The sequence below is a fragment of the Lactobacillus sp. ESL0700 genome, from assembly GCF_029392095.1.
In the GTDB taxonomy this organism is placed as follows: domain Bacteria; phylum Bacillota; class Bacilli; order Lactobacillales; family Lactobacillaceae; genus Lactobacillus.
Genome location: NZ_CP113930.1, coordinates 690861 through 748531 on the forward strand (window position 1 = coordinate 690861; position 57671 = coordinate 748531).

The 57671-nt window shown below is 39.6% G+C and carries 37 protein-coding genes (2 of these 37 cut by a window edge); 32 read left to right on the forward strand and 5 right to left on the reverse strand.

The genetic code is table 11. The features are described from left to right. From OZX63_RS03580 to OZX63_RS03590, 3 genes are all read right to left on the reverse strand, one after another. A protein-coding gene (locus tag OZX63_RS03580) for a hypothetical protein (protein WP_277163679.1) crosses the window boundary here: on the reverse strand, positions 1-191 show its 5' portion. 25 nt of this gene lie to the left of the window's left edge; the window shows 191 of its 216 coding nt (coding positions 1-191); the start codon lies at positions 189-191; its stop codon lies beyond the left edge, outside the window. 282 nt (positions 192-473) lie between these two features. Beyond that, the gene (locus OZX63_RS03585; protein WP_277144672.1) at positions 474-995 is read right to left on the reverse strand and encodes a hypothetical protein; all 522 of its coding nucleotides are present in this window, start codon (positions 993-995) and stop codon (positions 474-476) included. Between the two features lie 11 nt (positions 996-1006). Continuing rightward, on the reverse strand, positions 1007-1882 hold the full coding sequence (locus tag OZX63_RS03590) for a Cof-type HAD-IIB family hydrolase (protein ID WP_277144673.1): 876 nt from the start codon (positions 1880-1882) through the stop codon (positions 1007-1009). Positions 1883-2074: 192 nt separating this feature from the next. Here OZX63_RS03590 and OZX63_RS03595 point away from each other — a divergent pair, with 192 nt between their 5' ends. The 10 genes from OZX63_RS03595 to OZX63_RS03640 all read left to right on the forward strand — a co-directional run bounded on the left by OZX63_RS03595 (position 2075) and on the right by OZX63_RS03640 (position 10027). Next, positions 2075-2770, forward strand: coding sequence for a uracil-DNA glycosylase (locus OZX63_RS03595; RefSeq protein WP_277144675.1), 696 nt, complete (start codon positions 2075-2077; stop codon positions 2768-2770). 9 nt (positions 2771-2779) lie between these two features. Next, the gene (gene pta, locus OZX63_RS03600; protein ID WP_277144677.1) at positions 2780-3781 is read left to right on the forward strand and encodes a phosphate acetyltransferase; all 1002 of its coding nucleotides are present in this window, start codon (positions 2780-2782) and stop codon (positions 3779-3781) included. Then, complete coding sequence (gene tsaE, locus OZX63_RS03605) at positions 3778-4254, forward strand: tRNA (adenosine(37)-N6)-threonylcarbamoyltransferase complex ATPase subunit type 1 TsaE (RefSeq protein ID WP_277145096.1); 477 nt, start codon at positions 3778-3780, stop codon at positions 4252-4254. Before pta ends, tsaE begins: the two co-directional genes overlap by 4 nt. A 194-nt stretch (positions 4255-4448) precedes the next feature. Then, positions 4449-5177, forward strand: coding sequence for a hypothetical protein (locus OZX63_RS03610; protein WP_277144679.1), 729 nt, complete (start codon positions 4449-4451; stop codon positions 5175-5177). A gap of 15 nt (positions 5178-5192) precedes the next feature. Next, positions 5193-5981, forward strand: coding sequence for a hypothetical protein (locus tag OZX63_RS03615; RefSeq protein WP_277144681.1), 789 nt, complete (start codon positions 5193-5195; stop codon positions 5979-5981). Between the two features lie 180 nt (positions 5982-6161). Then, positions 6162-6887: a hypothetical protein gene (locus tag OZX63_RS03620; protein WP_277144683.1), complete on the forward strand. Its 726-nt coding sequence runs from the start codon at positions 6162-6164 to the stop codon at positions 6885-6887. A gap of 14 nt (positions 6888-6901) precedes the next feature. Continuing rightward, positions 6902-7684, forward strand: a complete 783-nt coding sequence (locus tag OZX63_RS03625) for a hypothetical protein (protein ID WP_277144685.1) — start codon at positions 6902-6904, stop codon at positions 7682-7684. A 30-nt stretch (positions 7685-7714) separates the two neighbouring features. Further along, positions 7715-8497, forward strand: coding sequence for a hypothetical protein (locus tag OZX63_RS03630; RefSeq protein WP_277144687.1), 783 nt, complete (start codon positions 7715-7717; stop codon positions 8495-8497). Between the two features lie 10 nt (positions 8498-8507). Beyond that, complete coding sequence (locus OZX63_RS03635) at positions 8508-9230, forward strand: hypothetical protein (protein WP_277144689.1); 723 nt, start codon at positions 8508-8510, stop codon at positions 9228-9230. 11 nt (positions 9231-9241) lie between these two features. Continuing rightward, positions 9242-10027, forward strand: coding sequence for a hypothetical protein (locus OZX63_RS03640; RefSeq protein WP_277144691.1), 786 nt, complete (start codon positions 9242-9244; stop codon positions 10025-10027). A 51-nt stretch (positions 10028-10078) separates the two neighbouring features. Here OZX63_RS03640 and OZX63_RS03645 read toward each other — a convergent pair whose 3' ends face one another. After that, entirely contained in the window at positions 10079-10612 is a 534-nt protein-coding gene (locus tag OZX63_RS03645; protein ID WP_277144693.1) for a 3'-5' exonuclease, read from the reverse strand. 98 nt (positions 10613-10710) lie between these two features. Here OZX63_RS03645 and murB point away from each other — a divergent pair, with 98 nt between their 5' ends. The 4 genes from murB to glmM are packed head-to-tail and all read left to right on the forward strand — an operon-like array spanning position 10711 to position 14816. Further along, on the forward strand, positions 10711-11610 hold the full coding sequence (gene murB, locus OZX63_RS03650) for a UDP-N-acetylmuramate dehydrogenase (protein ID WP_277144695.1): 900 nt from the start codon (positions 10711-10713) through the stop codon (positions 11608-11610). 26 nt (positions 11611-11636) lie between these two features. Then, positions 11637-12482 (forward strand): diadenylate cyclase CdaA, encoded by an 846-nt coding sequence (gene cdaA / locus OZX63_RS03655; protein WP_277144696.1) that lies wholly within the window; start codon positions 11637-11639, stop codon positions 12480-12482. Next, positions 12479-13438 carry a CdaR family protein gene (locus OZX63_RS03660; RefSeq protein WP_277144698.1) on the forward strand — a complete coding sequence of 320 codons (960 nt, stop codon included), beginning with the start codon at positions 12479-12481 and terminating at the stop codon, positions 13436-13438. Before cdaA ends, OZX63_RS03660 begins: the two co-directional genes overlap by 4 nt. Before the next feature lie 25 nt (positions 13439-13463). Next, positions 13464-14816 carry a phosphoglucosamine mutase gene (gene glmM / locus OZX63_RS03665; protein ID WP_277144700.1) on the forward strand — a complete coding sequence of 451 codons (1353 nt, stop codon included), beginning with the start codon at positions 13464-13466 and terminating at the stop codon, positions 14814-14816. A 167-nt stretch (positions 14817-14983) separates the two neighbouring features. Here the strand turns inward: glmM and OZX63_RS03670 are convergent, their stop codons facing one another. After that, complete coding sequence (locus tag OZX63_RS03670; RefSeq protein WP_277144702.1) at positions 14984-16360, reverse strand: amidohydrolase family protein; 1377 nt, start codon at positions 16358-16360, stop codon at positions 14984-14986. Positions 16361-16680: 320 nt separating this feature from the next. Between OZX63_RS03670 and glmS the strand changes: the two genes are divergently transcribed. The 18 genes from glmS to OZX63_RS03760 all read left to right on the forward strand — a co-directional run. Further along, entirely contained in the window at positions 16681-18492 is a 1812-nt protein-coding gene (gene glmS, locus OZX63_RS03675) for a glutamine--fructose-6-phosphate transaminase (isomerizing) (RefSeq protein ID WP_277144704.1), read from the forward strand. Between the two features lie 73 nt (positions 18493-18565). Beyond that, a complete protein-coding gene (locus OZX63_RS03680) occupies positions 18566-19381 on the forward strand; it encodes a Cof-type HAD-IIB family hydrolase (protein ID WP_277144706.1) in 816 nt (271 codons plus the stop codon). A gap of 20 nt (positions 19382-19401) precedes the next feature. Then, positions 19402-19839 (forward strand): CopY/TcrY family copper transport repressor, encoded by a 438-nt coding sequence (locus OZX63_RS03685; protein WP_277144708.1) that lies wholly within the window; start codon positions 19402-19404, stop codon positions 19837-19839. 17 nt (positions 19840-19856) lie between these two features. Continuing rightward, positions 19857-20567, forward strand: coding sequence for a hypothetical protein (locus OZX63_RS03690; protein WP_277144709.1), 711 nt, complete (start codon positions 19857-19859; stop codon positions 20565-20567). 452 nt (positions 20568-21019) lie between these two features. Beyond that, positions 21020-21727 carry a hypothetical protein gene (locus OZX63_RS03695; protein WP_277144710.1) on the forward strand — a complete coding sequence of 236 codons (708 nt, stop codon included), beginning with the start codon at positions 21020-21022 and terminating at the stop codon, positions 21725-21727. 10 nt (positions 21728-21737) lie between these two features. Then, complete coding sequence (locus tag OZX63_RS03700) at positions 21738-22508, forward strand: hypothetical protein (protein WP_277144712.1); 771 nt, start codon at positions 21738-21740, stop codon at positions 22506-22508. Continuing rightward, complete coding sequence (locus OZX63_RS03705) at positions 22505-23287, forward strand: accessory Sec system protein Asp3 (RefSeq protein ID WP_277144714.1); 783 nt, start codon at positions 22505-22507, stop codon at positions 23285-23287. The genes OZX63_RS03700 and OZX63_RS03705 overlap by 4 nt, the downstream gene beginning before the upstream one ends. An 11-nt stretch (positions 23288-23298) precedes the next feature. Then, positions 23299-24753, forward strand: coding sequence for a glycosyltransferase (locus OZX63_RS03710; RefSeq protein WP_277144715.1), 1455 nt, complete (start codon positions 23299-23301; stop codon positions 24751-24753). Beyond that, the gene (locus OZX63_RS03715; RefSeq protein WP_277144716.1) at positions 24734-25585 is read left to right on the forward strand and encodes a hypothetical protein; all 852 of its coding nucleotides are present in this window, start codon (positions 24734-24736) and stop codon (positions 25583-25585) included. The genes OZX63_RS03710 and OZX63_RS03715 overlap by 20 nt, the downstream gene beginning before the upstream one ends. 20 nt (positions 25586-25605) lie before the next feature. Beyond that, positions 25606-25773 carry a hypothetical protein gene (locus OZX63_RS03720; RefSeq protein ID WP_277144717.1) on the forward strand — a complete coding sequence of 56 codons (168 nt, stop codon included), beginning with the start codon at positions 25606-25608 and terminating at the stop codon, positions 25771-25773. A gap of 2 nt (positions 25774-25775) precedes the next feature. Next, on the forward strand, positions 25776-28136 hold the full coding sequence (gene secA, locus OZX63_RS03725) for a preprotein translocase subunit SecA (protein WP_277144719.1): 2361 nt from the start codon (positions 25776-25778) through the stop codon (positions 28134-28136). A 23-nt stretch (positions 28137-28159) separates the two neighbouring features. Continuing rightward, the gene (locus OZX63_RS03730) at positions 28160-29371 is read left to right on the forward strand and encodes a hypothetical protein (RefSeq protein WP_277144721.1); all 1212 of its coding nucleotides are present in this window, start codon (positions 28160-28162) and stop codon (positions 29369-29371) included. Between the two features lie 15 nt (positions 29372-29386). Continuing rightward, entirely contained in the window at positions 29387-30895 is a 1509-nt protein-coding gene (gene asp1, locus OZX63_RS03735) for an accessory Sec system glycosyltransferase Asp1 (protein WP_277144723.1), read from the forward strand. After that, positions 30892-32442 (forward strand): accessory Sec system protein Asp2, encoded by a 1551-nt coding sequence (asp2, locus tag OZX63_RS03740; protein ID WP_277144725.1) that lies wholly within the window; start codon positions 30892-30894, stop codon positions 32440-32442. The genes asp1 and asp2 overlap by 4 nt, the downstream gene beginning before the upstream one ends. A gap of 314 nt (positions 32443-32756) precedes the next feature. Continuing rightward, complete coding sequence (locus OZX63_RS03745) at positions 32757-36320, forward strand: pectate lyase-like adhesive domain-containing protein (RefSeq protein WP_277144727.1); 3564 nt, start codon at positions 32757-32759, stop codon at positions 36318-36320. A 316-nt stretch (positions 36321-36636) separates the two neighbouring features. Further along, positions 36637-40203, forward strand: a complete 3567-nt coding sequence (locus OZX63_RS03750) for a YSIRK-type signal peptide-containing protein (protein WP_277144729.1) — start codon at positions 36637-36639, stop codon at positions 40201-40203. 751 nt (positions 40204-40954) lie between these two features. Then, a complete protein-coding gene (locus OZX63_RS03755) occupies positions 40955-51220 on the forward strand; it encodes an SLAP domain-containing protein (RefSeq protein ID WP_277144730.1) in 10266 nt (3421 codons plus the stop codon). 490 nt (positions 51221-51710) lie between these two features. Beyond that, on the forward strand, positions 51711-57671 hold the 5' portion of the coding sequence (locus OZX63_RS03760; protein ID WP_277144732.1) for an SLAP domain-containing protein. It continues 870 nt past the right edge of the window; the window shows 5961 of its 6831 coding nt (coding positions 1-5961); the start codon lies at positions 51711-51713; its stop codon lies off the right edge, out of view.

Here is a 57671-nt window from a genome sequence, read left to right on the forward strand (position 1 = left end):
CTGATACTGTCTAAAAGTTCGCGAGCTTCTCTTAAATCTCGTTCATCTGGATCTTCATTACTTGATCTTCTTTTTATCCAAGTAACTAATGCACACACTACTAAAATAATGCCAAGAATTACAGCAAAAATCCCCATAATTCTTAGATAACCAATTACAAAGCTCGCCAATAAAATAAAAATCATTACCATACAAATAAAAAAATACATTTTACCTACACTTCATACCTAGCTTAGCGTTATGAATAAGCACGCAAAGCCACGTTGCTTACCATCTTTTCATTTAAAAACTGATAGAGTTTTGTTATACTTAGGACAAAAGACGGGCTTAACTCGTCTCTTGTCGGTTATTTAAGTGTTCAATGAATAAATAACTGAATCAAGTTAACAAGATTAGAGACCAAGCTTACAATTACGCCTAACCTTTAAAGTTAAACTAATTGTGAGCCTTTTTCTTTTTCTTGCACTACTTTTCTAATTCAAATTAACGTTAACCTTGCGCCCGATTGGTGGGAAGGTCGGTAATTTTAACGGGGTTGTGTGCCACTGCGTAAAAAGTGTGGCGCTTAACAAAATAAAGGGGACATCTTCTGGGCGCGCAATGTCACAGGTTAAGATCACGCCAGTTTTACCAACTTTTGTCTTAACTGTAGCCACCTTTTTAATCCCAAATGAAAACTTGTAACTGCCTTTTTTAATGCTGCCAGTGACAATATAATTGAGCCGCGTCAGGTAAAATAAGTTGGTTACACGGCTGTTGAGGCGCTTAACTTTGACTAGAGAATGGTTCACCACGTCAATGGTAAAAGAGGAGATCAGGCCGTTGCCGTCAGCATAAAGGCGGCCAATTTCTTCGTGATTGCGCGTTTTTAAGTACAGGGTATGGTTGGGATTATCCAAGTTACCTTGAATAATGTACTGAATTTGCCCGTTTTCGTCAGCGACAGGAATTTGCCCGTATTCATATTCTTGACTTAACTCTAGTAAGTAGCGCATGCGTAATACCTCTATTTCTTAGCGTTATCCTTGATAAACTTTCTTAAGATATAGCCGACACCATCTTCATTATTGGTTTTAGTTTCAATCTGGGCAGCCTCTTTAATTTCTGGAACGGCATTGCCCATAGCCACGCCGACTCCAGCATCGCGAATCATACTGATATCATTTAAATTATCGCCGATTGCGGCAACTTCGTCACGTTTAATGCCCTTTTTCTTGGCATAATCGAGCAGGGCAGCTCCTTTTTGAGCATGGATGTCGTTGATTTCGATATTAGTTGCGGCACTGGAAGTGACTGCAAGGTCGCCAAGCTGTCCAATCTCTTCTTTGACTTTGTTTAATGTGGCGTATCCCCGACTGTCAAAAGCAATTATTTTCATAATTTCAATATTTGGGTCGGTAAAAAGCTGATCAAAACTATCAACTAAAGTCATACTTAACATGGCATTACTACCGCCAGAAATAGCCACAGCTTCTTTAAAAGATACTCCGGGGTTAAGTGTAATTAGCGAGCTAGCCAAGTTGAAGACACGCTTGCTAATGTCTTCGGAATAAATGTGATCAGCAGTTACAATTTCAAAATAAATATCATATTTACGTAAAATTTGGGCCACAGCAATCGCTTTTTGCTTTTGTAAGACGTGCTTGACTTGCAAAGTATCATGTTCATCATAAACCAAGGCACCATTAATGTTGATAAAGCCAGTTTGCAGGCCATAATCACGAATAACTGCCCGGGATTGCTTGGGCGCGCGACCAGTTGCAACTAAGAACTCGATGCCACTGTCTTGGGCAGCACGAATGGCAGCAGCGTTTCCCTCAGAAATGGCTACTTGGCTGTTAAATAAGGTGCCATCAAGGTCGCAGGCTACTAATTTAATCAAGGTAAATTCAATCCTCCTTTAATCTGTTTGATTGATTACTTTTTAAATTAATATTAACATACCCGAAAAATATTAACCTTACTTTTTTGAGTAGAAGATGATTAAGATTATTGCTAATTTAGCGAATTTTATTGCCATCATCGCGCGGTTTCATGATACTATTGAAGTTAATGGAAGCGAGGGTTTATGAGAATGAAAAAGTTTATTGGTAATGACTGGGATGAAATTTTAGCACCGGTATTTGCTAGTGATGAATATCATCAGTTGCACGAATTTTTGAAGCAGGAATACGCGACTAAGCAAATTTTTCCAGATATGTATCATATTTTCACAGCTTTTAAGCTAACCTCATATCAGCAGACGAAGGTCGTCATTCTAGGGCAAGACCCGTATCATAACCCCGGTCAAGCAACGGGAATGAGCTTTGCCGTGATGCCGGGGGTTAATTTACCACCGTCATTGCAAAATATTTATCGCGAATTATACGATGATGTGGGCTGTCAACCAGTCAATCATGGCTATTTGAAGAAGTGGGCTGACCAAGGTGTATTGTTACTAAATGCTGTCTTAACAGTTCCTTATGGTCATGCGAACGGTCATCAGGGTAAAGGCTGGGAGCAAGTGACTGATGCCGCAATTAAGGCCCTAAGTGATCGCGGAAAAGTTGTTTTTATTTTGTGGGGAAGATTTGCCCAAAATAAAATCCCACTAATTGACCAAGACAAGAATTTTGTGATTAAATCAGCTCATCCAAGTCCATTTTCGGCTGATCGTGGATTTTTTGGTTCACGACCGTTTTCACGGTGTAATGCCGCTTTGAAAGAGTTTGGCGAGACGCCGATAGATTGGCAATTACCGCAAACAGTTGGGCAAGCAGATTTAGCGTAGGTGAGATTAATGAGTGTTTTTGAAATATTAAAAGATAAAGTCCAGGCTAGTTACAAGAATTATCGGATTGTTTTTCCAGAAGGAACCGATAAACGGGTGATTGCAGCTGCTAGCCGGCTAGCACAAGAAAAGATAATTGAGCCGATTTTGTTGGGTAATCCGCAAAAGATTATGGCAATAGCCCAGGCTGCTGACAGTGATTTGCATGGAGTAACCGTTATTGATAACGCAACTTACACGCATTCAGATGAGATGGCTGCGGCATTTATCGCTGCTCGCGGTAGTCGCGGCAAGGATTTGACGCCGCAAGAAGTTGCCACTCAGCTGCAAGATCCTAATTATTTTGGCACAATGCTTGTAAAAATGGGCCAGGCTGACGGCATGGTGTCGGGTGCCGCACATTCAACGGCCGATACTGTGCGGCCAGCATTGCAGTTAATTCATGCGGCCGAGGGGATGCATCGTGTTTCTGGGAGCTTCATCATGGAACGCGGCAAGGAAAAATATGTTTTTGCCGATTCGGCAATTAATATTGATCCCGATAGCAGCACTTTGGTAGAGATTGCTTACCAATCTGTGCAAACAGCGCGGCTAATTGATATTGATCCCAAGGTGGCATTTTTGAGTTTTTCGACTAAAGGATCTGCCAAAGGAGAAATGGTTGCTAAGATGCAGGAAGCTACGGCTCTGTTCCACCAGCAACATCCAGAGATTGCTGCCGATGGCGAATTGCAGTTTGATGCGGCCTATGTTCCAGAAGTTGCGGCAACGAAGGCGCCGAACTCACCACTTAAGGGTCAGGCTAACATTTTTATTTTTCCAGAATTGCAGTCGGGTAATTTAGCTTATAAAATTACGCAGCGACTTGGCAACTTCACGGCAATTGGGCCAATTCTGCAAGGATTAGCCGCACCGGTCAATGACTTATCGCGCGGTGCTAACAGTCAGGACATTTATCATATGGCGATTTTGACAGCTGCACAGGCACTTTTGGGGGATGAGCAAAAATAATGAAATTGGAAGTTAGTTCTGCTGCTGAAATGCAGCAAATTGGGGCAGCCATTGCACAAACAGCGCGGCCACACGACTTATTACTGCTAAATGGTGACTTGGGCGCTGGTAAAACAACGTTAACACAAGGCATCGGTCGGGCATTGGGCGTTAAGCGTCCTGTGAAGAGTCCAACGTTTACCATTGTGCGCGAATATCGTGAGGCTAAATTACCGTTATTTCATATGGATTTTTACCGTTTAGAAAATGACGACCTGTCCTCAATTGATTTAAACAGTTATTTAGCAGAGCCGGGACTAGTTGTGATTGAGTGGCCGCAGATAATTAAAGCGGATTTGCCTAGTGAATATTTGCAATTAGTAATTAGCCGCGTTGATGATAGCTGGAACTCAACTAAACGAATAATTGAATTTAAGCCGCAAGGAGAACGCAATCAAACTTGGGTTAATGAAGTATTAGCTAAAATTAAATAATAGATAAAAAAGCAGAACTATTTAATTATGGTTCTGCTTTTATATTGCTTTAATATATATTTATAATTTTTTGTTATTTTCATATTGAAAATAAGTCTTGCAATGACTTATAATATATAAAACTATATTTTTATAAGAAATGTATATATAACGAACATAGATACTGTATTAAGTCGTTATCTTTAGAAAGGCTAATGATGGGAAAAAATGTTGTAATAGCGCAGTTTTTAACCAATATGTATGATCCGCTTGAAAATCAAACACTGACAACAATTGATATTGTCAAAGAGACACATAAGTTATATCAATCTGTAGCAAGATATGGTATTGAGCTTCACACCTTAGTTAACTTTGATAACCAAGCTGACCCGCCAGAGTTACAAAAAGTCATTAAGATTGAACCGTTTACACATTATCCAAGTGATAAATTCTATTTTTTACGTTGGGAATTAACTCTTGAATACTTATTAAATCACCCCGAAATTGAGAATGCTGCGTTGGTTGATGCCGGCGATGTGGAAATGATGAATTATCCGTTTGACGACATTGAAGAAAACAAAATATATGTTGGCGATGAGGAACAGAATTTAACCGCTCAAATCGTTGTTGATGATGATAAGCCTGAGTATTTAGATGACTTTATTAAACAAGCTCGCTATTTACAATTACTAAATACAGGGGTTGTGGTTGGCAGTCGCAAAATTCTGCTTGAGTTTTTATCAGTTATGGTGCGACTGTTTACTGAAGACGCAAATAATGAAAAATTTTATCCTGAAGTTGCTCATTTGGGAGATTTTGAGATGGCACTGGTAAATTATGTTCTTTATACCAAGTTCCCCAAGAGATTATGTCATGGCCGCAAGGTGACAACATATTTTGTTTATTATGAGCGGAATAGTTCAGCGTGGTTTAAACACAAGTAGAAGTCGATTAATATTATGAATAAAGAAGAATTTTTTAAATTATATGGTAATAAAATTTTTGCCTTCCAGGTAAAAATGGGCATTTGGAAGCCCGTAGCTATGGCAGGAGAAGATAATAACCCACAGCTAGTAATTATTTTTAAAGATGACAATAGCTTGGCTTTTCCAGGCAGCATTAGCTTTTATCCAGATGAGCGGAATTGGCAGTTCGATGAAGAACTTCAGCAAATCGTTTTTATGGATGAAAGTAACACTAATGAGGTGTCTAGATATGCCTTGCCAACTGAAGAAAATCGCCATTATTTTATTCTTACCAAAGTAGGCAATGAAAATAATCGTTATTTGTGTTATAAGGACATTGATTTTACAAGAAGTGTCCAAGTCGATAATCTGCTGCCAAGTCGAAGAGTGATTTTTATGCCAGAATCTGCAGATGTAGCAGTAAGGTCTCAGATGAAAGACTATGCTAGAGAATATTGCTGCCAGGTTAAGTGGCTAAAAAGCGACCTAGAAAATTCATGGTCATTTTTAGACAAAGCATGGCATAAAATTATTGATACACCAAGTTTAGAGCAGGTTTGCGTAATTATTGCTGGTTTACCGAGCTTAGACAAGCAGGTTTGGTATGACAAATTAGCGATGTATCTGGATGAAAATGACATCAATTTTATTTCTGGAAGTAGAACAGAAGTCATCATTGTTTTGAGTCAATTATTAATTATTCATGACCACCAATTGCTTGCAGAGGATAAGATTCAATCGCCATTTGAATTAGGTAAGTTCGGCTTTAGCTATTCTATTTAAATAGGCAAATGTAGTTACGTGCAGGAAAGCCCTATCATTAAGCAAGAAAGTTTTGTTGTATTTTTCAAAAAAACATTAATATATATTGATGTTTTTTTATTTTTTGTATTGCAAGCCTTTATTTTTATGCTTTATAATATATGAAGTTATACTTTTTTAATAAGAATAGGACATATCATAATGGGAAAAAATGTTGTTATTGCACAGTTCTTTACTAATATGTATGATCGGCAAAGAGGCCAAACCATTGAAAACATTGATATTGTGAAAGAAACGCATGATTTATATGAATCAGTAGCTAAGTTTGGTGTGGAATTACACACACTAATTAACTTTAAAAATGAGACAACACCGCCGCCATTAGAAAAGCTGATTCAAATTAAGACACTTGAAGATTATCCATGCTATAAGATGTACTTCTTGCGCTGGGAAGTGACATTTGAATATCTGTTGCAACATCCTGAAATTGAAAAGGCCGCATTGGTTGACGCTGGGGACGTTGAGATGCTCAACTATCCGTTTGATCAAATTGAGGACGACATGTTGTATGTTGGTGATGAAGATAACGATCTTACTGGAACAATTATTACCAACGATGCCAAGCCGCTGTATTTGTCAAAGTTTATCGATAAAAACCGCCACTTGCAGCTGCTGAATACGGGAGTCATGGTTGGTACCCGAAAGACACTGCTCGAATTTTTGGCAATTATGGTAAAACTGATTGTTGAAGATTTCAAAAATGAAAAATTTCATCCAGAGTTGCCACATTTAGGCGATTATGAGATGGGAATTACGTGCTATATTCTCTATGAGTTTTTCCAAAATCGTACTTGTCATGGCCGCTTGGTTAATACGCGGTATAAGTATTATGAGCGAAATAGTTCAGCGTGGTTTAAGCATAAATAAGGTTGTGATTAAAAATGAACGAACAGGAATTTTTGCAACGCTTTGAACACAAAATTTTTAATTATCAAGTACGATTAAGTAACTGCAATTGGGTAATCGTTGGGATGTTACCAGGCGGCTATTTAGCAACCACTTTTGAGCGCGATCACACGTTGAAGTTCCCAGACTCAATTGGGTTTTTCCCTGATGAGCGTTACTGGGAATTTGACGAACAAAAGCAAATGATCATTTTGAAAAATCAGGACAAGTCTAAGATTGTTGCCAAGTATTTGCTGCCAAAAAACAGCGATGGTTACAGCTTTATTTTAACGAATGCAGATGATGTTAATCAGCGCTACATCACTCATTTAAATTTTGATTTTAATGTTAAAGTTAGTCCATACAGCACTTTGGACAAGCAGCAAGTTATTTTCTTAAAAAATAACATTACAGATGACGCAACTAAAGCTAATTTAGAAATGTATGCAGTTAAAGAATGCTGTGATATTCGCTATCTTGATGTTTCAAACGACGAGTGGGACTTTATAGATGCGGCTTGGAATGCAATAACAGAAGGTAATGAGCTTAAGCAAGTCTGTGTTTTCTTTACCGGGATACCAGATATGACCAAACCGGTTTTAACTGACAAGTTAACTCTGCAATCTCAAGATGACAATACTAAATTTGTCTCGGGCACCAAGGGTGATGTTGATGTTGTCCTGTCACAACTGTTAATCATGCATTATCATGAGCAAATCATGGAAACTGATGAATTGCATTCGCCAGTTGAGTTGCTAGATCAGGTAATTACCAATTAAGGAATTTGCAACGGAGAAAAGATTGATTAAATGAATGAACAGGAATTTTTACAGCGCTTTGAACATAAAATATTCAATTACTCAGTAAGAATGCGTTACGGCAGTTGGATCATGGTCCAAATGGCTTCAGGCGGCTATTTGGCAATTATTTTTGCTCGCGATCATACATTGAAGTTCCCATCCAATATTGGCTTTTATCCTGACGAGCGGCGCTGGGAATTTGATGAACAAAATCAGATGATCCTTTTCAAAGATCTGAATAATACCAAGGTTGTATCCCGGTACTTGTTACCAAAGGAAAAAGATGATTACTGCTTCATTTTAAAAAATGCAGATGACCCTACTAAAATATATATCGCTCATTTAAATTATGATTTCAACGTTGAAGCCAGTCCAGTTAGTGTGCTAGATAAACAGCGGGTTATTTTCTTGAAAAATAATCACGAAGATAAACAGGCTTGGGCTAAGCTCGCACAGTATGAAATTGATGAATGTTGTAAGATTAAGCATCTTGACGCTGCAGATGATGAGTGGGACTATGTAAATGCAGCTTGGAAAGCGGCAGTTGAGGACACTGAAATAAAACAAGCTTGTGTCTTTTTCACAAGCGGACTCAGTACCAAGCAGCGAGTATTATCTGATAAGTTAATCATGCACAATCCAGATGAGGGTGCTAAATTTGTTTCAGGTACTCGAGGAGATGTCATTGTCGTATTGGCGCAGCTGTTAATCATGCACTATCATGAGCAAATCATGGAGGTTGGCCAGTTGCATTCGCCAGTTGAATTGCTAAATAAGGTAGCTCTTAATTAAGGAAAATGATATGGAAAATGTTGTCATTACGCAATTTTTTACTAACTTGTATAATGCTGAAACAAAGCAGGCAGTAAAAGATGTTAACATTATAAAAGAAACACAAGCATTACAAGAATCAGTGGCTAAATACGGGATCGAATTACATACGCTAATTAATTTCAAAAATTCATTTCCCGTACCAGAATTACAAAAAATTGTTGAGTTAGATTCCGTTACCAACAATGCGACAGATAACATCTATCTTTTGCGCTGGGTAGTAACTTTTGACTATCTGTTAAAGCATCCAGAAATTAAAAAAGCCGCAATTGTTGATGCTGGGGATGTCGAAATGATGAATTATCCTTTCGATGAAGTTGATGATCAGACATTATATATTGGTGACGAAAATAATGATCTGAGCGACGCAATCATTACCACTGATTCCCAGCCTGATTATTTAAGAAATTTCACGATTAGAAATCGAAATTTGGAACTGTTAAATCCTGGAGTTGTGATTGCCTCAAGAGACGTACTAATGGAATTTCTTGCGATTTTGGTAAAATTAATTGTTGAAGATACGCAAAATAAGAAATTTGCTCCTGATCAAGCGCATTTGGGTGAATATGATATGGCGTTGCTCAATTATGTTTGTTATCAGATGTTTCCTGAGCGATTATGTCATGGGCGCAAAGTATGTACAGTTTTTCAGCATTCGCAAACTTTCACTAATTCATGGTTTAAGCATAAGTAGGGGTCCATCAGATGAATGAAAAAGAATTTATTAATTTTACTAAAGATCGAATTTTTATCTTTCAATCTAGGGCAGCAGAAGTCTATTGGGTAAAGGTCTTCTTGAATGGCAGTGCACCTGAGAATTATTTGACGATTATCTTTAATTCTGATCATACTTTAAGCTTTCCTGCACGTTTGGGCTTTTATCCGGCTGAACGGGGGTGGCAATTTGATGAAGCTGAGCAGCAGATTGACCTTTTAGATGAGTCTGGAACGATCGTGGTGGATCGGTATGCTTTGCCGCAAAATCCTGATGACGACCACTTTATTTTAAACAATATCAATGATGACGCTAAACGTTATCTTAGTTTTAAAGAATTTGCGATAAATAAGGAGGTTCAACCTCGGGCAGTATTAGCTACTCAGCGACTTATCTTAATTAGCAGTGATTATCAAGCTGTTGAAAACCAGGTTGATCAGTGTGCAATTGCAAATTCGGGTAATACTAAATGGCTAAAAAGTTCTTTAAACTCGCCATGGGAATTAATCAACGAAGCTTGGGAGACAATTACCCAAGATACTGATCTTAAAGAGGTTTGTGTCTTTTTCGGCGGCACCCTAACCAAAGATGAGCATGTTTTTTCTGAAAAGTTAGTGCGCAAGCAAACTGAAGATGAGCTGTATATCTCTGGTAGTCGGGCCAACATTATTGTTACGCTATCACGGATGCTAATCTTGCATTATCAGGAGCGAATAATGGAAAACGGCCAGTTACATTCGCCAATTGAATTGCTAAGTCAGGTAATTACCAATTAAAAGTTTAATAATCAAAAAATAACCTTGGTAGCCAATGCTATCAAGGTTATTTTATATCTGATAAACCAAATTTTTAATCGCGTCATCGCCAAACTCTTTGTTTTGGGCAATTAAAATCCCAGCACATGCCTCGCTGTCGCTGAGGGCATTATGGTGGTGCCACAACTCGACATTTAAAGCTTTTGAGACCGTGTCTAGCTTGTGATCATGCAAGTCTGGCTCGAATAACTTACTGGTTTGCAAGGTATCGATCACAAAATAGTGCGGCTCCTGAATATCATAGCGAGCCAGGCTTTGGCGCATCACATTGGTATCAAAGCGCGCATTGTGAGCAGTAACTAACATTCCCGGTTGGAATAAGTCCTTAATCTGCGGCCATACTTCTGCCATTGTTGGTGCGTCTTGCACGTCAGCTGCTGTAATGTCATGTATCTGAATGTTGCGACCATCAAATGGCATCTGCGGATTAATCACGGTGTAGAAGCGGTCGACAATTTGATTGTCGCGAACCATTACCAGAGCTAGTGAACAGGCACTTTCTGGATGATGATTAGCGGTTTCGAAATCCATTGCAATAAAGTTCATTTTTTCTCCTTAAAAACTTAATTTTAGTATAACATAGGATGAAGCAAGCAGATTAATGCGGTAGAATATAACAAGACAGATTGAAGGGATGTTTGGCTTTGGAATTATTAGATTTAAAAAAGCACGGAATTGACATTAAAGAGCAAGTTCCACTCAGTAAATATACATTTACCAAGACGGGTGGTCCCGCGCAATACCTTGCTTTTCCCAAAAATGAAACAGAATTAACGCAGCTAGTATCGGCTGCACGGCAAGCTCAACTTCCCCTGACCGTGATTGGCAATGCATCAAACCTGATTATTCGTGATGGTGGCATTAGCGGATTAGTGCTTATTTTAACAGAAATGAACGAGATTAAGGTGGCAGCTGAGCAGGTGACGGCACAAGCCGGCGCTCGGATTGTTGATACCGCGTTTACTGCTGCTCATGCTGGCTTAAGCGGGTTAGAGTTTGCGGCTGGCATCCCCGGTAGTGTTGGTGGTGCTGTCTTCATGAATGCCGGTGCTTATGGTGGCGAAACTTGTGAAGCCGTGCAGTCAGTTCGGGTTTTAACGCAAACTGGTGAAGTAAAAACTTACACTAATGAAGAAATGGCCTTCTCTTACCGGAATTCACTGGTTCAGGAGACTGGCGACATTGTTATTGCGGCCACTTTTGCATTGACGAAAGCGCCAAAAGCGCCGATCTTAGCTAACATGCATTATCTAAATGCACTAAGACGCTATAAGCAACCGCTGGAATATCCCTCTTGTGGTAGTGTCTTTAAGCGGCCGACGGGCCATTATGTTGGGCCGATGATTATTCAGGCTGGCTTGCAGGGGCGGCAAATTGGCGGTGCGCAAGATTCGACCAAGCATGCTGGCTTTATCGTTAATAAAGGTGGTGCAACAGCAACGGATTATTTGGACTTGATCCATTTAATCCAGAAGGTTATTAAAGAAAAATTCGCCATTGATTTACAAACTGAGGTTAGAATTATTGGTCAGGCAACTGATTAAGAACATCCTATCAGAAAGGAGTATTTATGCATTTTAATCTGGCAAATATCTTTACGTGGAGTAACTTTTCGCTAGTGCTCGATGTTTTGATTATTTGGTTTTTGGTTTATCACCTGATTATTTTAATTAGAGGGACCAAGGCTGTGCAACTAGCCAAAGGAATTGTGCTGATTTTTATTGTGCGTATCATTGCCGGCATTTTGCAGCTGCACACGACAACGTGGCTAATTGATCAGATTGTGTCGTGGTCGGTGGTTGGGATCATCGTGATTTTCCAACCAGAAATCCGGCGTGGACTTGAGCACTTAGGGCGGCTGCCAATCTTTGGCGGTCGTGAAGAAAGTGCGCGCGATGAGTCAATTAAGTTCATCAAGGAACTGGACAAAGCGATTCAGTACATGTCCAAACGGCGGATTGGTGCCTTAATTACTATCCAACAAGAAACCGGACTTGAGGATTATATTGAAACTGGGATTAAACTGAACGCCGACGTTACCGGTGAATTATTAATTAACATTTTTATTCCTAACACGCCGCTGCATGATGGGGCGGTAATTATTAATCAGGACCACCAAATTGCCGTGGCCGCCGCATACTTGCCGCTGTCGGACAGCACGATGATTCCGAAGCGCCTGGGAACTAGGCACCGTGCGGCTGTTGGTATTTCTGAAGTGACGGATGCAATTACCATTGTAGTATCAGAAGAGACCGGCGGTGTCACGATCACGCGTAACGGGCGTTTCTTACTCGATATGAGTCGTGACGAATACTTGAAATATCTCAAGGCAGAGCTTGTTCCTAAAAAAGAAAAGAATACCAAGTGGTACCAAAAAATATTGGGTAAAATTTGGAAGTGGGGTGCTGACCGATGAAAGATTTTTGGCATAAGTCATGGGTTACCCGAGTAGTCTCACTGCTAATTGCAGTCTTGCTAGTCATTTATATTAACTACACCCAAGAGGGTTTCATGACTCAAGGACAATCAGATCGGACTAAGCAAACAGCCACTCAGACCCAAACAGTTAAGGTGCCTTTGCAGGTTTCAGTCGATACTGACAATTACTATGTTGTGGGTTATCCGGCTAAAGTTAGTGTTACTTTGGAAGGATCTAATGCCTTAGTTACCTCAACGATTAACACGCAAAACTTCCGGGCCTACATTGATTTAACGAATAAAAGTATTGGTGAGCATGATGTTCACGTTCACCTCAGCGGGCTAAGCAATCAGTTAGCATATACAATCAGTCCTAAAATTGTCCATGTGAATATTCAACGACGAAAATCAACGACAATGCCTGTTCAAATAGAGTATAATAAAGCTGCTGTGGCCCGTGGTTATAAGTTGGGTAAGGCAAGTGTTGACCCGCAACAGGTTGAAGTGACGGGTGCGCGCGGTGAGGTTGACCAGATTGACCAAATCGTTGCCAAAGCTGTTTTGCCTAATGACATTACCCATACGTTTGAGCGGCAAGTCAATTTGATTGCCGAAGACCGTAAGGGACGCCAGCTCAACGTGATTATTGAGCCAGCAACGGCCAAGGTGGTAGTACCGATTTCAATTGCTAAAAAAGAAGTCAAGTTGGAATTGATACCTAAGCATGAAAATACTAGCAAGGTTTACTCGCTAACAGCTAAAAATGATTACGTGACAATTTACGGTAGTCAATCAGCACTTGATAAGATTAAAACTTTAGCAGTTCCGGTTGACTTGAGCGAAGTTAATGCGTCGACTACCAAGATGGTACCGTTAAAGTTGCCACATGATGTGATTAAGGCAAGTATGCCGCAAGTAAGTGTGCAGATTAAAGTCGCAAATGTAAATAATTGAAGTTAGAAAAGAAAGGTTGTTTTTAATGTTAAAGTATTTTGGCACTGATGGTGTGCGCGGAATCGCAAATCAAGATTTATCTCCAGAATTAGCATTTAAGTTGGGTCGTGATGGCGGCTATGTTTTGACTAAAAATAAAACCAAAGAAGAACAAGCCAAGGTTCTAGTGTCACGCGATACGCGGATGTCAGGACAAATGCTTGAATATGCTTTGATTTCAGGTTTGTTATCAGTTGGAATTGAGGTCTTGGAAGTTGGCGTGATTACCACTCCAGGATTGTCCTACTTGGTACGCGCACAAGGTGCCGATGCCGGCGTGCAGATTTCCGCATCACACAACCCAGTTCAAGATAACGGCATCAAGTTCTTCGGTAGCGATGGCTTGAAGTTGTCTGACGAAATGGAAGGCGAAATTGAAAAATTAATCGATGCTAAGGAAGACACTTTGCCACGGCCATCAGCTGCAGGTTTAGGAACTGTTACTGACTTCCACGAAGGTAGCTCCAAGTACCTCCAATTTATCGAAAATACAATTCCTGAAGACCTTGATGGCATTAAGGTTGTGATTGACGGTGCTAACGGTGCTGCCAGCAGCCTAATTTCCCGGTTATTTGCTGATTGCGGCGTTGACTTCACCACGATTGCCACTCATCCAAACGGGATGAACATTAATGATCATGTTGGTGCTACTCATACTGAGAAGTTGCAAGAAGAAGTTGTTAAGCAGGGTGCCCAATTGGGCTTGGCCTTTGATGGTGATGCTGACCGCTGTATTGCTGTTGATGAAAACGGCAACGAGGTCGACGGCGACCACATTATGTACGTTTTGGGTACTTATATGGCTGAAGGTGGCCGCCTCAAGAACGACACAATCGTAACTACTGTGATGAGTAACCTTGGTTTCACTAAGGCACTTGAGAGAAAGGGCATTAAGAATGTCCGCACACAAGTTGGTGACCGGTATGTTTCTGAAGAAATGCGCGCTAACGGCTATAACCTCGGTGGTGAACAATCAGGTCACGTAATCATGAGTGACTATCACAACACTGGTGACGGGATGTTGACCGGTTTGCACTTGATGCTGGTGATGAAGAAGACGGGTAAGTCATTAACGGAACTTTTGGCTGACTTTAAGGAATACCCACAATGCCTCGTTAATGTTCCTGTTGCCGACAAGAAGAGCTGGCGTGAACACCAACCAATCCTTGATGTAATTAAGGAAGTTGAAGCTGATATGGGCGATGAAGGTCGCGTTCTTGTTCGCCCATCAGGCACACAATCATTGTTGCGGGTGATGGCTGAAGGCCCAACTCAAGAAGAAACCGACGCTTACGTTAAACGCATTACCGATGTTGTTGAACGAGAAATGGGCATCTAAAATATAGTACTAAATCAAAGTGCTTCGTAATTGTTAGACATTGAACTAGCGATTATGGAGCACTTTTTTTCATACCAAAATTTAACCTTGAAACAAATTAAAATCCACGATGCCAGTAAAATACCGTGATCGTGGATTAATAATAAGATAAATTTGCTTGAATTAACTTAGCTTTGGTCGCTAGTTGTCGTTTGCGGCCCCTTGGCGATAATTCCTTGAGTTAAAACCGCGTCAATTTCATGGGCCGAGGTTTGGTACATTAATTTTTCAAAAATAGTATCTGAACTCTCATCAAGAAAAGTAGGGTAAGCCGAATGAACAATTTGCAAGTCAGCCAGATAACCCGGCTTGATTTGTCCAGTTTTTAATTGCAAGCTCTGAGCACCACCAACAGTTGCCATGTAAAATGCGTTGCGAGCGGTCAGCGCTGGGGTTGCCGTTCCTCGCTGCTCGGGACTAAGCTGTCCATTCACACCATGATGTAACACCCTGCCAGCCATGACTGCCTGTTGGATATTTTGATAAATGCTCGGACTAAAGCCGCCGGAAATGTCAGTTCCCATGCCGATTTTATTACCTTGGGCCAATATCTTTTGTGCTGGTAAGATTGCGTTACCAAAATAATTGTTGGAGATCGGGCAGTGAGCAATAGCAACACCTCGTTTTTTAAATAGCGCTAAATCACTTTGAGTTAATAAAGTTCCGTGTGCCATGATTGACTTGTCAGTTAGTAAGCCAAAATGGTCTAAGACTTCGGCGTCCCTGTGGCCGTAGGTTGTCAAAGCATAGCCGTCTTCCCAATCGCTTTCACTGCAGTGCGATTGGACAGGTAAATGATAGTGCTGGACTAATTCGCCCAAACCTCGCAGTGTTTCAGGTGTGCAAGAAGGTAAAAATCGCGGTGTGATTACCGGCGTCATCTGAATGGATTGGTCTTGGTTGAGCTGCGTCAGTGCTTCGATAAATTGCTCAGTTGCACTGATGGCCGCTGCAGGTGACTCATCGCGATAATAAGTCGGCGTTTGTTCGGGATTGTCCATAATGACCTTCCCGATAAAGCCCCGCTGGTGAATTTGTTGACATTCGCGCGCTAAAGTTAGGTTACCAATGTTATCAACCGAGCCAAAATAAACTGCAGTGGTTGTACCATTGGCAATTAGGGTTGTAACCAAATTGCTGTAGACCTCTTGTGCAAACTGGGCATCTTTGAATTTGGCTTCAAGCGGGAAAGTATAGGTATCTAGCCACTCGCTTAGGGGCAGATCAAGAGCTGCACCAGCATTAGGCCACTGGGGTGCATGGATGTGCAGGTCAATAAAGCCCGGCAGAATATATTGGTTAGTATCCAGCCGCCACAAAATATGCCGCTTTTCAGCATCAATTAACGTACGATGGTATTCAGGGTCATTTTGCCAAATAATGGCCTCTAAATAACCTTGTTGATTTATACATAACAGACTATTGGCGTGATACTCCAGTTTATCTGGTGCAGTCGCGGAAAAATAATTACCATTAATCACTTTGGTAAAGTTCAATTTAATCACCTCGTTGAAATTTATCTTAACATTTTATCAATATATAGTAAACATAGTTCGTAATTTAATCAATAATAATTTTTAAAATAGTATTGGTTAACTAAATGAACTCTGGCAATTTCATAAGAAATGAATAGTCATCCTGATTTTAGAGAAAAATTTTTCCTTTGCTTCTTTTTTGCTACAGTAGTCTTTACTTGCCTTCGTCTATACCAATTATATAAATTAGCACTTGACCAATTTATATAAAAAGACTAATATTCCTTGCGTAACTTGAATTTAAAATTTAGTCCATCTTAAATAATTGAACTAGACCAAAGGAGAAAAATATGTGTGGAATTGTTGGAATTGTTGGTAAATCAGCTAGAGAAATTGTCCTTAGCGGCTTAACTAAGCTAGAGTACCGCGGCTATGATTCAGCTGGTATTTATCTTAACGACTTGCAGGGTAATGAATATCTGACAAAAACAGTTGGTCGGATTCAGAACTTGAAGGATCAAATGACGCCAGATGAGCATGGTCAAGTCGGCATTGGTCATACGCGGTGGGCAACGCATGGTAAACCCACGACGGCTAACGCTCACCCGCAATTTGACGAGACCAATCGTTTCTATCTTGTCCATAATGGTGTTATCGAAAACTATCAGGAACTTAAAGACCGCTACTTGCAAGGAGTGGAACTAAAGTCTGATACGGACACCGAGGTTGTAGTCCAATTAATTAGCAAACTTGCCCGCGAGCAGCAATTAGATGCCTTTACTGCTTTGAAGGAAGCACTCAAACTGATCAAGGGTTCTTACGCGATTTTACTCATTGACAACACCAATCCCAGTCATATTTATGTTGCTAAGAACAAGTCGCCACTGATGCTGGGACTGGGTGATGGCTTTAACGTGATTGCTTCGGATGCCCTGTCAGTGCTGGATCAGACCAAGACTTTTGTCGATCTGCATGACGGCGAGGTTGCCGATATTACCAAAGATGCATATAATCTGGAAACTATCGCTGGGGAAAAGGTAACGCGGACGCCGCACCACTTGAATATTGATCCTAATGCCGCATCTAAAGGCACCTACGAGTTCTATATGCTAAAGGAAATCTCCGAGCAGCCGAGTGTGTTGCGTCATTTAGTACAGTATTATCTTGATGAAAATGGCGAGCCTAAGGTTGATTCAAAAATTGTTGACGCTTTAGCTCAAGCCGACAAGTTTTATATTTTTGCGGCGGGGACAAGTTATCATGCCGGACTAGTTGGTAAGGCATTACTTGAAAAATATACGGGGATTCCAACCGAAGTTGGCTTTGCTTCTGAAGCCGGCTACCACTTCCCAATGATGCCTAAACTTCCCTTCCTTATTTTCTTATCGCAATCTGGCGAAACTGCTGACTCACGCGTAGTTCTGCAGGCGGCAATCAAGCGGCACTTACCAAGCTTGACGCTGACAAACGTTCCGGGCTCAACGTTAGCTCGGGAAGCCACGTATGCCATGTCGCTAGAGGCTGGTCCCGAAATTGCCGTTGCTTCCACCAAGGCTTACATCGCGCAAGTTGCCACTCAAGCAATTCTTGCGAAGGCAATCGGGGAAAAGCGCCAACTTTCTGCTGCTCGCAATTTGAACTTAACTCATGATTTGGGTCTTGCTGCCGAAGGCATTGAGCAAGTTTTAACCGACCAAAAGCATATCAAGCAGCTGACGGATAAGTACATCGTGCCATCACGCAACGCCTTTTACATTGGGCGCGGCATTGATTATCCGGTTGCTCTTGAGGCCGCTTTGAAATTGAAGGAAGTGTCTTACATTCAGACAGAAGGCTTCGCGGCTGCGGAACTAAAGCACGGGACGATTTCCTTAATTGAAAAAGGTACGCCAGTGATTGCCTTGATTAATGATCCGGTAACTGCCGACTTAATGCGCGGCAACATCCAAGAGGTAATTGCCAGAGGTGCCAGCGTGATTACGGTGGCCACCAAGGAATTGTCGAAGCCGGGCGATGACATTGTCTTACCTAAACTAAATTATTATTTATCGCCATTGATTACGGTGGTAGTTGCGCAACTGATTGCCTATTATGCCTCTAAGGATAAGGGGTTAGACGTTGATAAGCCTCGCAATCTTGCTAAGAGTGTTACAGTAGAATAATTGTCGAAAAGGTCGTAAGTAATTACGACTTTTTGTATAATAAAGGGGATGATTAAATTGTGGGAGGTAAATTATGGCGATTAAATTAGTGGCAGTTGACCTTGATGGCACACTGCTGACAACAGGCAAGCAGATTATGCCGGAAACGGAAAGAGTCCTCAAGCAGATAAGCAGCCAAGGAATCAAGGTAGTGCTGGCAACAGGACGACCGTTGTCCGGGGTAATGCCGTACAATCAGCAACTCGGCTTGTCTGGCAGCGACCAATATAATATTGTGTTTAATGGTGCAGTTATTCAAAACTTGGCGGGTAAAGTAATGATGGACATGAAGATGGACTATCGTGACTTTACTAATATGTTGCGGCTGCAGCGTTTGGCACATACCAACTTACACTTTGAAACTCCAGAATGTTTCTGGACTTGTGATCGCGACCTCGCACAACACTTAACAATGAACGTGTCGATCAATCTAACTACGCTTAAGGTCCGTAAGGCTGAAGAAATTCCGCAAGATTTCACCTTTAATAAGGTCGGTTTTAGTAAAACCGAAAGTGATGCGGAAGTTGACAAATTATGGAACAATATTCCCGACTGGGTCTTTGCCAAGTACGATGTTGTTCGCAGCTTTTCGAGCATGATTGAGCTTAATGTGGTCGGTGCTTCTAAGGGGAATGCGTTAATGGAACTAGCTGACCGACTTAAGATTGACCAGCAGCAAGTAATGGTCTTTGGCGATCAGGGTAACGACATCTCAATGTTTAGTAATCCTTATTTCCGCAAGGTAGCAATGGGGAATGCTACTGAGCAAATCAAGGATGCCGCCGATTACGTTACTGCTGATAACGACCATGACGGAATTGCTAAAGCACTTAAGAAACTCGTGCTGTAATAGAATAATGAGTTATCAAGATGACAGAACAAATTAAAGAACATAATATTTCTGAGGCTGAATGGGAAGTCATGCGCATCGTGTGGACGCTTGGGTCAAGCCATACCGGCGACGTAATTAAGCAGTTGCAAGCCAAAAAGGATTGGTCCGAGTCGACAATCAAGACATTGATGGGTCGCTTAGTAAAAAAAGGCTTGCTAAAGACCCGCAAGGATGGCCGCCGCTTTATGTACAGTGCGACGGTAACCGAAAACCAGATGATGGTGCAGGTAACAACCGAAATGATGAGTCACATGTGCGACATGCATAAGGGACAAATGTTAATCGAAATCTTGAAGGGGATGCCTCTGTCCAAGGGCGATATTGCCACGATTGAGCAGGAATTAACTGAAAAGGCAGCTACAGCACCAGACATGGTCGATTGCAATTGCTTAGCCGAAGGATCCCACGATTGTTAGAGAGTGAGAATGATTTAATGAAAAAAATTGCACGAATACTGCTGCGGGCCGTGTTCATAGTTGCTATTTGTCTTTGTGGCTATTGGACGCTCAAGAGTCCAGTTACAGTTAACGTAATCGATGTCCGCGAATTAGCTAAGACAGTTGTTGACAAGAATGCGTCAGCTTCAGGCAATGCCGCTCTCAAAGATGCGTTAAAATTAGCAGAAAGTGCCGGACTGGAAGACAAGGTCTTAGGACAATTACCTAAGCAGTATCATCATAATTTGTCATACGTCGGCTTGTATAATCTTAGTGTAACTTACGAGGCTAACGGTGAATTGACGGCAAAGAACTTGTCGCTGCCGCAAAAGAATAAGACCCAGCAGGCAGTTAATCGGATCATCTTGCACGATGTTAACCATGAACTAGCTGATAGGGACAAGCAGGTAGAGCAGATTATTAACATCTTTCATTACGTAATCTTGGTAATTATCCTGGGCTTTGTTCTAGCGGCATTGCTCGTCCTCTTTGGCAAGTACGCGGCCTCAATAGCGCTCTTATTAACAACACTTGGCTCGTTTGGCATTCTGCAATATTGCACGGGGCAACTGGTAATGAGTTTACGCAGCGCGCTATCTACCGGAATTAGTTTCACCACCTCAGCGATGCTCTGGGCAGCATTAATTTTAGGTGTGATTGCCGCAATTTTGTGGCCAATCTGTTTAAAATTAGCTAAAAAAAGGTAATATTCAATTAAAAAGCGATCCGATTATCTGCAGTGATAGTTGGGTCGCTTTTGTGAAATTAAGAATAATTTAGCTATTTTAATTACAATAAATATACTAATAATTACCGTAATTTTTCAAAGCTGGTGCACTAGTGCACATGATATACAAGCAAGTTATTTGACTAAGCAAGTTATAATTAACGGTCTGTAATTTTATATGCGAAAGGTGACATTGTATCGAGAACACTGGTGCTAAGGAAAAGTAAAATGCACAAGATATATCAAAAGCACAAAATGTGGCAATATTCGTTATTGCTGATATGTTTTAGTAACAAAATTTAATAAAAAATAAGTTAATTTAGTGATAAAATAAGGCTATAATCTTATATAAGCTGAATGACTTTGAAAGAGCATTCCAAGAATTATTTATGTGGGATGCTTTTTGTTTAAAAGTTGGAAGATGGAATATTTATGAAAAATGTAGTTATTGGTGAATACCTAAGAAATGACCCGACAAAAGAGGTGGATATTGCCAAAGTATCACAAAAGTTAACAACTTCTGTAGGTCGATATCAAATTGAAACTGATATTCTGGTTAACTTTAAGAATGAGCAAGAATTACCGCCATTAGTGAAAACAATCGAGTGCCAACCCTTTGCTCATTATCCTCACCAAGGTTTGAAATTTTATTTTGCGCGTTGGGAATTTGCCTACGAATATTTGCTCAGACACCCTGAAATTGACCAGGCTGCTCTAGTTGATGTGGGTGATGTTGAGATGATGAATTACCCTTTCAAAGATATAAAAGATAATGTATTATATATTGGTGACGAGTATAATGATTTAAACACATATATCATTGAGGATGATGGCAAACCAGATTATCTAACAGATTTTACTCGTAAAAATAAATATGTGCAGTTATTAAATGCAGGTATTCTTGTGGGAACAAGAGCAACACTACTTGAGTTCTTGAGCATTTTTATGAAACTGTATACTGATGACACCGCTCAGGAATATTTGGGGCAAGGTAGTACGCATTTTGGCATTTTTGAAATGGCGATTGTGAATTACATTGCTTACACATTCTTTGAAGGGCGCATTTGTCATGGGCGGAAGGTTGCATCGCGTTTTATGTACGCTGACCGCAATGTCGGGTCTTGGTTTAAGCACAAGTAGGGGGTGAAAAATGACTGAAGATGAAGTAATTGCACTTTGTGCAGGACATGATTTCGTGTATAAAACCGGTAAACCCGAAATAACTATTTATATGGGTCATAACAATGCAATTTTAATGATTACATTGAACGCCGATCATACTGTTGGCTTACCGACGCATGTCAATTTTGGTCCTGGTGAAAAGCATTGGCATTGGGATCAAGAAGCGCAATGTGTAATTTTTACGGATCAAGATGACAAATACATTGTGTCGAAATATACGGCACCAAAAGTTGAAGATGATGGCCGATACATCACGATGACTTGTTTAACTGAGGAAAATACGCGCTATATCGCTTATTTGACTCTCGATATGACATCGCAAGTAATCACCGATGAAACTTTAAGTCGTCAGTTTCTATTATTTGCTAGTCGAAGTTGTCCGCAAGATTTACAAGCACAAATTAATGATTGTGTCACTGCTAAGCAAGCAGAAGTTAAGTGGTTAGATGACCAAGATGCTTGGCAGATGGTTAATTCCACCTGGGAGGCAGTAGTCCGTGATAGCCGCTTGCGGTATGTTTGCTTATTGTTTGCGGGTAAATTATCCGTGAGTGATGATCTTTTTCCAAGTAAATTACAATTACCACAAGATGGCAGCGAGCAACAGTTTCTTGCAGGGCCGCGTAGGGATGTCTTGCAAGTCTTATCGCAGCTGCTAATTAGGCACAATGAACAAATAATGGCTGGGGTTGAGCAAGTTTCTCCAATTGTGATGATGAAGGAAGTTATTACCCAATGAGTGAGAAAAAACCGCTGACTGTATATTTCTTTTTTAGGCCACAGAACATGGCATATATGTATTTATATGGTGCAAAGATTCATTTTAATGATGAAGACCTTTTTTATCAAAATGCAATCATTTCGCCGGGTAAAGCCATTGTTACGTGGGAAGAAAGACGAGTGAAGACGGCTGATTTTGTTCCCGATATTACAATGCCTAAGTTAGTCGTCGACACTAAATTTCAGTATCAGATTAAGAGTGAAGAAGAACCCACTGATTCGATTGCTCTGGCTTTAACTACCTATAATAGTAATTTTGACCAGATGGATTATCGAATCTTTACAACCAAGAATGGTGAATTTAGCCTAGAACCTAAGGAAGAACACTTCCGCATAGATCTAGCTAGTTTGGGTAATCAAAAGCTGCATTTTCAGCATTTATTACTTGCTCAGATGCCAATTCTTGATGATTATACTTTTACAGTTAAAGATATTCATAATGTTAGAACAATTTTGGTGCATTATAACAATAGTGAAACTGCAACACCAAGATTGCACGTCCGTGTGCGGACGCATACTTCAACCGTGCAAACGATTAGTTTTACACCGGAGCAAGATCATTTGTTTATCTTTATTCCTGTACAGATTGATGGGCAGGGACAGTTCACAAAGGAGCAGACGGCAGCACTTGCAAAGTATGTGAATGAGATTAGTGCTGCAGGTTATGTTTTGCAAATTGAAAATAACCAATCAACGGCTTCATTAATTAAAGCAATACGACAAGATGTTAATAATTGATAGGAGATAATATGGATTTTTTTGTTAACCAAGCAATGGGAATGGGAAACTCAGGGATTGAACACTCTGAATTTTACCGTGCCAAACGATTTGAAGAAGCAGATATTCCTTACCGCTTTGTATTTTTAGCTGAAGTACCAGAATTGCATAAGGCAATGGAGAAGTGGCGTTTGAAGAATGGTAACGTCATTAACATGTGGGAATACTTTGTCCTAGGTGACGATTATTTGAAGAATGGTCTGACTGAGACTTTCCCTGCCAAAAAGGTGCGCATTTTGTCAGATGCTTCTAACACGATGCGCCTGAATGAGTACTACACTGATTCTGGATTGCATATTGTGCACCACTTCGTTAAAGAACAGAATAAGCAAAAGCCTGAAAGTAAAATCTTGATGGTGCGTGCTTACCAGACGCAAATTTTCAGTACCAAGACTGGTGAATTGAAGGCTTCTTACGAAACCATTAACAACGCTCATGAAGAAGGGCGGATGCAAAACATTCATCTCTACTTGGAACATGGTCAACACTTGTACTTTGCAAATGTTGTTCGCCTGTACCGCTTCTTCTTTGAACAATTAGATCGTTTCTTTGGTGGCAAGAGTAATTTCTATATTGACCGTGGTGATTGGGCTGATGAAGCACTGATGCATGAACCAATGCCAGATGCTAAGATTGTTTACCTAATCCACGCCGATCACTTGGCTGACCGGGTTGACCCAACTAAGCCATTCTGGAACAACTACTATGAATATCTGCTTGACCACATCAAGCACGTTGATCGGGTTGTTGTTTCAACTGAACAACAGCGCCAAGACTTGTTAATTGACTTCCCAGATGAAGCCGACAAGATCTGGGCAATACCTGTTGGTGGGATTAGTGACAAGCCGAAGAAGATTAAGGATCGTAAGCCGAACGGCTTAAAGCTGATTACGGCTTCACGTCTTGCAAAAGAAAAGCATGTTGATATTGCTGAAAAGGCCGTTATTGAATTACACAATGAAGGCAAGAATATCAGCTTTGATATTTATGGTGTTGGTGAAGAAAAGAAGCACCTTGAAGAAATTGTCAAGGAAAACCATGCCGAGAAATACGTTCATGTTCGTGGTTTGTCCCAACACTTGGAGTTGGTTTACCCAAGACATGATGCCTTTGTTTCAACTTCATTCTCTGAAGGTTTTGGTTTAACTTATATTGAAGCCTTGAATGCGGCTTTGCCAGTTATTACGTTTAATGCTCGTTTCGGTGCTACCCAATTAATTCACGATGGTGAAAACGGCTTTGTCGAAGACTTTAAACGTGATGATGAGAAGTATGACGTTGCTCAGATTAAGAAGGGCATTAACCGTTTGTTAGATGCCGATTACTTGAAGCTGCGGCGTAATACACAAGTTGGAATTGATGAATATCGTAATAGTGCAATCAGCAAAAAGTGGAGGAAGTTAGTCGATGGATTACGAACTAATTAATGAAGTTAACAGTTTAGGCGATAATGTTTTAAAAGAAATTAAAGCAAGACTAAAAAAGAGTAATGGTCAACTTCTGTGTCTAACTTCGATGCCAAACATGCGGAACTTTTTGCAGGCAAATGGAATTAACGGAACAACTTTGATTGACCACATTACTGGTCGGACATATGATCCTAAGAGTTACCGTTACTTTAATGAAATTAACGTTCCAAGCATGGATTATGTGCAAATGCAAAAAGACGGCAGTCTGTTTGTTGACGACCAAGGGATTTTCATTGCGCGGGAATATATGTTTCCAAATACACGGCGGGCAGCCCAAGATATTCGCTATTTAAATCCTGATGGCAGTTATGACTATATTGAAGAATATGCTTCTGATGGTAAGGTATATAGTCACCTTTACTATGCAAACGGCAAGCTTGAAGAAATCGAGTTTGTCAACATGCAAGGTCAACCAGTAATCCGTTACTTCTACTATGAAGGTAACCTGAACTTTATTACTGTTGAAGACCCAGAAAAGCATGAGGTAATTTCTCGTTACAATAACTTACTTGACTTTTATGTTGACCAGTTGAATAAGATGATGACCAAAAAAGATACGGTTAACATCAACTTCTTGGGTATTGAATTGACAGCTCTGCAAAACACTAAGTCACACAATCAATTCTATCTGTCAGAAGATCCAATCGATAATGACGGTGAAGTCCGGGGCAACTTGGCAAGCATCTTAAAGGATACAATTCCGTACATTAATACAGTCAAAATGAATAAGACTGCCTATAAGAAATTACGTCATGCAACTGTGCCATTGAAGAAAGCTGAAATCGTCTAATAGTTTTTTGAGGTGTGATAATGAAGAATTCACTGTCGAAAAAAATTGAAGAAGACTTTGCGTATGAAAAGAAGGTATTACCTTCAATGAAAGATCGGCGCAAAACGAAAGCAGAATGGGTGGTAGCTATTATGAATATTTTAGTTGGTGCTGGTATTTTAGCCGGCATGTTATTACCGCTCTTGTAATAATGATGCATATTAGAAATCATCGATACTGGCGGAAAACAAGCCAGATTATAAAACTAAAAGCTGAATATGAGCAATTAAGCGATGAAGCATTGCAGGCTAAGACCGTCGAATTTCGCAATCGAATTAAGGATGGTGCCTCACTTAACTCCTTGTTAGTTGAGGCCTATGCGGTAGTTTGTGAAGCTGATAAGCGTGTCTTAGGCATGTCACCTTATGAAGTGCAAATTTTCGGTGCTGTTGCTATGCAATATCACAACGTAATTGAGATGAAGACCGGTGAAGGTAAAACTTTAACTGCGACCATGCCAATGTATTTGCATGGCCTAAGTGGCAGTGGCAATTTCTTAATTACCGCTAATGCATACCTGGCTAAGCGTGATGCCCTTAATATGGGGCGTGTTTATAGCTGGCTGGGGTTAAATGTTGGCTATAACGAAGAAACTGACGCTACCGAAGAAGATGAGGGCGACGATGCAGTTAAACGTAAAAAAGCCGTTTATGCCAATGATATTGTTTATACAGATGGTGGTACATTCGGCTTCGACTACTTAACTAATAACTTGGTTAGTTCCGCTAATCAGCAATTTATGCCGCCGTTTCAGTTTGCCTTAATTGATGAAATTGATGCGGTTTTGCTTGATTTGGCAACAACACCATTAGTTATTTCCGGTCGTCCTAAGGGTAAGTCTAATTACCCTGTTTCGGCAGATAAATTTATCAAAATTTGTGAAAAAGGGATTGACTATGAGTTAAGCCCTGACCAGAAAAATGTTTGGTTTTTAGCACCGGGCATTAAGAAGGCCGAAGAATTCTTTAAAATAAAAAACATTTTATCAGAAGAATATTCAACACTATATTGTCACCTAATTTTTGCTTTGCAAGCGAACAAAATTCACGTTCGTAATCGTGACTATATTGTTGAAGATGACAAGGTAATCTTGCTTGATAAGAACAGTGGCCGGAAGATGGTCGGGATGCAGATGCAGTCCGGCGTTCAGCAAGCGATTGAAACTAAAGAAGGTTTAACCAACAGCCCGCAAGAGCAGGTTATTGCAACAATTACTTATCAGAACCTCTTCCGCTTATTCCCGCAGTTATCAGGAATGACTGGGACAGCCAAAGATGATAAGCAGGAACTGATGCAAGTTTACCGGTTAAATGTTATTGAGGTGCCAACCAACAAGCCAAGTATCAGAAAAGATGAGCCTGACAAGGTGTTCTATACTGCCAAGGCTAAATTGATGGCATCACTAGAACTAGTTAAGAAGAATTATGATTTAGGACGTCCAGTGTTGATTGAAACGGGGTCATTGACCTTGTCAAACTTGTATTCAGAAATGCTGCTGGAAGCCCATATTCCGCATAGTTTGCTGAATGCTTGGTCGGTCTCGCAGGAAGCAACAATGATTAAGATTGCTGGTCAGGCGGGCATGATTACCGTGTCAACTTCTCTTGCTGGCCGGGGGACAGATATTGTCCTTTCACCAGAAGCTAAGGAAGCTGGCGGACTGCTTGTTATCGGTACGGAAAAGATGCCGCTTAAGCGGATTGATGACCAGTTGCGTGGTCGTTCTGGTCGTCAAGGTCAGAAAGGTTCGACAATCTTTTACACTTCACTGCAAGACCAATTAGTTGGTCGCTATCCTTCTAAGAAAATCGCAAGAAAAATTGCCCGTCATGAAAATGATGATCAACAAGAAATTAAGCACAGTGGTCGCTATCGTCGCTACTTTAGACGTTTGCAAAAGAGCGTTAAGTATGAGGAACAGTCGTCACGGTTTATGATTCTGGAATATGGCGAGATTGCCCGGCTGCAGCGTGAAGCTGTCTATAAGGCTCGTGGCCAAATTATCAAGATGAATCAGGAACTGGACCAAGTTGTCATTCATAGTATGCAAAAGGCGATTACAGTCTTCCTTAATAATGAGGACTTGACTTTAGCTGAAATCAACGATTTTATCTGTGACAACATGACTTCTGAGTTTAAGAATGAAACTGAACTGGAGTCGGCTTCCCGTAATAAGCGTGAACGCTTCTTAAATCGGACAGCTTTACAGGCATTGCAGGCTAAGAAGCGTAAGCTGAATAATGAAGATGCTTGGCAATATTACTTGCAGCTCGCAATTGTTAAGGCAATTGATGATGCTTGGGTTGATGAAGTAGATAACCTTGAGGCTTTGCGTTCAGTAACGGCGCAGCGGACCACAGGGCAATCGAACCCACTATATGAGTATCAAAAAGAGGCCTTGGCTAGTTTCAACAGAATGCAGGATGACATTATGCGCAATATTATGCGGAATGTGCTTTGTTCAGAAGTTATCGGCAGTAATGTTAAAGGGATGCAGATTTATTTTGCTTAGAATGAAGAAAGGAACTGGCGACAGTGAATAAAAAAGATTTGCGCAAGCGAATGCTTTGGACGTTATTATTGGTGACAGTTTATATTTTGGGTCAGTTCATCATTATCCCGTTTGTTAAGCAAGGTGTTGCAGCTCGTTATTTAAAAGCCAATACATTAATTAGTATTTTAGGGATGTATACTGGGGCGCAAACTTCCCGGCCAGCCCTGTTAATGCTTGGTATTGGGCCATACATGACAACTAACATTATGGTTCAGGCTGTGAGTTCACTGGACTTGCAGAGTTTGCGCCAAGTGTCGCAGCATACCTGGGGCATCGTTACCAACTTGTTAAGTTTGGTTGTAGCGATTTTACAAGCCTTTTTATACGTAAGTAATTTCAAACAAGCGTTAATGCCGCTTTATATCGGCGATTATAATGTTAGTTATTACCTGGCAATTTTAATTTTGGTAACTGGTGGGATGATTTCCATTTATTTGGCAAATATTATCTCTGAGCGCGGGATTGGTAATTCAGCTATTCTGATGGTGCCGCAACTGGTCATGTCAATGCCTTCGCTATTGACACGTGGTTGGGGAACCAATCGCTTTAGCTTTTCCATCATTAATATTGTGATTGTGGTCGTAACAACGTTGGTTGTTGTTTTCTACGGGTTAGCCTTAATTCGTGCAGAAGAACGGATTCCTCTTCGCGAGCCAGAATTAATGAGTGACTTTGCTAAGTCATATTTCCCAATTCGGCTACTGACCGCTGGGGCAATGCCATTCATGTTCTCAACATCAATGTTTATGTTGTTACCAATGCTGGCTAAGAGCAGCCCGCTGGCAGTCAGAAAGTTTGTTTCCAACATGGTTGCAATTGACAAGCCAGCTGGAATCGTCTTTTATGCGATTGTCATCGTCTTGTTGAACTTCGTCTTTGGTCTGATTACACTTCAGCCAAGTGTTAAAGCCCGTAATTTCAAAGAGAACGGTAGTTATTTTTATAAAATTGTGCCGGGAATGGAAACTGAAAAGTTTATTATGGGCAAGTTTAATAGATTAACTTGGGTAAGTAGTTTGATTTTGATTGTTTTGAGTATTTGGCCGCTGATCCTTGGTCTGAAGTGGCCAGAAATCGCGAACTTAACGCCATTTATTGGTAACTTGTTCATTTTAATTATGATCTTGGATATGGTTGAGCAAGAATTTCAAACTTTAAATAGTGAGAAACAATACGTAATTGATTTGAAATAGAGCTGATGATAAAAAATGTTGACACTAATTCCTGATTTACATACCAAAAGCAAATTTTATCAAGAAAATACAATGCTGAGTTTATCTGCACGTTTGCAAGAAGAAAATGTCGACAATCAATTGTTGATTCTTAGTGATGATACAGATCAGTTTTTGTCAGATTTTATGGGGGTTAAGTCCCGGATAATTTATTTATTTGATGAAATTCGAGCAATTAAGACTGACGGCTCGCCGTTGACAATCAGCGACCTTAACATTCCTGATAAATACAAGACCAAGACCCTGATTTACTTGAATGAAACGGTTGTGCATGTTTATGATGGCCCGCAACTGATTATGTCGGTGCTAGTCGGCAATAGTGGGCAGTTAAAGTCGGTTACCTATTATAAGGACACCGGGCAGATTGTAGACATCTATGATTTGCGCGGTTTTCGCAATAGTCGCAGTGTTTACGATCAAGATGATAATTTAATTGAAAAGCAGTGGTTTAATGCGACCAGTGATCTGGTAATGACGCAGCATGAAGACTTAACGGTCACAATTCCGTGGCGTCAGCAATCACGCTTTCAAAAGAATAGTTACACCAACTTGGCAGAAGTTGAATATGAATTTGCATTGCCGCACTTAACAGGCAGACAGCAGGTCTTAATTGAGCCAAGTAAGTCTAGCTTTGACTTCCGGCATTTTATGCTGCAGGCAGAAGTTTACTATTACTTTACTAATGAGACGCAGATTGCTGATATTGACCAGTATAATCTTGTGCCGACAGACCAGTACTTGTTCCAAAATGAAACTCTGACGCAGCTTTTTAAAAATAAAGTTAAGCAAAGTGGGATCAGCTTCATGCCCGTGTGGCAGATAATTCCGCCATACTTCAGCGAGTTCTCGTTAGGGACGAGTATGGAGCAGGAGCAACAGATTATCTACTGGCATGTTGGCGATATTGGCGGGGATGATTTAACAGCATGCTTTAACCAGTTAATTGAAGTGCTCAAGGAAAACGAGGACTTAAAGGTCGTGGCAGACGCTAACTACGACGCTGCACTATATTTTAAGTCGGTTTCTGCTGACTTCATTGCCCAGCTTAAGGAACAAGTTGGCGACTTAGATGATGTGACCTCACTTGATGAATTGGTAGACATTGATACCGATGATTTTGATGTTGATCAACTGGACGCCCTCAACCGCTTTTCCTGTCCGGAGAATTTGCTTTATGAGGAAAAACTCCAGATCTTAAATCAAGCGCATATTTATATTGATACGGGGCTGATGACCGATTATGACATGCAGCTCGAAGCTGTCAAAATTGGTATTCCCCAGATTGTCTATCAAGCTAATGGTTTAGTTAAAGAGGGCAAGAATGGTTTTTTGATCAAGGAGCAAGATGCAATTAAAGAACCAGTAGATGTCTTTTTAACCAATCTTGATCGCTGGAATATTGCCGTCGTAGAAAATGTGCGGTTAATCCAGCGGATGTCACTGAGAAAAATTATTAGTAAATGGAAGAGGGTACTGCAAGGATGAGTAGAATAACATATCTTCTGCACAGTGGAGAACAGCCATTAGAGGGCTTTGCAGATTCCTTAACTGATTGTACTTATATGTGGGCTGATTCAGCCAATCTAGGTAAGCATAAAATGCCGCCGGTTTTTAAGAACGGTGTGTTCAATCATAAGTATCTGTTTACATATTTCTTTCTTGATGAGACTTCGCCGTGGCTTAAAGATGTTAAGCTGCTGATGCAATTGCCGGCATATCGGGTGCTTTATAGTGAAGGCATGGATTTACCGGAAAGCATTTTGCAGGTGCTGCAATTGCGTGGTGCCTTTAAGGTTAAGCTGGAAGACCTAGCACCTACTCTCAATCATTACTTCTATGATAATGATGTTGGGTACCGTGCCAGTATTGATGAATTTGAAATCAATCCGGAATTGCAGAATCAGCTGACTTATTATGGTGACAGTTACCTTAATGTGGCCGCAAATTTTGATGATGAATGGCACTATTTGGGTAGATTGTCATATAGTGTCTCGGTAATGAAGCGACATGCTACAACAATCACAATCGAGATGCAGACGACAGGAACAGCTGAGTTAAAGGTTGAAATTAAGTGCTTTGATTCTGATAATAATTTAATAGATACTTTCACTAAGAGTGGTGAGCAGTTAAAGGCCGACAATGGCACGATTACCATTACGGGAATTGAAGGTGGCTTTTTCTATAGTATCTACTACTATGTTCGCGGACAAGGAGAAGTCAATGTCGGTACATTGCACCAGCGCCGGTCGCGGGGCAAGTATGGCTTCCTAGACTTAGGGGGCCAGAGGCTTGTTGACCGGGAAGCACTTAATGGTGAGATTGGTTACCTGTTTAACCCTGGGAATATGCAGCCGCCGCTGACAGTTTACTTTGCGGGGTATCACTCTGCTGAAACCTTTGAAGCGCGGGCAATGTTACACTCTAAGGGTGTCCCTTATCTGCTGATTTCTGATTTGCGAGTTGAAGGTGGTACCTTTTACATTGGGAATCAGGCAATCGAAAACAAGATTATGAATGTCATTAGAGAGTGTCTGGCAAAGTTGCACTTCACGACAGATGACCTTGTGCTGACTGGGATTTCAATGGGGACGTTTGCCTCCCTGTATTATGGTGCCGTCCTGAGTCCTGGTAATATTGTCATTGCTAAGCCGTTAATTAACTTGGGCACAATTGCAGAAAATCTGCGGATTAATCGGCCAAATGAATTCCATTGTGCTACGGATATGGTCTTGATGCTTGAAGGCAGTGACGACCATACTGCTTGTCAAAAAGTTGACGATATTATGTGGGATCGAATCAAGGAAGGTAACTTTAGTAATACCGACTTTGTTTTGGGTTATATGCGTAATGATGACTACGATAAATTTGCTTATAACGAATTGCAGGAATTTTTGCAGAAGTATTACCCTGACCGCCACGTAATCTCTAAGGGCTACTATGGCCGGCACAATGATGATAGTGCCACGATTGCCGCTTGGTTTGAGCAGCAATTATTCCATATTCTTAGAAGTAAATATGGTCAAAAATTTTAGGGTTAATTAAATCAACGTATACTATACGATATTTTAACTATCTTAGAAAAATTAATTACTAAAAATATTTGCGTAAACAAAAAGCTTGTTATTAATAATTTTATATTGATAGCAAGCTTTTTTTACATATAAAAATAAAATATTTCACAAGGAGGACTGAAAAAATTATTAGATGTTATTTATTCCTTGCGATTTACTATATAAAAACATGTTTACACAGCAAAAATAATGTTTTAAAATTAACGTATATGAATAAGGATAAGGTACGCTTATTAATGATGTGCCTTTGTTGTGTTTTTACCGAAAGGAAAGAAATGTTAGGAAGAAATAATTTTGCTGAAAAAAGCAGAAAATTCAATTCACGTTCAACTCGTGAGCGGTTTTCAATTAGAAAGTTAAGTGTTGGTGCAGCATCCGTATTATTGGGTGTTACATTCTTAGGCTTAAGTAGTCAATCAGCTAAAGCTGATACGATTACAACGCCAGCTGATAATACTCAGCAGGTAGTTAAAGCGCCTAAGAAGGACAATCTGTCAACTTACAAGGGTTTGTCATCATTCTTAAGAGACGACAAGACTTCTAAGACAGATAAGACTAACCAAGAATCAACAACTACTGCAACTGATACGACGTCAACAACGCCAGCAACAACTGATGATTCAGCTGCTAAGACTCCAGAAGTTGCAACTCCAGCTCAAGCAGCTGCAAGTACACCAGCCACAACTGATGATTCAAAAGATGGCTCAGTAACAATTAATCAAGGTGATACCAATGTTGCTCAACCAGCAGCTATACAAACTAAGGATGAAATTAATCCTAAAATTCCAGGCGCTGTAGCTAAGGTATCAACATGGAATGAGTTTACTGCTGCACTTGCAAATGCTGGTGTTGGTGAAATTGATTTAGAAAATAATATTAAAGCTCCTACTACTGGAAGAAATGACGTGTACTTTAAACGGAGACAAGTATTGATCCAGTCTGATCCGGCAACTGTGGGAAAGGATGAAAAAGGAAATTATAAACATTTTATTCTTGATTATTGCTATTATTCTCCACGAACAACAAACGACGGTGTTAAAGGTACTACAGATGTGACTTATCGTAATTTAGATATTTACAGTCGCAATTGGTTTGGTATTGATAATACTCGTGATAATAATCCTGGTACAAACAAGTTGACTGTTGAAAATGTTAATTTTACTGGTTCAGAGATGTTTTATACTGGAGATGGTACCAGTATTTATATTAAAGGTACAGTTAATGCTCAAGCGGTAAAACAATATCAAAGTCCAATTGATCTTCAAACGTATAGTTGTGATGATCGTCAACAGTTGTTCCAATTTAATGATCCTAATCAAGCTGTATATTTTACAAAAGATTCTACATTTGTTGGTTCTACCGATGAAGGTTGTGTAATGGAATTTGATGGTTCTAACAGTAGTGTTACTATTGATAGTGGTGCCAGTGTTACATTAAATCCTTGTTCAATTGATGGCGGTTCGGGGGACCACTCTGAAGGTATTGGTAAAGCTAGTGCAATTACGTTTAATAATGGTGATGGTACAATTACTGTTAATAAACGTGGGAATTTAACTATTAATGTTGGTACGTCATCTTTTAATGGTACGCCAGATAGTCATCGTGCAGCCGCAATCACAATGGCTAGCAGAACTAAAAACGGTGCGAAGCTGATTGATAACGGTACCATTACTATTAATACCAATGGTGATATTACTTCAAGTACTGGTGGTGGCTCTAAAGCTAACACTTTAGTTTACGACCAAGGAAGTATGCAAATTGGACCTGGTGGTGCTCTGAATATCTATGGCAAGAACATGCAGAACTTCGCAGGAAACTTACTTTACATCACTGGTTCAGCAGATCTTAACAATGGTTCTTTGGATATTGAACTACAAAATGATGCAAGTCATCCTAACGGTGCAGGCACTGGGAAGATTATATTGGTTGATGTTTCTACTACAGGTACTTTGACAGTCAACAACCCAAAATCTTTAATTTTGAATGCTCATGACAATAGCGGTAATGGAACAAGTATTATTGGTGATAGTGAAATTGATATTAAGAATGTTCGTCAAGTATTCCACTTTGCCAACCTTCCGCAAATTACTTTACCGCCATTTCATATTTTAAATGTAAAGAAAAGAACGATTACTTCTGGCCCAATGAAAGGTCAGCAAACAATTGGTGTTAATAAGATTGAAGTTCTAAATGGTAAGAATGGCATATCAGAACCGTCTTATAATGCTCTGGTAGCGGCATTACAAAGTGGTGATCCTAAGCAAAGTAAAATTTTAGATGTCTTGCAACAAGCATTCGGTCAACCCGATCATCAAGCTACTATGGATAAATTAAAATATTATTATGACAATGGTACTCACTTTGATGATATTTTCCAAACTGTAATTGAAAATGCATTCTCTAGCAAGGATAATGTCGGTTATAATAGTATTTATCTTGTGTCGCCTAACCAAGGTGGGTTCTTAGATATTGAAGATGATGATGGAATTCCTGGACAAGCTTCTTACCATCAAAATGCAGATGGCTCGATTACACTATCTGGTAAAGTTGAAAACTTCAATGCTGATACCGATGGCCCGAAGCAACCAAATAATTTGTTTAGTATGTTAATGACCTGTGGTATGTACCCGTATGTAAAGATTGTAAATAAGAGAACAGGTAAAATTTATGCAAATGGTTCAGTGGCCGATCCATATGTTGACACTAATGACCTTGATACTGATTTGCACCATGATTTTAGTGTTATAGCTGGACCAGATGGTAAGTTTAGTATTACTATTCCTATTGGAGAGGATGCCTCAGGTGCTAAAGAAACAGTTTCTGGTGACGAAATAGATTTAATACCAGAAGCTAACTTTATTGGGTTCGATCCTGAAATTACAGGTAAAACGGTAAAGGCATATGTTGGTAATATTATGGGTATTGAGCAAATAAGAGCATTTACAGATAAGGAATTAGATAACGGCTTAGAAAATGCAATAGCTCGAATTCAAGCTTCTGGCTTGACTAAAGATAAACAACAGCCATATATAGATAAGATTCAAAAGGAACATGATGATGCATGTTACTACATTGATAAAGCAACAGTCTATAGTGATATCAAACATTATCGTGACCAAGCAATTGATATGTTCAATCATGAAGCAGCAAAATCCGAATTAGCAGGCTATGGTGATAAATGTATTGCAGATCTTAAACTTACTGATGGTGATGAAGTTTATAAGCAAATTATTAGTAATGTTACACAGGGAAGTAGTTATATTGACACTAAAGATGGTTGTGTAGGTGCAGAACATAAGTTGGATTCTACCCCGACTAACCAAGCACGTGATATATATGAAAACCAGTTGCTAAGCATTAGTAAGACTTGGTTAAGTAACTTGTTAGAAGAACAGGGCGTAAGTGCAAAGGCTGAGCTTGATAAGCATTCTGAGTTAGAAAATATTGCGGATCTAAAAGCTCAAATAGATCAAATTACTGCTTCAATGCAACGAAGTGTTACAAGTGCAAGTAATTCAAAAGATGCTTATATAGCTTATACAGACGGCAAGAAGCAATTAGATAGTTTTGTAACAAGTCAATTAAGTGGAGTTCTTCAACAAGAAGCAATTCAAAATGTTAGAAATAAGTGGACTAGTTCTAGAGCAGCTCTAATGAAATTGAAAAATCTACCAATAGCAAAACAAGTGGCATATCGTTCACAGTTAAATAGTGTAATGAGTACTGCACTTGCAAAAATTAAAACGGCAACAGGTGTCGATATTACTCAGGCATACAATGATTTTGTGAAGAGTGCTGATGATATTGTAAAGGCAGCAACTGATGAAAATAATAAATAGTATTATGATCTTGTCATTGTTCTTTAAGTACTAGAAAATAGTAAAAGTTAGATGTTTTAAAACTTATATTGTTGATAATACACGATTTCAATTTTGGGGAATCGTGTATTTTATTATCTTTTTTGGAGTTATTGAGAAAAAGTTGGTCTTCTAATTAATTCATGAGTTTAAATAATATGGTTTTATATTTTATAAGTGTTATATAAAAAACTGCTTTAATTTATTATTAATATATAAAATATATTTACATAGCTAAAAAGATGTTTTAAAATTTATTTATATATATAAAAAAGCACTCTTGATAAGGGAGCTTTGTATGAGTATGGAAAATGAAAGGTTAATTATGCTTGGAAAAAATAATTATACTGAAAAAAGCAGAAAACTTACCTCACGTTCAACTCGTGAGCGGTTTTCAATTAGAAAGTTAAGTGTTGGTGCAGCATCCGTATTATTGGGTGTCACATTCTTGGGTTTGAGTAGTCAATCAGCCAAGGCTGATACGATTACAGATAACACTCAGCAAGTAGTTAAAGCACCTAAGAATGATAATCTGTCAACTTATAAGGGCTTGTCATCATTCTTAAGAGACGATAAGACTAACCAAGAATCAACAACTACTGCAACTGTTACGACATCAACTGACACAACTACGCCCGTTGCAACACCAGCTCAGGCAGCTACAAGTACACCGGTAACGACTAATGATTCAAAAGATGACTCATTAACAATTAATCAAGGCGATACCAATAAAGGTAATACCAATGTTGCTCAACCAGCAGCGGTGCAAACTAAAGAAGAAATTAATCCCAAAATTGCAGGTACTGTAGCAAAAGTATCAACATGGGATGAGTTTACTGCTGCAATTCATAATGGTGATGTTAGGGAAATAGATCTTGAAAATAATATTACTTCTAACAAATCTGGTTTTGATAATCTTCAAATGGGTGAGCGGCAAATATTAATTCAATCTGATCTGGCAAAAAATCAACGTTTTGTGCTGGATTTACGTTATTATGGTCCACGTCCAGATGATGGTGAAACGAGGAGAGAAAAATTACCTTTAGGACATACTGATTTAACATATCGTAATTTAGATATTTACAGTCAAACTTATTATGGTCTTGCTAATACGCTTGATGGGACAAAAACTCCATGTAAGTTAACACTAGATAATGTTAATTTTGTTGGTTCGCAAGCTGCTTATACTGGGCAATATACTGATATTTATATTAAAGGTACGGTTAATGCTGCTGCAGTCCTGTCATATATTAGTCCAATAGATGGTAAGACATATAAGTGTGATGGTGCTGGCCAGCAATTATATGAATTATATGCTCCTGGTCAAAATCTGTATTTTACAAAAGATTGCACGTTTGTTGGTTCTACTAGTGATGGCAATGTGCTAGAACTTTCCCAAGGTATTAATGATAATAAAGGTCCTAATGGAAGAAGTAGAACAAATAATATTGTGATTGACAGTGGTGCTGATGTTACTTTGAATCCACGACAAAATGCAAGTATTAATGGTGATAGTGCTCAACATAGCAGCAAAGCTAGTGGAATTGCGATTATTAATGGTGAAGGTACAGTTACAGTTAATAAAGAAGCAAAATTAACTATTAATGTAGGTGCATCTGATTATACAGGCGGCTTAGATAAATATCGTGCATCTGCAATCTCAATGAGCAGCGCAAGTAGTAATGGCGCAAAGTTAATTGATAACGGGACAATTACCATCAATACCAATGGTGATATTAGTCAGAGTACGGGTGGTGATTCTAAAGCAGGGACTTTAATTTATGACCAGGGAAGTATGCAAATTGGTCCTGGAGGTGCTCTTAATGTTTATGGCAAGAACATGCAGGATTATTCAGGAACGCTTGTCTATATTACTGATAAAGCTGATCTCAACAATGGTTCTTTAGATATTGAACTGCAGAATGACTCAAAGCATCCTAATGATCCTAGCTATGGTGCAGGTAAAAATAAGATTATCTTGATTGATACTGACAATAACATTGATCCGTTAACGGTTAACAACCCACGTAAGTTAGTGTTGAATGCTGCCAATAACAAAGCTACTGGTACAAGTATTATTGGTGATAAAAAGATCAACATTAAGAATGCACGGCAAGTAATTGATTTTAGCTCTCTTTATCCGCAAGTTGGTAAAATCACTTTACCGCCATTTCATATTTTAAACGTACGAAAAAAGGCGCTGACTACTGGTGAACAGACAATTGGAATCGATGATATTGCAGCCTTAAATGGAAATCAAGTAATTTCAGATACTGAATTAGATGCAGTTAAGAAAGTAATTAATGATCCTAAAAATAAGGGTATTCAACAGGTCTTACAGCAGGCACTTAATACAGATGATGTTGTAGCATATCTACAAGATGCACAATCTAAAGGGATGACGATTGATCAAATCTTTAGTGAAGCGATTAGTAATGAATTTTCTAATTCTCAAAGTCAGGGTTACAACAATATTACTATGGTTTCAGCTAATCAAGGCGGATTCCTAGATATTGAAGATGATAACGGCAATTTAGGACAGGCTTCATATCATCAAAATGCGGATGGCACAATTTTAATTACTGGCAAGGTTGTTAATTTTAATACTGATGTAGATGGACCAGTGCAATCTAACAATATTTTAAGTCAAATAATACCTTGTGGGATGTATCCTTATGTAAAAGCTCAAATTAGAAGAGTTTCAAATATATATACAAATGGTCAAGCACTAGATCCGTATGCTAAGACTAATGATATTACTGGTGATTTAGGACATGTATACAGTGTTGAGGCTAATTCAGATGGCAAGTTTAGTATTACTTTTGCATCAAATACGCCGGGAATATACAGTGGTGCAGTAATTGATCTGACTCCTGAAGCTAACTTTATTGGTTTTGATCCTGAAATTACAGGTAAAACGGCAATAGCTCACATTGGTGAAATGAATGATTCAGAAGAACAAAGATTATTTGCTGAATGGGAGTTAAATGATTGCTTACAAACTGAAAAGAAACGCATAATGGCTTCAGGTTTGACTAAAGATAAGCAACAGCCATATCTTGATAAGGTTCAGAAAGAACATGATAATGCTATTTATGGTATTGAACATGCATCAAACTTGAATATGATTAAGAACTATCATGATCATGCAATGGATGTATTTAATCATGAAGCAGCGAAATCTGAGCTAGCAGGTTATGGGGACGAATGTATTACAAATCTTAAGCTCGCTGATAGTGATAATACGTATCAACAAATCATTGATATAGTTGTAAAGGGTAGCAATTATATTGATAATAAGTATGGATCTACAGATCCAGAAGAAAAAGGTGACGCTTCCCTAATTAATCAAGTACGTGATGTATATGAAGATCAAATACTGAGTACTAGTAAGGCATGGTTGAATAGTTTATTAGACAAGCAAGGAAGCGATGCTAAAGTTGAGCTTGATAAACATGAATTACAGAATATTGATGAATTAAAAGCTCAAGTTGATCAGTATGTTGATACAATAAAAGGTAACGTTACAGGAGCAAGCAATTCAAGAAATGCTTATGTAGCGTATACAAATGGTAAAAAGCAAATTGCTGACTTCGTGTCAAGCCAATTAAGTGATGTTCTTCAACAAGAAGCAATCCAAAATGTTAAAAATAAGTGGACTAGTTGTAGAGCAGCTTTAATGAAGTTGAAAAATCTACCAATAGCAAAGCAACTGGCATATCGTTCCCAACTAAATAGTGTAATGAGTACTGCACTCGCAAAAATTAAAACGGCAACAGGTGATAACCTTACTCAGGCATATAATGATTTTGTGAAGAGTGCTGATGATATTGTAAAGGCAGCAACTGATGAAAATAATAAATAGTACTAACTTAGGCATTAATTTTTCTTAAGTCCTAGAGGATAGTAACAGTTAGATATTTTAAAACTTATATTGTTGATAATACACGATTTCGATTTTTTTGAGGTCGTGTATTTTAATTTACACGGCAAAATATTTAAAAATTTAGTTAACTATGAAGAAGAATGCAATTTAAATTGCGTTTTTCTTTTTGTTTTTAGATATTATTCATTATATTGGAAAAAGTAATTATCAATTTTGTATGACTATTTTTACCTAATAACACCTATGATAAATACGTTATTAATATAAATAATTTAAAAGTTAAAATTTGTTTAAGGTTTATAAAATATTAATATTTTTTTAGCAATCGTCATGAATTTTTCACTATTAATAATACACATATCTGTTATTTTATAGCTTGCTGAATATGCTATTCTATTACTTATTTGTAGGTAGCAATTATACAAGATATGCAAGTGGTTATGTATTGTATTGTTATCGTTAAGTGCCTTTATTACACGGCTTTTGCCATTGAATTCACATGAATAATCGTTATAATAATGACAGGGTTAAGTTGTCAACTATGCGACTTGTATACAAAAGTTAGATGTTATCAATTAGTGATAATAATGAAGTGATTTTATTGCTTCATACTGCAATGATATGAGCAGTTTTGCAAGTCTAATTGGGATTAATAAAATTTAATACCAAGTAATAGGCAACCATATGGAAATAGAAATAAAGTTAACTATTATTAAGTTAGGTGTATGGAATGGTAAATTCAGATCAAAATAAAAATTCAAAGAAAGAGCTAAGTGAAAAAGCAAAGATAGATAAAGTACGTGCGATTAAGCGTAATTTGCTAGCAGCCGGTACAGCTGGACTTGGCGGTATTCTAGGAGGTTTGTTAAATTCCCCACAAGTAGCGCACGCGGCGACTAATGTTCCTAAGGTTAAGACAACTAATTATGAACACTTATTGGTTAATGCCAATTCAGCTGTAATTCCGGCTTCACAAAATGCGCAGAAGCAGGCTGTACAAGGTAATTCAACTAATACTTCTGAAGCACTTAGTCAAAAGCAAACTAAGACTGCAGATGAGCAGGTTATTTATACTAATTCGCAGTCAGCTGTTGGTCAAAATGAAGCACAAAGTACAGTAACTAAGTCACAATCAACGGCTAGTTCTGCGTCAACTACAGCCTCAGCTTCGACAAGTGCCACCAGCAAGGCAGATCAAGTTAAAGAACAATCACAAGCTGAAAAAGGGACGCCAGCAGCTCAAAGCTCAAATTCAAAAACTAGTTATGAAATTATTTCAGAAGCTAGTTCAGTAGCCAATGATTTTAATAATACTAGTGCCAATCACTCTTCGTTAACTTCTTATGTATATAATTCAAAGTCCAAGAGTTTAGCTAGTAATAGTGCTGATACATCAGGGTCAAAGAGTTTTGCATCGCAAACTGTAAGATCCAAGTCATTGTCAGAGTCAATTTCTGCCAGTATAGCTGACAGTCAGATGCTTGCAGGAATGAATGATGATGATAATAATCTTAACAGTATGATTGTCGATCAGGATTCAAATAGTACTTCGCTGGCGATCGACAATGATTCCAAACTAAATTCAACTGTTATTAAAGATAGTACCGATTTTCAAGAAGAGGTGGAGAGCAGTAAAGCAGCTTCAGCTAGTCTGGAGAGTGATCAAGCAGGAAGCTACAATGATAGTAAGAGTGCCAGTCTGCTGTCTTCATATAGTGTTAGTGTGCAAGGGAGTAAGAGTCAAAGCTTTTCAGATTATAAGAACAGCAGCTTTTCCGATTCAGGTTCACAAAGTACTGCAATTAGTAATGAAGAAAGTAATGAAGCTTCGATATCAAATGCAGCCAGTACAGCTGCTTCAATGAGTCAAGCTGCTAGTACGGAAAAAAGTTCAAGTTTTGAGTCAACAAGTAAATGGATAATTGAAGGAAGTAAGCAAGCAGCTTCAGCGAGTCAGAAAGACAGCACGGCACTTTCGAATGTTATTTCCGAAATGAATTCATATTCAGAATCTTTGTCGAGTGCCAAATCAGTGGATATGAGCTACTCAATTTCAGCTGCAAGTTCGGCAATTGACAGTATGAAATCTGAAGCCTTCGATCTGAGTCATTCAATCAGTCATAGTAATTCACTGAAGGACTCAGATATGGCAAGTTTGAGTGCAGCTTCGTATGGTGATTCTAAGAGTTTGTCAACGAGTATTGTTAATAGTGAAAGTGACTCAAAAGTAACAAGTGCTAACTATGCTTCAACAGTTTCACGCTATTCTGCTTTGAGTAGTAGCAACTCGTCAATGCATGCGGCAGTATCAAATGAGAATTCTAGATCTGCGGCAAGTGCAGGAGCACATAATTCATCATCAATTAAGGCAAGTTTGTCAAATTCGCAAAGCAAACTGACAGCAATTTCTACCTCTGCTTCAACAAGTTTGTCGGCAAGTAAAAATGCTTCTTCAGTAGCAGATTCAGCATTGAATTCGAAAGAAGCTGAATATAATTCAGTTTCACAATCAGCATCAGCTTACATGTCTTCAGAAAGTAGATCAGCTAGTTATCACAGTACTAGTATGAATGAAAGTGCAACTGATGAAACTAGTCGTTTGCATTCATCATTGTTGTCACAAAGACAGGAGTTATCAGCAAGTAAGCAGCGGTCATTATCAGATGCGGCAAGTCAAGCGGATAAAGCAGTACACTCAGCAATTGAAAGTCTGTTAGTTGATAACTCGCAAATGAGTCAAAGCAGCAGTCAATCGATAGCTGATAGTAAGAGTGAAAGCTTTAGTAATTCGATCAGTACTAGCGACTATAAAGCAAGTACCAGCCGTTCAACAAGTGAAAGTAATAGTAAGTCATTAGCAGACAGCAATTCCAAGAGTTTAGAAGATTCGTTTGCCTCGGCAATAGCAGATTCAGGCAATTCGAATGCATCAACTAGTTTGAGTACATCGAAGAGTCAAAAAGATAGTCAGTCAAAGGCTGACAGTGCTAGTGAGAGCTTCAGTACATCAATTAGCAACAGTAATATCTCAGCAAGTCAGAGTACATCAAAGAGTCAAAGCGACAGCAAGTCCGATGCCGATAGTACGAGTGAAAGTTATAGTAATTCAATCAGTGCAAGTAACTCGAAGGTTGAGAGTCAAAGTCAGAGCTTCAGTACCTCAATCAGTGACAGCAATGCCTCAGCAAGCGCAAGTCGTTCAACTAGTGAGAGTAATAGTAAGTCATTAGCAGACAGTAATTCAAAGAGTTTAGAAGATTCATTTGCCTCGGCAATAGCAGATTCAGGTAATTCGAATGCATCAACTAGTTTAAGCACATCGAAGAGTCAAAAGGATAGTCAGTCAAAGGCAGACAGTGCTAGTGAGAGTTTCAGTACTTCAATTAGCAATAGTAATGTCTCAGCAAGTACGAGTACCTCAGCTAGTCAACATGACAGTAAATCAAAAGCTGATAGTAATAGTCAAAGTTACAGCACCTCAATCAGTGACAGTAACTCGAAGATTGAGAGTCAAAGTCAGAGCTTTAGCTTATCAGTAAGTACAAGTGATGCCTCAGCAAGTACGAGTGCTTCAACAAGTAAGCATGATAGTGAATCAGCATCTAATAGTAACAGTGCAAGTACTTCGACTAGTCAACATGACAGTAAATCCAAGGCTGACAGTCAGAGTGAAAGCTATAGTACTTCAACAAGTGAGAGCAATTCGAAGGTTAAGAGTCAAAGCGAGAGCTTTAGCTTATCAGTAAGTACAAGTGATGCCTCAGCAAGTACGAGTGCTTCAACAAGTAAGCATGATAGTGAATCAGCATCTAATAGTAACAGTGCAAGTACTTCGACTAGTCAACATGACAGTAAATCCAAGGCTGACAGTCAGAGTGAAAGCTATAGTACTTCAACAAGTGAGAGCAATTCGAAGGTTAAGAGTCAAAGCGAGAGCTTTAGCTTATCAGTAAGTACAAGTGATGCCTCAGCAAGTACGAGTGCTTCAACAAGTAAGCATGATAGTGAATCAGCATCTAATAGTAACAGTGCAAGTACTTCGACTAGTCAACATGACAGTAAATCCAAGGCTGACAGTCAGAGTGAAAGCTATAGTACTTCAACAAGTGAGAGCAATTCGAAGGTTAAGAGTCAAAGCGAGAGCTTTAGCTTATCAGTAAGTACAAGTGATGCCTCAGCAAGTACGAGTGCTTCAACAAGTAAGCATGATAGTGAATCAGCATCTAATAGTAACAGTGCAAGTACTTCGACTAGTCAACATGACAGTAAATCCAAGGCTGACAGTCAGAGTGAAAGCTATAGTACTTCAACAAGTGAGAGCAATTCGAAGGTTAAGAGTCAAAGCGAGAGCTTTAGCTTATCAGTAAGTACAAGTGATGCCTCAGCAAGTACGAGCACCTCAGCTAGTCAACATGACAGTAAATCAAAAGCCGATAGTACTAGCGAGAGTTATAGCACTTCAATCAGTGATAGCAACTCGAAAGCTGAGAGTCAAAGTCAGAGCTATAGTACATCAATTAATAATAGTAATATTTCAGCAAGTACGAGCACCTCAGCTAGTCAACATGACAGTAAATCAAAAGCCGATAGTACTAGCGAGAGTTATAGCACTTCAATCAGTGACAGTAACTCGAAAGTAGTAAGTGAAAGTCAAAGCTTTAGCTTAATGGTTAGTGCTTCAGGTCATGACAATGCTTCAGCATCTAATAGTAACAGTGCAAGTAATTCAAAGGCTCAAAGTGAAAGCCAGAGCTTCAGTGACTCAGTAAGTACGAGTGATTACTTAGCCAGTCAAAGTCGTTCAACTGCAGCTAGTCAAAGCAAATCACAGGCAGATAGTGCCAGTGAAAGCTATAGCAATTCAGTTAATAACAGTTCTTACTCAGCAAGCTTAAGTACCTCAGCTAGTCAAAGAGATAGTAAGTCGACAGCTGATAGTGCTAGTGAAAGTTACAGTAGATCATTGCGTGATAGCGATGCTTTAGCTAGTCAAAGTGCTTCAACAAGTTCAAGCAACAGTAAGTCAGAAGCTGATAGTGCCAGTGAAAGTTACAGTATTTCAGTCAGTGACAGCAATGTCTCAGCCAGTCAGAGCACATCGAAGAGCCAAAGCGACAGCAACGTTTCAGCTAGTCAAAGTACATCGACAAGTCAGAGTGACAGTAAGTCAACAGCTGACAGTACTAGCGCAAGCAAATTGATTAGTGAGAGCAACAGCAAGTCATTAGCTGATAGTGCCAGTCAAAGTTACAGCATTTCAGTCAGTGACAGCAATTCAGAAGTTGCCAGTCAAAGCAAGAGCTTTAGTACATCGGTACATGATAGCGATGCCTTAGCCAGTCAAAGCACATCGACAAGTCAAAAGGACAGTAAGTCAGCTGCTGATAGTAATAGTCAAAGCTTCAGTAAGTCATTGAGCGACAGTAACTCAGCTGTCAATGCAAGTAATGCAAATGGTTCCAGCCAAAGTGAAAGCTTCAGTACATCAGTAAGTCAGAGTGATTCGCTTGCAAGCGGTAGTCGTTCAACGAGTGAAAGTCAAAGTAAATCAAAGGCCGACAGTACTAGTGAGAGTTACAGCAACTCAGTCAACAACAGCTCATACTCAGCAAGTTTGAGTACTTCAACAAGTATCAGAGATAGTCTGTCAAGTGCCAATAGTGCTAGTGAAAGTTATAGTCAATCATTAAAGGACAGCAACTCAACAGTAGTGAGTGCGAGCCAAAGTTACAGTACATCAATCAGTGACAGTAATGTTTCCGCAAGTACAAGTACGTCGAATAGTCAGAAAGACAGTAGTGCAGCAGCCAGCGCAAGTACTTCAGATAGTGAAAGCAGCAGCAAGTCAACGTCTATCAGTGCTAGTGCAAGCACATCGACAAGTCAAAAGGATAGCAAGTCATTAGCAGATAGTGCGAGCCAAAGTTACAGCCAATCATTAAAGGACAGTAACTCAACGGTAGTCAGTGCAAGTCAAAGCTTCAGCACTTCGATTAGTGATAGTAATGTTTCCGCAAGCCAGAGTACATCAAAGAGCCAAAGCGACAGCAATGATTCGGCTAGCGCAAGTACTTCAAATAGTGAAAGCAGCAGCAAGTCAACATCTATCAGTGCAAGTGCAAGCACATCGACAAGTCAAAAGGACAGTAAGTCAGTCGCTGATAGTAATAGTCAAAGCTTTAGCAAGTCATTGAGTGACAGTAATTCAGAAGTTGCCAGTCAAAGCAAGAGCTTCAGTACTTCGATTAGTGATAGTAATGTTTCAGCAAGTCAAAGTGCTTCAACGAGTACAAGTAACAGTAAATCAGCTGCAGACAGCAATAGTCAAAGCTTCAGCAAGTCATTGAGCGACAGTAACTCAGCTGTCGATGCAAGTAACGCAAGTGGTGCGAGTCAAAGCGAAAGCTTCAGTACCTCAGTAAGTCAGAGTGATTCACTTGCAAGCGGTAGTCGTTCAACGAGTGAAAGTCAAAGTAAATCACAGGCAGATAGTGCCAGTGAGAGTTACAGCAACTCAGTCAACAACAGTTCTTACTCGGCAAGTTTGAGTACTTCAACAAGTATCAAAGATAGTCAGTCCGCTGCTGAGAGTGCTAGTGAAAGCTACAGCCAATCATTAAAGGACAGTAACTCAACGGTAGTGAGTGCTAGCCAAAGCTTCAGTACATCAATCAGTGACAGTAATGTTTCCGCAAGTACAAGTACGTCGAATAGTCAGAAAGACAGTAGTGCAGCAGCCAGCGCAAGTACTTCAGATAGTGAAAGCAGCAGCAAGTCAACGTCTATCAGTGCTAGTGCAAGCACATCGACAAGTCAAAAGGATAGCAAGTCATTAGCAGATAGTGCGAGTCAAAGTTACAGCCAAAGTGGCTCAACAAGTACAAGTGATAGTAAATCAACTGCCGATAGTGCAAGTACTTCAGCCAGTGAAAGTAATTCACAAGTTGCGAGTCAAAGCAAGAGTTTCAGTGATTCAGTAAGTACTAGTGATTACATTGCAAGTACGAGTCGTTCAACGAGTGAAAGTAATAGTAAATCCCAGGCAGATAGTGCCAGCGAGAGTTACAGCAACTCAGTTAACAACAGCTCATATGCAGCAAGCTTGAGTACTTCAACAAGTGCTAGTCAAAGTAAGTCAGAAGCTGACAGTGCTAGTCAAAGCTTCAGTACTTCAATTAGCGATAGCAATGCTTTGGCAAGCCAAAGCGCTTCAACTAGTGCTGAAAATAGCAAATCTACTGCTGATAGTACAAGCGCAAGTGCCAGTGCAAGCACTTCAACAAGTCAAAGCGACAGTAAGTCAACAGTTGATAGTACAAGTGCTTCAGATAGTACAAGTAACTCGCAAGTTGCAAGTCAAAGCAAGAGCTTCAGTGACTCAGTAAGTACTAGTGATTACATTGCAAGCACAAGTCGTTCGACAAGTGAAAGTAACAGTAAATCAAAGGCTGACAGCACTAGCGAAAGTTACAGTGCATCAGTCAACAATAGTTCATACTCTGCAAGTTTGAATGCCTCAACAAGTGCAAGAGATAGTAAATCTGCAGCAGTCAGTGCTAGTGAAAGCTTTAGTCAAAGCACCTCAACAAGCCAGAAGGACAGTAAATCAACAGCCGATAGTAATAGTCAAAGCTTCAGCACTTCAATCAGTGATAGCGATGCTTTGGCAAGTCAGAGTGCTTCAACAAGTACAAGTGACAGCAAGTCGACTGTGGATAGTGCAAGTCAAAGTACATCAACGAGTGCAAGCGACAGTAAATCAACCGCTGATAGTGCAAGCACCTCAGCTAGTGAGAGTAATTCACAAGTTGCTAGTCAAAGCAAGAGCTTCAGCACTTCAGTAAGTGATAGTGATTACCTTGCAAGTACAAGTCGTTCAACGAGTGCCAGTGAAAGCAAGTCAGAAGCTGATAGTACAAGTGAAAGTTACAGCGCATCAGTCAACAACAGTTCCTACTCCGCAAGCTTGAGTACATCAGCAAGTGAGAAGGACAGTAAGTCAACTGCAGTAAGTGCCAGTGAAAGCTTTAGTACTTCAATCAGTGACAGCAATGTCTCAGCTAGCCAAAGTGCTTCAACGAGTACAAGCAATAGCAAATCAACTGCGGACAGCACAAGCACAAGTGACAGTGTAAGTACATCAACCAGTCAAAGTGATAGCAAGTCAGCAGCAGATAGTGCAAGTTCTTCAACTAGTGAAAGTAATTCATTGGCTGCAAGTCAAAGTAAGAGCTTCAGTACCTCAGTAAGTGATAGTGACTTTGCAGCAAGTACCAGTCGTTCAACGAGTGCCAGTCAAAGTAAGTCAGAAGCTGACAGCACAAGCAACAGCTATAGTGCATCAGTCAACAACAGTTCCTACTCCGCAAGTTTGAGCGCATCAGCTAGTCAAAAAGATAGCCGATCAGCTGCTGAAAGCTCAAGTGAGAGCTATAGTAACTCGATAGCTGATAGTAGTAGCTTGGCAAGTCAGAGTGCTTCAACAAGTGCAAGCGACAGTAAGTCAACTGCCGACAGTACTAGTCAAAGCTTCAGTACTTCATTAAGTGATAGTAATTCAATAGCTAGTGACAGTAATTCATTGGTAGCTAGCCAAAGTAAGAGCTTCAGCACTTCAATTAGTGGTAGTGATTACTTAGCAAGTGTCAGTCGTTCAACTAGTGAAAGCAATAGTAAGTCACAAGCTGATAGCGAGAGTGCAAGTTACAGTACTTCAATCAGCAATAGTGATTACTTGGCAAGCATCAGTCGCTCAACGAGTGAGAGCAACAGTAAGTCATTGGCTGACAGCACAAGCAACAGCTACAGTGCTTCAGTTAACAACAGTTCATACTCCGCAAGTTTGAGTACTTCAACTAGTCAAAAAGACAGTCAATCAGTAGCTGAAAGTTCAAGTGAAAGTTATAGTAACTCGTTAGCTGATAGTAGTAACTTGGCAAGTCAAAGTGCATCAACGAGTGCGAGCGACAGCAAGTCAACTGCAGAGAGCAACAGTAAGAGTTACAGTTCATCGTTAAGCGATAGTAATTCAGTAGTTACAAGCAACAGCCAAAGCTACAGTACTTCACTAAGTGACAGTGCTTCAGTATCAAATGATGTCAGCTTGAGCACAAGCAAGTCATTGAGCTTGAGCAACTCAATTGTTCTTAGTCAAAGTGAAAGCTACAGCTTATCGATCAGCAACAGCGACTATCTTGCAAGTATCAGTCGTTCAACAAGTGAGAGCCGGAGTAAATCACAGGCTGACAGTGCCAGCGAAAGCTACAGCATTTCAGTCAACAACAGTTCATATGCAGCAAGTTTGAGTACATCAACTAGTCAAAGAAACAGCCAAGCTTCTGCAATTAGTCAAAGTGACAGTTACAGCAAGTCACTGAGCGACAGCAATTCTTCTGCAAGCTTAAGTACTGCAACTAGTCAAAGTGATAGTAGATCAACGGCTGACAGTTCTAGTCAGAGTTACAGTTCATCATTGAGTGACAGTAATTCAGTAGTTGCAAGTGCTAGTCAAAGTTATAGCAAGTCAGTAAGTGATAGTGACTCAGAATTTACTAATTCAAGTTTGAGCACAAGCAGCTCACTTAGCCTGAGCAACTCGATTGTTCTTAGTCAAAGTGAGAGCTTCAGTGTATCAATCAGTACTAGCGACTACCTTGCAAGCATGAGTAGATCAACCAGTTACAGCTTGAGCAAGTCAATGGCTGATAGCACTAGTGAAAGCTACAGCAACTCAGTCAACAACAGTTCTTACTCCGCAAGCTTGAGCCTATCAACTAGTCAAAGAGATAGTCAATCTGCAGCAGCGAGTGCAAGCGAAAGCTACAGCAAGTCGATTAGCGAGAGTGATTCGGTAACTGTTAGTGAAAGTACAAGTACAAGCACGTCACTTAGCTTGAGTAACTCAATTGTTCTTAGCCAAAGTGAAAGCTTCAGTGTATCAATCAGTACTAGTGACTACCTTGCAAGCATGAGCAGATCAACTAGTGAAAGTCAAAGCAAGTCAATTGCTGACAGTACTAGTGAAAGTTACAGCACTTCAATTAGTGACAGCAACAGCTCAGCTAGCGCAAGTATGAGTAAGAGCAACTCGATTGTAAGTAGTGCAAGTGAAAGCCTGAGTACCTCAATCAGTGACAGCAACAGTTCAGCCAGTGCAAGTACTTCAACAAGTGAAAGCGAAAGCACATCAGTTGTTGTAAGTACCAGTGAAAGTGAAAGTACCTCAATCAGCGACAGCAATAGTTCAGCCAGTGCAAGTCAAAGTGCTAGTGAGTCTACTTCAACTGTAGTCAGTGCCAGCGAGAGTACATCAATTAGCAAGAGTAAATCTTCTGCTGATGAATGGAACGGCAACTGGGACAACGGTGGAAATGGTGGCGGAGGCTACGTACCGACTTCCAATTCAACCTCTGCTTCGAACTCAGCATCTACCTCAACTTCGAATGCCACAGAAAATGCGGTAATCATGGAATTGCATCACAACGCTTATGTTTATGATGAGAATGGTAACCGGGTTGATGACCTAGTTATGACAATTCATACAAGTGTTAATACATATGGTGATCAACAATTAATCAATGGTAAGTACTACTACTACATTGGTGATAATCATTATGTAGTTGCCCGCAACTTCATTGGCTTTGAAAAGAAGCTGCGTCACAACGCTTATATCTATAACTCAAAGGGTAAGCGGATTGGCAAGAAGGTATTGAAGCGCGGTAAGAAGATGAAGGCTTATGAGACGATTTATGTCAATGGCCGGAAGTTCTACAGCACAAAGAATGGTAAATACATTGCAGCCGGTAACTTCAAGGGCAGTGAATTACGCCTGAAGCACAATGCCTACGTTTATAACAAAAAGGGTCATTTGATTAGTACTAAGATGCTAGGCAAGGGCCAAAAGATTAAGATTTATGGTACTAAGACAATTAAGGGCAAGAAGTACTACCACGCAAGTCATGGTCGTTACATCTTAGCCAAGAATTTCAAGAAATAGTATCTAGGATGAATTAAACTAAGAATTTATAAAACAGAAAATCCGTTAGAACAAAAGTTCTAACGGATTTTTCTATTTCTATTTAAAGAGTTATAACAAATAAAAATTTAAGAAAATTTAATCTTTTTTGGTAGTAATTACAAAATATTCTGATTTATTAATATACACACCTGTTATTTAATTTACATATTTAAATTTACCTTTGTATTTATATTTGCAAGTAGCAATTACGTTAAATATTAAAGTGGCTATGCATTATTTTGTTATGGTTAAATGTCTTTAATATACAATGATTGCCATTGAATTCACATGAATAACCATTATAATAGTTATAGTAATATTGTTAACTATACGTTTAGATATAAAAAGTTATTATTGTAGATGGCAAATGATGTAAACAGCTTTCTTAAGTCTGATTAGAGTTAATGGAATTAGCGCTAAGTGATTGTCATGAAAATAAAGTTAGCTATTATTGGATTGGGTGTATAGAATGGTAAATTCAGATCAGAATAAAAATTTAAAGAAAGAACTAAACGAAAAAGCAAAATTAGATAAAATTCGCGCGATTGAGCGTGATATATTGGCAGCTAGTACTGCTGGACTTGGCGGCATTCTAGGTGGCTTGCTAAATTCGCCACAAGTAGCCCATGCGGCAACTAATGTACCTAAAGCTAAAACAACTAATTATGAACACTTATTGGTTAATGCCAATTCAGCTGTAATTCCAGCTTCACAGAATGCGCAAAAGCAGACTGTCCAGGGCAATTCGACTAATACGTCTGAAGCACTCAGTCAAAAGCAGACTAAGACTGCAGATGAGCAGGTTGTTTATACTAACTCGCAGTCAGCTGTTGATCAAAATGAAGCACAAAGTACAGCGATTAAGTCACAGTCAACTAGTGCTTCAGCTTCGACAAGTGCAACCGGCAAGGCAGATCAAGTTAAAGAACAATCACAGGCTGAAAAAGGGACGCCAGCAGCTCAAAGCTCAAATTCAAAAACTAGTTATGAAATTATTTCAGAAGCTAGTTCAGTAGCCAATGATTTTAATAATACTAGTGCCAATCACTCTTCGTTAACTTCTTATGTATATAATTCAAAGTCCAAGAGTTTAGCTAGTAATAGTGCTGATACATCAGGGTCAAAGAGTTTTGCATCGCAAACTGTAAGATCCAAGTCATTGTCAGAGTCAATTTCTGCCAGTATAGCTGACAGTCAGATGCTTGCAGGAATGAATGATGATGATAATAATCTTAACAGTATGATTGTCGATCAGGATTCAAATAGTACTTCGCTGGCGATCGACAATGATTCCAAACTAAATTCAACTGTTATTAAAGATAGTACTGATTTTCAAGAAGAGGTGGAGAGCAGTAAAGCAGCTTCAGCTAGTCTGGAGAGTGATCAAGCAGGAAGCTACAATGATAGTAAGAGTGCCAGTCTGCTGTCTTCATATAGTGTTAGTGTGCAAGGGAGTAAGAGTCAAAGCTTTTCAGATTATAAGAACAGCAGCTTTTCCGATTCAGGTTCACAAAGTACTGCAATTAGTAATGAAGAAAGTAATGAAGCTTCGATATCAAATGCAGCCAGTACAGCTGCTTCAATGAGTCAAGCTGCTAGTACGGAAAAAAGTTCAAGTTTTGAGTCAACAAGTAAATGGATAATTGAAGGAAGTAAGCAAGCAGCTTCAGCGAGTCAGAAAGACAGCACGGCACTTTCGAATGTTATTTCCGAAATGAATTCATATTCAGAATCTTTGTCGAGTGCCAAATCAGTGGATATGAGCTACTCAATTTCAGCTGCAAGTTCGGCAATTGATAGTATGAGGCCCGAGGCTTTCAAGTTGAGTCATTCAATCAGTCATAGTAATTCACTGAAGGACTCAGATATGGCAAGTTTGAGTGCAGCTTCGTATGGTGATTCTAAGAGTTTGTCAACGAGTATTGTTAATAGTGAAAGTGACTCAAAAGTAACAAGTGCTAACTATGCTTCAACAGTTTCACGCTATTCTGCTTTGAGTAGTAGCAACTCGTCAATGCATGCGGCAGTATCAAATGAGAATTCTAGATCTGCGGCAAGTGCAGGAGCACATAATTCATCATCAATTAAGGCAAGTTTGTCAAATTCGCAAAGCAAACTGACAGCAATTTCTACCTCTGCTTCAACAAGTTTGTCGGCAAGTAAAAATGCTTCTTCAGTAGCAGATTCAGCATTGAATTCGAAAGAAGCTGAATATAATTCAGTTTCACAATCAGCATCAGCTTACATGTCTTCAGAAAGTAGATCAGCTAGTTATCACAGTACTAGTATGAATGAAAGTGCAACTGATGAAACTAGTCGTTTGCATTCATCATTGTTGTCACAAAGACAGGAGTTATCAGCAAGTAAGCAGCGGTCATTATCAAACGCTGGTAGCTTATCAGATGCAGCAACACATTCTGAAATTGATAGTTTACTAGTTGATAACTCACAAATGAGTCAAAGCAGCAGCCAATCAATCGTTGACAGTCAAAGCAAGAGCTTCAGTACATCAATCAGTGACAGCAATGTTTCGGCAAGTACCAGTCGTTCGACTAGTGAGAGTAATAGTAAGTCATTAGCAGACAGCAATTCCAAGAGTTTAGAAGATTCGTTTGCCTCGGCAATAGCAGATTCAGGCAATTCGAATGCATCAACTAGTTTGAGTACATCGAAGAGTCAAAAAGATAGTCAGTCAAAGGCCGACAGTGCTAGTGAGAGTTTCAGTACGTCAATTAGCGATAGTAATGTCTCCGCAAGTAAGAGTACATCAAAGAGTCAAAGCGACAGCAAGTCCGATGCTGATAGTATTAGTGAAAGCTACAGCACTTCAACAAGTGAGAGCAACTCAAAAGTTGAGAGCCAAAGTAAGAGCTTTAGTGATTCAGTAAGCACGAGTGATGCCTCAGCAAGTACCAGCACTTCGACCAGCCAACATGATAGTCAGTCAACATCTGTAAGTACCAGTGCTAGCACCTCCAAGAGTGAAAGTGATAGTAAGTCAGAGGCTGACAGTGCCAGTGAAAGCTACAGTACTTCAACAAGTGAGAGCAACTCAAAAGTTGAGAGTCAAAGTGAGAGCTTTAGTACTTCAATTAATGATAGTAATATCTCAGCAAGTACTAGCACTTCAACTAGTCAGCATGATAGTAAGTCAGAGGCAGATAGTACTAGCGAAAGCTACAGCACTTCAACCAGTAAGAGTAAGTCTGTAGCAGATAGTGCCAGTGAAAGCTACAGTACATCAATCAGTGACAGTAATTCGAAAGTAGTCAGTGAGAGTCAAAGCTTTAGCTCGATGGTTAGTTCTTCAGGCAATGACAATTCTTCAGCAGATAGTAGCAATAGCACTAGCAACTCAAAGGCTCAGAGCCAAAGCGAAAGTTTTAGTACTTCGATTAGTAACAGCAATGTTTCAGCTAGTCAGAGTACTTCAAAGAGTCAAAGTGATAGCAAGTCGACTGCAGATAGTGCCAGTGAAAGCTTTAGTACATCAATCAGTGATAGTACTTCAACAGTAGTTAGTGCAAGTAATTCAAAGGTTGAAAGTCAAAGCAAGAGCTTTAGTGATTCAGTAAGTACCAGTGATTACTTGGCAAGTGCGAGTCGTTCAACTAGTGCAAGTCAAAGTAAGTCAAAGGCTGATAGTACTAGTGAAAGCTATAGTAATTCAATCAATAACAGTTCATATGTAGCTAGCTTAAGTGCTTCAACAAGTGCAAGAAATAGTAAGTCTGCGGCAGATAGTGCTAGTGAAAGCTATAGCACTTCATTAAGTGATAGTAACGTCTCAGCCAGTCAAAGCACATCAGATAGTCAAAAAGATAGCAGTGCGTCAGCAAGTGCAAGTACATCAACTAGTGAAAGTAACAGTAAGTCCACATTTGACAGTACTAGTGCAAGTGCATCGACAAGCACCAGCGATAGTAAGTCAATCGCTGATAGTGGCAGTCAAAGTTACAGTCAGTCACTACATGATAGTAATTCAGCAGTAATTAGCGCTAGCGAAAGTTATAGCCAAAGCACCTCAACAAGTGCTAGTGACAGTAAGTCGACGGCAGATAGTACCAGTGAAAGTTACAGTAATTCAATCAAGGATAGTAACTCAGCAGTAGTAAGTGCTAGCGAAAGTTATAGTCAAAGTACATCAACCAGTGCTAGTGACAGTAAGTCGGCAGCAGATAGTACCAGCCAGAGTTATAGTAAATCATTAAGTGAGAATAACTCATCAGCCAGTGCAAGTAACGCAACGGGCAGTAGCCAAAGTCAAAGCTTTAGTGACTCAGTAAGTACCAGTGATTACATTGCAAGTACCAGTCGCTCAACGAGTGAAAGTAATAGTAAGTCGAAGGCTGATAGTGCAAGTGAAAGTTACAGTAATTCAGTTAAGAATAGTTCATTTGCAGCAAGTTTGAGCACATCAACCAGTGCAAGCAATAGTAAATCAACTGCCGATAGCACAAGTGTCAGTGGTAGTGCAAGCACATCGACCAGTCAGAGTGACAGCAAGTCGCTAGCTGATAGTACAAGTGCTTCAGCTAGCGCAAGTAACTCACAAGTTGAGAGTCAAAGTAAGAGCTTTAGCACATCAGTAAGTGACAGTGATTACCTTGCAAGCAACAGTCGCTCAACGAGTGCAAGCCAAAGCAAGTCAGAAGCAGATAGTACTAGTCAAAGTTATAGTGCATCAGTCAACAACAGTTCATATTCTGCAAGCTTGAGTGCATCGGCAAGTGCAAGAGATAGTAAGTCAACTGCAGTTAGCGCTAGCGAAAGCTATAGCAACTCGTTAGCTGATAGTAGCAGCTTGGCAAGTCAAGTTGCTTCAACGAGTGCAAGCAACAGCAAGTCAGCTGCCGATAGTACAAGTGAAAGCTACAGCTCTTCATTGAGTGACAGTAATTCAGCAGCTAGTGCAAGTAACTCATTGGTTGCTAGTCAAAGTAATAGTTTCAGCACTTCAATCAGTGGCAGTGATTACTTGGCAAGTGTTAGTCGCTCAACTAGTGAAAGTAATAGTAAATCAAAGGCTGATAGCGAGAGCGCAAGTTACAGTACTTCAATTAGTGATAGTAATTACTTGGCAAGTACCAGCCGCTCAACGAGTGAGAGTAACAGTAGGTCAATGGCTGGAAGTTCTAGCGACAGCTACAGTGCTTCAGTTAATAACAGCTCATACTCCGCAAGTTTGAGTACTTCAACTAGTCAGAAGGACAGCCAATCAGCAGTCGACAGTACTAGTGAAAGTTACAGTAAATCAGTAAGCGATAGTAATTCTTCTGCAAATACAAGTACTTCAACGAGTACAAGTGACAGCAAGTCAGCTGCAGAAAGTAACAGTAAGAGTTACAGTTCATCATTAAGTGACAGTAATTCAGTAGTTACAAGCAACAGCCAAAGTTACAGTACTTCACTAAGTGACAGTGCTTCAGTATCAAATGATGTCAGCTTGAGTACAAGCAAGTCACTTAGCTTGAGCAACTCAATTGTTCTTAGTCAAAGTGACAGCTATAGCTTATCAATTAGCAATAGCGATTACCTTGCAAGTATCAGTCGTTCAACAAGTGAGAGTCGTAGCCACTCACAAGCTGAAAGCGCAAGTGAAAGTTACAGCATTTCAGTCAACAACAGTTCATACGCAGCAAGCTTGAGCACATCAACAAGTCAAAGCAATAGCCAAGCTTCTGCAATCAGTGCAAGCGAAAGTTACAGCAAGTCACTGAGTGATAGTAATTCATCTGCAAGTACAAGTACTGCCACAAGCCAAAGTGATAGTAGATCAACGGCTGACAGTACCAGTCAAAGCTACAGTTCATCATTGAGCAACAGCAATAGTTCAGCTAGTGATAGTAACTCAATCGCTTTAAGTCAGAGTTACAGCTTCAGCTTATCAATTAGTAACAGCGATTATCTTGCCAGTGTCAGTCGTTCAACTAGTTACAGTCTAAGCAAGTCAATGGCTGACAGTACAAGTGAGAGTTACAGTAACTCAGTCAACAACAGTTCTTACTCCGCAAGCTTGAGCTTATCAGCTAGTCAACGAGACAGTGAGTCTGCGGCAAGCAGTTCTAGCGAAAGTTACAGTAAGTCATTGAGTGAGAGTGGCTCGGTATCAAATGACCTCAGCCTTAGTTCAAGCAAGTCACTTAGCTTAAGTAACTCAATTGCTGAAAGTCAAAGTGATAGCTTCAGTCTTTCAATTAGTGATAGTGACTACACTGCAAGTCTAAGTACTTCGGCTAGTCAAAGAGATAGTCAATTTAAAGCTGATCGAGCTAGTGAAAGCTATAGCACGTCACTTAGCCTTAGCAATTCGATTGTTCTTAGTCAAAGTGAAAGTTACAGCACATCAATTAGTGACAGTAACAGCTCAGCTAGTGCAAGTATGAGTAAGAGTAACTCGATTGTAAGTAGTGCAAGTGAAAGCTTGAGT

What these genes read in the sequence shown, in the direction of transcription:
- OZX63_RS03625 (WP_277144685.1), top strand. Translation starts at nt 6,902, where the DNA reads ATGAACGAACAGGAATTTTTGCAACGCTTTGAACACAAAATTTTTAAT.
- OZX63_RS03640 (WP_277144691.1), top strand. Translation starts at nt 9,242, where the DNA reads ATGAATGAAAAAGAATTTATTAATTTTACTAAAGATCGAATTTTTATC.
- glmM (WP_277144700.1), top strand. Translation starts at nt 13,464, where the DNA reads ATGTTAAAGTATTTTGGCACTGATGGTGTGCGCGGAATCGCAAATCAA.
- OZX63_RS03630 (WP_277144687.1), top strand. Translation starts at nt 7,715, where the DNA reads ATGAATGAACAGGAATTTTTACAGCGCTTTGAACATAAAATATTCAAT.
- OZX63_RS03755 (WP_277144730.1), top strand. Translation starts at nt 40,955, where the DNA reads ATGGTAAATTCAGATCAAAATAAAAATTCAAAGAAAGAGCTAAGTGAA.
- OZX63_RS03745 (WP_277144727.1), top strand. Translation starts at nt 32,757, where the DNA reads ATGTTAGGAAGAAATAATTTTGCTGAAAAAAGCAGAAAATTCAATTCA.
- OZX63_RS03680 (WP_277144706.1), top strand. Translation starts at nt 18,566, where the DNA reads ATGGCGATTAAATTAGTGGCAGTTGACCTTGATGGCACACTGCTGACA.
- cdaA (WP_277144696.1), top strand. Translation starts at nt 11,637, where the DNA reads ATGCATTTTAATCTGGCAAATATCTTTACGTGGAGTAACTTTTCGCTA.
- OZX63_RS03710 (WP_277144715.1), top strand. Translation starts at nt 23,299, where the DNA reads ATGGATTTTTTTGTTAACCAAGCAATGGGAATGGGAAACTCAGGGATT.
- pta (WP_277144677.1), top strand. Translation starts at nt 2,780, where the DNA reads ATGAGTGTTTTTGAAATATTAAAAGATAAAGTCCAGGCTAGTTACAAG.
- OZX63_RS03685 (WP_277144708.1), top strand. Translation starts at nt 19,402, where the DNA reads ATGACAGAACAAATTAAAGAACATAATATTTCTGAGGCTGAATGGGAA.
- OZX63_RS03690 (WP_277144709.1), top strand. Translation starts at nt 19,857, where the DNA reads ATGAAAAAAATTGCACGAATACTGCTGCGGGCCGTGTTCATAGTTGCT.
- OZX63_RS03620 (WP_277144683.1), top strand. Translation starts at nt 6,162, where the DNA reads ATGGGAAAAAATGTTGTTATTGCACAGTTCTTTACTAATATGTATGAT.
- OZX63_RS03695 (WP_277144710.1), top strand. Translation starts at nt 21,020, where the DNA reads ATGAAAAATGTAGTTATTGGTGAATACCTAAGAAATGACCCGACAAAA.
- OZX63_RS03660 (WP_277144698.1), top strand. Translation starts at nt 12,479, where the DNA reads ATGAAAGATTTTTGGCATAAGTCATGGGTTACCCGAGTAGTCTCACTG.
- OZX63_RS03700 (WP_277144712.1), top strand. Translation starts at nt 21,738, where the DNA reads ATGACTGAAGATGAAGTAATTGCACTTTGTGCAGGACATGATTTCGTG.
- OZX63_RS03635 (WP_277144689.1), top strand. Translation starts at nt 8,508, where the DNA reads ATGGAAAATGTTGTCATTACGCAATTTTTTACTAACTTGTATAATGCT.
- OZX63_RS03585 (WP_277144672.1), bottom strand. Translation starts at nt 995, where the DNA reads ATGCGCTACTTACTAGAGTTAAGTCAAGAATATGAATACGGGCAAATT.
- OZX63_RS03645 (WP_277144693.1), bottom strand. Translation starts at nt 10,612, where the DNA reads ATGAACTTTATTGCAATGGATTTCGAAACCGCTAATCATCATCCAGAA.
- OZX63_RS03610 (WP_277144679.1), top strand. Translation starts at nt 4,449, where the DNA reads ATGATGGGAAAAAATGTTGTAATAGCGCAGTTTTTAACCAATATGTAT.
- OZX63_RS03705 (WP_277144714.1), top strand. Translation starts at nt 22,505, where the DNA reads ATGAGTGAGAAAAAACCGCTGACTGTATATTTCTTTTTTAGGCCACAG.
- asp2 (WP_277144725.1), top strand. Translation starts at nt 30,892, where the DNA reads ATGAGTAGAATAACATATCTTCTGCACAGTGGAGAACAGCCATTAGAG.
- glmS (WP_277144704.1), top strand. Translation starts at nt 16,681, where the DNA reads ATGTGTGGAATTGTTGGAATTGTTGGTAAATCAGCTAGAGAAATTGTC.
- OZX63_RS03750 (WP_277144729.1), top strand. Translation starts at nt 36,637, where the DNA reads ATGAGTATGGAAAATGAAAGGTTAATTATGCTTGGAAAAAATAATTAT.
- asp1 (WP_277144723.1), top strand. Translation starts at nt 29,387, where the DNA reads ATGTTGACACTAATTCCTGATTTACATACCAAAAGCAAATTTTATCAA.
- OZX63_RS03615 (WP_277144681.1), top strand. Translation starts at nt 5,193, where the DNA reads ATGAATAAAGAAGAATTTTTTAAATTATATGGTAATAAAATTTTTGCC.
- secA (WP_277144719.1), top strand. Translation starts at nt 25,776, where the DNA reads ATGATGCATATTAGAAATCATCGATACTGGCGGAAAACAAGCCAGATT.
- OZX63_RS03595 (WP_277144675.1), top strand. Translation starts at nt 2,075, where the DNA reads ATGAAAAAGTTTATTGGTAATGACTGGGATGAAATTTTAGCACCGGTA.
- OZX63_RS03715 (WP_277144716.1), top strand. Translation starts at nt 24,734, where the DNA reads ATGGATTACGAACTAATTAATGAAGTTAACAGTTTAGGCGATAATGTT.
- OZX63_RS03720 (WP_277144717.1), top strand. Translation starts at nt 25,606, where the DNA reads ATGAAGAATTCACTGTCGAAAAAAATTGAAGAAGACTTTGCGTATGAA.